Genomic DNA, 56,878 nt, shown 5'->3' with positions numbered 1-56,878 from the left:
TGGTGAGCATGAAGCCCGTCGTGCAGGCCGCCGCGACACCGGCCGACGACTCCAGCTGATCGCGCAGGTACACGGCCGACCAGTCCAGCGCGGCGCCCTCCGCGAACACCGCGCAGAACCCGACCGCGCCGATCAGCAGCGCCGAGCGGGGCGGCAGCGCGAACCGCGGCGGCGGCTCCTCGTCCTCGGTGGGCCGCACGTCGAGCACCCAGCGGCAGGCCAGCAGACCGAGCGCCGTCAGGACGGCCGCCGCCAGCGCGTGGTGCACGCGCGCGTCCGCGCCGAGGTGCGCCGCGAGCGTCCCGCCCGCCGAACCGACCAGCGCGCCCGCGCTCCACAGCCCGTGCAGCCCGGACATGATCGACTTGTCGAGCAGCCGCTCCACCTCGACGCCCAGCGCGTTCATGGCGACGTCGGCCATGCCGGCCGTGGCGCCGTAGACGAACATCGCCAGGCACAGAGTGAGCAGGTTCGGCGCCAGTGAGGGCAGCACCAGGGCCAGCGTCCACGACGCGATCAGCGCGCGCAGTGCGGTCCGGCTGCCCAGAGTGTGGGAGATCCGGCCGGCCAGCGGCATGGAGCACGACGCGCCGAACGCCGTGAAGGCGAGAGCGAACCCGAGCTGTCCCGCGCTCACCGAGGCGTGGTCCTGGATCCAGGGGACGCGGGTGGCGAAGGAGCCGGTGACCGCGCCGTGCACGGCGAAGACGGCGGCCACGGCGTACCGGGCCCGCTTCACCTCCGTGGGTGCGCAGATCACTTCGCTCATGCTCCTCGTCCCCTCTCCGGACCGTCGTACGGTGCGCGCCGTAAACTATCAGGAAGCCTGCCTGATAAATAGGGGCCGCCAGGAGCCGACGCCGGTTCCCCATGGGAGGATTCCCCGCATGCCCGCATCCCCGAGCACCGCCCGGGCCATCAACGACCGGCTCGCCCTGCGGCTGTTGCAGGACGAAGGCCCTCTGACGGCCGGGCAGTTGAAGGAACTCACCGGCCTGTCCCGGCCGACGGTCGCCGACCTCGTCGAGCGCCTCGCCGCCTCCGGGCTGATCGAGGTCGTCGGCGAGACCGGCGCGCAGCGGCGCGGCCCCAACGCCAGGGTCTACGGCATCGTCGCCGGCCGGGCCCAGCTCGCGGCGCTGGACGTGCGCACCGAGGGCGTCACCGTCGTCGTGTCCGACCTGCTCGGCCGGGTCCTCGCCGAGGCGTCCGCGCCGATCGGGGACGACGCCGGCACGGGTCCCGCGGTGGAGCAGGCGGTCACGCTGGTCGAGCGGGCGGTGAAGGAGGCCGGGGCCGACCGGCTGCACACCGTCGGCATCGGCGCGCCCGGCCTGATCGACCCCGCGAGCGGCGAACTGCGGGTCTCCTCCGGCCTGCCCGCCTGGCACCGCCGGCTGGTCGCCGCCCTCCAGGAACGGCTCCCCGAGGCCCGCGTCAGCGTCGAGAACGAGACCAATCTCGCCGCCCTGGCCGAGCAGCACGCGGGCGCGGCCCGGGACCGCGACACCTTCGTCCTGCTCTGGCTGGGCCACGGCACCGGCGCGGCCGTCGTCCTGGACGGCGCCCTGCGCCGGGGGGCCTCCGGCGGCACGGGTGAGATCGGCTTCCTCCCGGTGCCGGGCACGGGCGCCCTCCCGTCGGCGAGGGACTGCGAGGGCGGCTTCCACAGCCTGGCGGGCTCGGCGGCGATCGTGGAGCTGGCGGGGGAGTGCGGAGTGCCGGCGGCGGCACGCGGCGAGGTGTGGGCGGCGGCGGCCGGTGAGCCGGACGCCGCCGCTCTGGTGCGGTGGGCCGTGGCCGCGGTGGGGGAGAGGAGCGGTGGACCGGAGGCCGAGGCGCCGCAGGCGGCTGACCTCGCGGGGAGCCAGGTCGCCGTGCGGTTCCTCGATGTGCTGGCCGACCGGGTCGCCATCGGGGTGGCGTCCGTCGTCGCCGTCCTCGACCCGGGATGCGTGGTGCTCGGCGGCGAGGTCGGCCAGGCGGGAGGGGAGGCGCTCGCCGCCCGGGTGGCCGAGCGGCTGAGGCGGATGGCGCCGCTGCCGACGGAGGTGCGGCCCGGCACCCTGGGTGGCGGCGCGGTGCTGCACGGCGCGCTGCTGACGGCACGTCAGTCCGCTCAGGGGGAGTTGTTCGGCGCGACGCCCGAGGCGCGCCGAGGGCGTTCGCGCGCCAGGTGACGCACGGTGCCAGGGGTCCCGGCGGCGGGCAAGGGCCGTCGTCACCGCCGCCGGGGCCGTGTCCGTCGACATTAAGAGGACTAGACCAGTGCGTCAACAGGTACGGACCAATTCCTGTGAGGCACCCCACATCCTTCACCCGTATGGACGTGGATCCGGCGTGGCACACTGGCCCTGTACCTAAAGCAGCGCACTCCGGGGTCGGTGAAAGTCCGAACCGGCGGTTACAGTCCGCGACCCGGTCGCTTCCAGCGACCGGTTGACCAGGTGGAATTCCTGGACCGACGGTTAAAGTCCGGATGGGAGGCAGTGCGCGGCGGGCGGGCATTCGTGCGCGCCGCCGTATGCGTACCCGTCCGCGGACGGGTCTGTCCGGCGTCGCCCCGGTGTCCTCGCCCGTACTTCTGTCGTCTCGACAGCCCCGGAGTCCGTGCCCGAAGAGGCAGGAGGACCCGGGAAGTGTTCACCGGAATCGTCGAAGAGCTGGGTGAGGTCACCGCCGTCGAGAATCTCGGCGACGCCTCCCGCTTCCGGCTGCGCGGCCCCGTCGTGACCGACGGCGCGAAGCACGGCGACTCCATCGCCGTGAACGGGGTCTGTCTCACCGTCGTCGAACACGAGGGCGACGAGTTCACCGCGGACGTCATGGCGGAGACCCTCGACCGCTCCAGCCTCGGCGCCCTGACCGTCGGCTCCCGCGTCAACCTGGAACGGCCCACCGCCGTCGGTGCGCGCCTCGGCGGGCACATCGTGCAGGGTCACGTCGACGGCACCGGCGAGGTGCTGGAGCGCAAGCCGTCCGAGCACTGGGAGATCGTCAAGATCTCGCTCCCCGCCGGTCTCTCCCGGTACGTCGTGGAGAAGGGCTCGATCACCGTCGACGGCATCAGCCTCACCGTCGTCGACGCCGGCCCCGACTACTTCACCGTCAGCCTCATCCCCACCACCCTCGCCCTGACCACGCTCGGCCGCAAGCAGCCCGGCGACCCGGTCAACCTCGAAGTGGACATCGTGGCCAAGTACGTCGAGCGGCTGATGGCCGGTCAGGGAGGCACCCGGTGAACTGGCTCAACTCAGAGGCGTTCACCCTCCTCGACCAGCACATCCTCTGGTCGGACATGATCGGGAACATCTTCGGTCTGGTCGCCCTCGCGCTCGGCTGGCGCCGCTCCATCTGGAGCTGGCCCGTCCAGTTCCTCTCCGGCCTCATCCTCTTCGGCGCCTTCTTCGGCCACCTCACCGGCAGCGCCGGCAAGCAGGCCGTCGTCATGGTCGTCGCCCTGTACGGCTGGTGGCAGTGGAACCGCGACAAGGGCCGCACCGACGACGGCCACATCGCCCCCCGCTTCGCCACCTGGACCGAGCGCGCGGCCATGCTCGCCGCAGCGGCCGCCGGCACCGTCGCCGTCGCCCTCCTCTTCAAGGCCTACCCGGACCTGTCCTGGGACCCCTGGCCCGACGCCTACATCTTCGTCGGCACCATCGTCGCCATGTACGCCCAGGCCCGCGGCATGGTCGAGTTCTGGTTCGCCTGGCTCCTCGTCGACCTCGTCGGCGTCCCCCTGAACTTCGCCAACGGCTACGCCTTCTCCGGCTTCGTCTACGTCATCTACGGCGCGCTCGTCCTGTGGGGCATGCGCGACTGGTGGCTGCGCTCCCGCAGGGGACCGCGGCCCGCCCTGGAAGGAGCGCCGGCATGAACCCGGCACAGATCACGTACCCCGGTGACGCCGTCGAGGACTTCACCCTCGACCCCGTCGAGCAGGCCGTCGCCGACATCGCGGCCGGCCGCCCCGTGGTGGTCGTCGACGACGAGGACCGGGAGAACGAGGGCGACCTCGTCATCGCCGCCGAGAAGGCCACCCCCGAGATCGTCGCCTTCATGATGAGCGAGTGCCGCGGCCTGATCTGCGCGCCCATGGAGGGCGACGAACTCGACCGCCTCGACCTGCCGCAGATGGTCGCCGACAACACCGAGTCGATGAAGACCGCCTTCACCGTCTCCGTCGATGCCTCCGCCGCGCACGGCGTGACCACCGGCATCTCCGCCTCCGACCGCGCCACCACTCTCCAGCTCCTCGCGGGCGGCGTCGCCGGACCCGGCGACTTCGTCCGGCCCGGCCATGTCTTCCCGCTGCGCGCCAAGCCCGGCGGCGTCCTGGTCCGCGACGGCCACACCGAGGCCGCCGTCGACCTCGCCCGGCTCGCCGGCCTGCGCCCGGCCGGCGCGATCGTCGAGATCGCCGGCGAGGACGGCCGGATGCTCCGGCTCCCCGAACTCATCCCCTTCGCCCGCAAGCACGGCCTGACGATCATCTCCATCAAGGACCTGATCGCCTACCGCCGCTCCGCCGAGCCCACCGTCCGCCGCGAGGCCGCGACCCGGCTCCCCACCGTCCACGGCACGTTCACCGCGTACGGCTACCGCTCCACCGTCGACGGCGTCGAGCACGTCGCCCTCGTCCACGGCGACATCGGCGACGGCGAGGACGTGCTCGTCCGGGTCCACTCCGAATGCCTCACAGGAGACGTGTTCGGCTCCGCCCGCTGCGACTGCGGCCCCCAGCTCGACGCCTCCCTGGAGCGCATCCAGGCCGAGGGCCGCGGAGTCGTCGTCTACCTGCGCGGACACGAAGGCCGAGGCATCGGCCTGCTGTCCAAACTGCGGGCTTACGAACTCCAGGAGCAGGGCCACGACACCCTCGACGCCAACCTGGAGCTCGGCCTGCCCGCCGACGCCCGGGACTACGCGGCCGGCGCGCGGATCCTGGAGGACCTCGGGGTGCGCGGCGTCCGCCTGATGACCAACAACCCCGAGAAGACCGACGCGCTCGTCCGGCACGGCCTCAAGGTCAGCGCCCGCGAGCCGATGCCCGTACAGGCGGGCGAGCACAACATCCGCTACCTGCGCACCAAGCGCGACCGGATGGGACACGACCTGCCCTGGCTGGACACGGCCCCCGTGTCCCCCTGCGGCAACCAGTAGCGGCACCAAGCGGCAACCAGCAAGCGGCAAACCGGCAAGACGAGCACCGAGGAGAGACGAGAACGTGAGCGGCAAGGGCGCACCCGAACTGTCCGTACGCAATGTGGGCGACCTCAGGGTCGCCGTCATCGCGGCCCAGTGGCACGAGAAGGTGATGGACGGTCTGGTCGACGGCGCCCTGCGCGCCCTGCACGACCTGGGCATCGACGAGCCGACCCTGCTCCGGGTCCCCGGCAGCTGGGAGCTCCCCGTCGTCGCCAAGGTCCTCGCCGGACGCGGCTACGACGCGATCGTCGCCCTCGGCGTCGTCATCCGCGGCGGCACCCCCCACTTCGAGTACGTGTGCCAGGGCGTGACCCAGGGCCTCACCCAGGTCTCCGTCGAGACCGGCGTCCCCGTCGGCTTCGGCGTCCTCACCTGCGACACCGAGGAACAGGCCCTGGACCGGGCCGGCATCGAGGGCTCCAACGAGGACAAGGGACACGAGGCGGTGACGGCGGCGGTGGCCACGGCGGCCACCCTGCGCTCAGTATCCGAACCGTGGCATTAGCCCGGTCGGCACAGCGCGTACAGTGGGCGACACCATGTCCAAGAAGACGTTCGAGGAGCTCTTCACCGAGCTCCAGCAGAAGGCCGCCACCGGCGACCCCGCCACCTCCCGCACCGCCGAACTCGTCGGCAAGGGCGTCCACGCCATCGGCAAGAAGGTCGTCGAAGAGGCCGCCGAGGTCTGGATGGCCGCCGAGTACGAGGGCAAGGACGCGGCCGCCGAGGAGATCTCGCAACTGCTGTACCACGTCCAGGTGATGATGGTCGCCCGGGGGATCTCCCTCGACGACGTCTACGCCCACCTGTGACCCGCGTCCGTCAACACCACGCCGACACATCACGCGAAGGAAGCCGACCCCATGCTGCGCATCGCCATCCCCAACAAGGGTTCCCTGTCCGGACCTGCGGGGGAGATGCTGCATGAGGCCGGCTACCAGCAGCGCCGTGAGTCCAAGGAACTGCGGATCGTCGACCCGGGCAACGAGGTCGAGTTCTTCTACCTCCGCCCCCGCGACATCGCCATCTACGTCTCCTCCGGCCGCCTCGACATCGGCATCACCGGCCGCGACCTGCTGATCGACTCCGGCGCCGAAGCCGAGGAGATCCTCCCCCTCGGCTTCGCCCGCTCCACCTTCCGCTACGCCACCAAGCCCGGCACCGCGAGCACCCTCGCGGACCTCAAGGGCAAGACGGTCGCCACCTCCTACGAGGGCATCGTCGCCAAGCACCTCGCCTGGGAAGGCATCGACGCCTCCGTCGTCCACCTCGACGGCGCCGTCGAGACCGCCATCGAACTGGGCGTCGCCGAGGTCATCGCCGACGTCGTCGAGACCGGTACCTCGCTGCGCAACGCGGGCCTCGAGGTCTTCGGCGAGCCCATCATGCAGTCCGAGGCCGTCGTGATCCGCCGCACCGGCGCCGAGCCCGACGAGGCCGAGCCCAAGGTGCAGCAGTTCCTGCGCCGCCTCCAGGGCGTCCTCGTCGCCCGGACGTACGTGATGATGGACTACGACTGCCGCGTCGAGCAGCTGGAGAAGGCCGTCGCGCTCACCCCGGGCCTGGAGTCGCCCACCGTCTCTCCGCTGCACAACGAGGGCTGGGTCGCCGTCCGCGCCATGGTCCCCGCCAAGGAGGCCCAGCGGATCATGGACGACCTCTACGAGATCGGCGCCCGCGCCATCCTCACCACGGCCATCCACGCCTGCCGTCTCTGACCCCCGGGGGATACGCAGCGATGTCCGACCTGCCCGACCTCCCCGTCACCTTCCGGCCCGGACGCACCCGTGTGGTGCTTCTCACGGCCGGAGCGGTGATCTTCGTCGTCATCTCCGGGATCGCGCTGCTCCTGGAGCAGCTCGGCCCCGGCGAGCGGCTCAGCTTCATCCTCACCGGCGGCCTCGTCTTCTGGGTGCTGGCCCAGCTCGCCCGGGTACGGGTCGTCGCCGACGACACCGGCGTCACCGTTGTCAACATCGCGAGCAGGCGGCGTCTGGACTGGGCGGAGATCCTCCGGGTGAACCTCCGGCCGGGCGACCCCTGGGTGTTCCTCGACCTCAGCGACGGCACCAGCCTCCCCGCGCTCGGCATCCAGCCCGGCATCGCCAAACAGCAGGCCATCGCCGACGCGCGCGCCCTGCGCGCCCTCGTGGAGAACCGCTCCGTCCGCGACCCCGAGTCCGACCCGGGGAAGGATCAGGGCTGACTCGGGGCCGCCCGCCCTGCCGCAAAAGTGCCTGTCTTGATTAATCTGGTGACGGAGGCGTTCCCCTTTCGCCCCCACCCCTGTGGCGCCCGGCCGGGTGCACAGGGGTTCCTGCTAACCGAGGAGTGACCCTCTCCGGCGATGGACGGTTCGTCCTGTAGTACCTGCGCCGCCCCCTCCGACGTGGAGGCGGCGGCATCATGACAACGCCCCTGCTGCTCCTTGCAGCCGCGTTCCTGCTCATTCTCGCCAACGGGTTCTTCGTGGCCGCCGAGTTCGGCCTGGTCACCGTGGAGCGCCCGGACGCCGAGAAGGCCGCCGCCGAAGGCGACCGACGGGCCCGCACGGTCGTCGAGTCGCTCAAGGAGCTGTCCTTCCAGCTCTCCGGCACCCAGCTCGGCATCACCATCACCTCGCTCGTCGTCGGCATGCTCGCCGAACCCGCGCTCGCCGAGCTGCTCGACGGCCCCGTCACCGCCCTCGGCGTTCCCGAGGGCGCCGTCTCCGGTGTCGCCGTCGCCGTCGGCATGCTGCTGGCGTCCGCCGTGCAGATGGTGATCGGCGAGCTCGTGCCGAAGAACTGGGCGGTGTCCAAGCCGATGCAGGTCGCGCGTTTCGTCGCGGGCCCGCAGCATGTCTTCGCCCGGCTCTTCCGTCCGGTCATCGCCGGCCTCAACGCCGTCGCCAACCGGCTGGTGCGCGCCCTGGGCGTCGAGCCCGCCGAGGAGCTGGCCTCCGCCCGCACCCCCGGCGAACTCGTCTCCCTGGCCCGCCACTCCGCCCGGGCCGGCACCCTCGAACAGGACACCGCCGACCTCTTCGTGCGGACCCTGTCCCTGGCCGAGCTGACCGCGCAGCACGTGATGACCCCGCGCGTGAAGGTCAGCGCCCTCCAGGCGTCGGCCACCGCCGAGGACGTGGTCAACCTGACCCGCGCCACCGGCCTGTCCCGTTTCCCCGTCTACCGCGAGAAGATCGACGAGATCGTCGGCATGGCCCACCTCAAGGACGCCCTGGCCGTCCCCGTCCAGGACCGGCTGCGCACCCCCGTGGGCCGCATCGCCCGCCCGGCGCTGCTCGTCCCCGAGACCCTTCCCGTCCAGCCGCTGCTGGCCCGGCTGCGCAGCGAGCAGCCCATCGCCGTCGTCGTCGACGAGTACGGCGGCACGGCCGGCGTGGTGACCCTGGAGGACATCGTCGAGGAGATCGTCGGCGAGGTCCGCGACGAGCACGACGGGCTGGACACGCCCGAACTCGCCCCCGTGCCGCCCGAGGACGGCAGGCCCGCCTGGGACGTCGACGGCAGCTGCCGCGTCGACACTTTGCGGCGCATAGGCCTGGACGCGCCGGAGGGACCGTACGAGACGGTCGCCGGGCTCGTCGCCGACCTGCTCGGCCGGATCCCCGCCGTCGGCGACCGGGCCGAACTGCCCGGCTGGCGGCTGTCGGTACGCCGCGTCGGCCACTACCGGGCCGAACGGGTCCGCCTGGTGCGCACCGGCGTGGCCGTGGAGGCCGCCCGATGAGCGTCCTCCAACTCGTCTTCGCAGGGCTCCTCGTGCTCACGAACGGCTTCTTCGTCGGTGCCGAGTTCGCGCTCGTCTCGGTGCGCCGCAGCCAGATCGAACCCCTCGGCACCGCCCGCTCCCGTCAGGTCCTCCACGGCCTGGAGCGCCTGCCGCAGATGATGGCCGCCGCCCAGTTCGGCATCACCGTCTGCTCGCTCACCCTGGGCGCGGTCGCCGAGCCGACGGTGGCGCACCTGCTGGAACCCGTCTTCGAGTGGATCCACCTGCCGCAGGGCGTGATCCACCCGCTGACCTACGTCGTAGCCCTCGCGGCCGTGGTCTTCTTCCACCTCGTCATCGGCGAGATGGTCCCGAAGAACCTCGCCATGGCCGCCCCGGAGAAGGCCGCGCTGTGGCTCAGCCCCGGCCTGGTCTGGTTCGCGCGTCTGTGCCGGCCCATCACCGTCGCCCTCGGCGCCTGCGCCCAGGCCGTGCTGCGGCTCTTCCGCGTGGAGCCGAAGGACGAGATCGAGGCCGTCTTCACCAGCGAGCAGCTCAACCGGCTGGTGGAGGACGCCGGCCAGGCGGGCCTGCTCGACCCGGAGGAGCAGGAGCGGCTGGAGGACGCCCTGGAGCTGGGCTCCCGCCCGGTGACGGACGTGCTTCTGAAGCGCGAGTCCCTGGTGACGGTCAGCCCGTCGGTCACCCCCGGCGAGATCGTCCGGCTGACCGCCCGCACCGGCTACTCCCGCTTCCCCGTCGGCGCGGGCAACGGCGCCTTCATGGGCTACCTGCACGTGAAGGACGTTCTCGACCTGGAGGAGTCCGACCGGGCGGTGCCCCAGCAGGTGTGGCGCCCGATGACGACGCTCCGCCCGGACCTGCCGCTCGACGACGCGCTGACCGTCATGCGCCGGGCGGCCACCCACCTGGCGCAGGTGGTGGACGGCTCGGGCAAGGTCCTGGGCCTGGTGGCCCTGGAGGACGTACTCGAACTGCTGGTCGGCGAGGTACGCGACCCGGCCCACCGGTCCGCCCCCGGCGTCCCCGAGGTGGTGATGGCGACCTAGTACTAGGGCGTGTCAGGTGTGGCGACCAAGGCCGTGGCAGGTGTGTCGCCCTGAGAGGCGGCTGCCCGCGGGCCCTTCCGGGTCACATCCCCGGAGGGTCCTGCGGGCCCCGGCCCGACAGCACCTCTCCGTACGCCTGCATCAGGTCCGGCAGCCGCAGAGTCGACAAGTCGTCCCGCGACAGCGTCCCCGGGTAGACCGACAGCCGCAGATCCCGGTAGGCGCAGCTCTTCTCGTACAGCGTGCGCAGGAACCGCCCGTTCCCCAGCTCGTCGATCCACCCCTGGTCGACGACGTGCCCCGCGATGGACCGCAGCTCCTCCAGCGCCTCCTCGTCCCACACGTCGCCGTTCTCCGCCGCGAGCACCTCGCCGATCGAGGTCAGCTCCAGCGGCCGGTACGACGGGAAGTCGACCCGCGTCGTGAAGCGGGACGACAGGCCCGGGTTCGCGGCCAGCAGCCGGTCCATCCCCTCCGGGTAGCCGGCGAGGATCACCACCAGGTGGTCCCGGTTGTCCTCGGCCCGCTTCAGCAGCACCTGCAGCGCCTCGTCACCGTACGCGTCGCCCTTGCCGTAACCGGAGTTCGACAGCGAGTACGCCTCGTCGACGAAGAGCACCCCGCCGAGCGCGGAGTCGATCAGCTCGTTGGCCTTCACCGCCGTCTGCCCGAGGTACTCGCCGACCAGATCGGCCCGCTGTGCCTCCACCAGGTGGTCGCCGCCCAGCAGTCCGAGGGCGTAGAAGACCCGGCCGAGGATGCGGGCCACCGTCGTCTTGCCGGTGCCGGACGGGCCGGAGAAGACGAAGTGCCGCTTCGGAGGCTGCACCGGGAGCCCCTGCCCGGCCCGCAGCCGCGCCATGTTGAGCTGCGCCGACAGGGCCTTGACCTGACGTTTCACCGGTTCCAGACCCACCATGCGCTCCAGCTCGGCGAGCGCCTCCTCCAGCAGGGCCGGGTCGGTGGGGCCGGCGGGCAGGGTCGTGGCCCCGAGCGTCCTCGCGCGCACCGCCGGGTCGACCGCCGAGGGCAGCGGCCCGACCGGCGGCAGATCGGCGGGCTCGGGGAGCCTGAGGTCCCGCCCCTCCGTGCCGAACAGCGGGTCCAGGCCGTCCGGCCCGTCCCCGGCGTCCTGGCCGACGCCGGTCAGCGTGATCGCGGCGAAGTCGGCGGGATCGTCGTAGCCGTCGCCCTCGGCGATCGCGGCCAGCCGGGCCGAGGTGTCCATGAACGCGGGGTCCACGCGGTGCACGGCCCGGTAGAGGGGGAGGGCGGCCGCGGAACGGCCGGTGCCCTCATGGGCGCGGGCCAGCCAGTACCGCAGCTCCTTGCGCTGCGGCTGCTCGCTGCGGCAACGCATCAGCGCCGCCGAGAGGAGGGGCTCCGCCTGCCCGTACATCTCCAGGCGGACCCGGGCCATGCCGCCGAACAGGCCTGCCTCGATGCCCAGCAGCGGGTCGTCGATCAGCGGATCGGTGTGCCGGGCGAGCTGCTCCCAGTCCTTGACCAGATAGGCGCGGCAGGCGTGCAGGAAGCGGACCTGGTGGTCGGTGTCGACGGGCGGGAGTCCCGCGAGCGCCCGGTCCAGCTCGGGCACATGGCGGCCGTCCAGCCAGTGCGAGGCGTGCGCCAGAAGCAGGTCGCGGGGGCTCTCCAGTACCGGTTGCACCCACCATCCCAGCCAGTACCAGGAGTTGAGCGCCCGGCGGTGCCGGGTGCGCTGTTCGCCGAAGCGGTCGCGGTGACGGAACATCCGCAGCAGCGCGGTCGTGGTGTCGACGCGCAGCGCGTGCAGACCCAGCCAGCCGTCGGCCATGCCGGGGTCCATCCGCACGGCGGCCCGGAACTCCTCCTCCGCCTGCGGATACGCGCCCATCGTGTAGGCGTCCACGCCGCGCAGCCAGGCCAGGTCGGCCGGGGCGTCGGGGCCTTGCGTGCCGAAGTCCATCACGTCCCCCACAGACCCTGCCCCCGTCGGTGTGCCGCCGGACCGTCGCCCGCCGGTGGTCGAACCGCTGTGCCGCGGACCGGAGTTGGAAGGTGCTAGCGGCTTTCCCAGGTCGCACCGAGGGCATCGTACCCGCGCGGACGTGGCCCGCCGTAGGGTGCCGCACGGGCCGTCCGGCCAGGTGGGAGCAGAGGGGGCGCATGACAGCACGGTGACGCTGAGTGAGAGTCCGGCGGCACATCGCCCTCGGAAGGGGGCGCGGGAAAGGGGCGCGGACAGAACGAAGCCCCCGATCACGGGGGAACAACCGGGGGCTCCGCGTCCTTCGGGCGGCTTCGATTGCCGCGCATTGAGAACGTAAGTCCTGCCCCGGCCGCCGGTCAAGCGCCGTCGGAGCAGTTGGCGAAGTTCGAGCGCAAGACCCTTCACAGGTTCACCACATCGAACGCGGGTCCTCACGGTGCGTGACACCGCGGTCCGGACCGGACCGCGCTGCGGGCCCCGGCAGCACCTCGTATCCCTCGCCCAACTGCCGTACCAGCCAATCGGCATGGGGACGCGAAGGGTCCTCGGCGACATGACGCGATTCGGCCCGGACCCAGCCGTCCCAGAACTCCCGCTGCTCCTCTCCGTCACGTGCCCGCCCGCGCGCCCAGGCCTCCTCGGGCGGCATCTCCATCCACAGCAGCCGCGCGAGGTACGGCCGCAGGGCGCGGCGGCCCGCGCCGACGCCCTCCATCAGGACCACGGGGGCCGGCGGCAGCGGCCGGGGCGGGGCGAAGCGGCGGGCGCGCCAGTCGTAGGGGGAGTAGTGCGCCGTCTCGCCCCGGCCGAGCGGCTCGATCACCTCGGCCATCAGACGCGGCGTCCACGCGAACAGCTCCTCATGGCTGGCGATGTCGTCGAGGTGCAGGACCGGCGCACCGCCGAGGGCCTCGGCCAGCCGGGCGGCGAAGGTGGACTTCCCCGATCCGGCGTGTCCGTCGACGCCCACGAGACGGACCGGACCGCAGGACGGCGGCAGCCGGCGGAGCCGGGCGGCGAGCTGGTGGATGACGGCTCCAGAAGGGCTTGTCCGGTGGCGGGCCCGAGGGGGCGGGTGAGGTGGCGCGCCTGAGGTGCGTGCGGCGTGTGCGGGGCTTGTCCGGTGGCGTACGAGTCTATTCGGTCGCTCCTTGCCGGGCCGGGCGGCGTGGCACGGGTGCGGGTGCTGGCGGGCCCGGGCGTCCGCGTTCATAGTGGGCGCACTACCGTCGTACCGGACCCGTCCCGCACCCCTGGGGAGTCTTCCGTCCATGAGCAGAGCCGAACAGCCGTTCAGCGGGACCGTCCAGGGCCCCGGCGGGACCGACCAGCTCACCCGCGCCGCCGACCGGCCCTCCCGCAGGTCCGTCCTCGCCGCCGCGGTCGTCGCCGCCGTGGCGGGCGGCTCCGGGTCCGCGGCGGCCGTCGACCCGGCCGGACCGGACACCGTGACGCCGGACGCGGCGACGGCCCCCGCCCGCCCCGTCGACTACCGGGCCTGGATCACGTACGACGACTGGCGCTCCGGCGTCGCCCAGGGCGTCCGGGCCGTCGCGGGAGACCGGCCCGGAATCGTGGTCGACACGCCGCTCGGCGTCGTGGACCACACCGACCCGCACACCGGGACCACCGCCCGCTGGGAGTACGCGACCTGGACGTCCCCCGTCCACCGGCTCCCCGTCCCCGCGACCGAGGCGATCGCCTCCTGGAACGCGAGCACCCCCGCCGGCACCTGGATCGCCGTCGAGTTCGAGGGCACGTACTCCGACGGTACGGAGACCCCCTGGTACGTGCTGGGCCGATGGGCGTCCGGTGACCAGGACGTCAAGCGGGCCTCGGTGGGCGGGCAGAGCGACGGCAAGAGCACCGTCTGGACGGACACCGTCGCGATCGACGACGCCTCCGGCGGCCTGCGCCTCGTCACGTACCGGCTGCGCCTGACCCTCTACCGTCGGCCCGGCGCGCAGACCACCCCGACGGTGTGGCGGCTCGGTGCGATGGGCTCCGACGTCCCCGACCGCTTCACCGTCCCCGCCTCCGTGCCCGGCGTCACCCGGGAGCTGGACGTGCCCCGCTACTCACAGGAGACGCACGAGGGCCAGTACCCGGAGTACGACGGCGGCGGCGAGGCCTGGTGCAGCCCCACCTCCTCGCAGATGATCATCGAGTACTGGGGCGGCCGCCTCACCTCCGGCCAGCTGGCCTGGGTGAACCCTTCCTACGCCGACCCCCAGGTCTGCCACGCGGCCCGGTACACCTACGACCACCAGTACGCAGGCTGCGGCAACTGGCCGTTCAACGCCGCCTACGCGGCCACCTTCGAGGGCCTCCAGGGCGTGGTGACCCGGCTCGGCTCGCTGACGGAGCTGGAGACGCTGATCGCGGCCGGCATCCCGGCCATCACGTCGCAGTCCTTCATCGAGAAGGAGCTGACCGGCGCGGGTTACGGCACCGCCGGCCACCTGATGACCGTGATCGGCTTCACCGCGGACGGCGACGTGATCGCCAACGACCCGGCCTCTCCGACCAACGCGGCGGTGCGGCGCGTCTACCGGCGGCGGGAGTTCGAGAACGTGTGGCTGCGGACCAAGCGCCTCAACGCCGGCGGCAAGGTCGTCTCCGGCAGCGGAGGCGTCTGCTACCTCTACTTCCCGGCCCGTCCGACGGCGGCGCAGCGCACGGCGCTGGCGGCGGTCGGCGTACGGTGACCTCGCGCGCGGCGGCTTCCGGCGCACATGGCCGGGGGCCGTTCCCGTGCGAGCCGCCGAGCCGCCGAGCCGTGTGATTCGTGTGAGCAAGCTCTCTGCCGCAAAAGCCCTTTTCGGTGGCAAGGTGGACAGATCGAGTCCGCACCCGCCCGCACCGCCAGCAGAGAGCCAGCGAAGAGACGCCATGACCGCACACATCGCGACCGCCCCCGCCCGAGCCCGCAACGGCGGACCTCAGGACGACGGCCCCAAGATCTTCGAACACGTCCTGGGGTGGACCCTCGTCGTGGTCCTCGCGATGCTCGTGGCCCAGCTCCAACTGGTCTGACCCCGGCGCGGAGTGCCGCCCTCCGCTCGGTGACCGGTGTGACCTGACCCACGCTTCGACCTGACATACTGACGTCGTCCCGCCGACCGTTGGAGACCAGGGTCGAGTTGAATATCAGTCACCAGCGCGACGCCGCCCGTCCCCGGGCGCGCGGTACCGAGCGCTCACTCGCGCGTCGCGCCGAACTCATCGCCATCGGGCGGAAGTTGTTCGCCGACACGTCCTACGACGCACTCTCGATGGACGACATCGCCCGGCAGGCGCACGTCGCCAAGGGGCTGATCTACTACTACTTCCAGTCCAAGCGCGGCTACTACCTGGCGATCATCCAGGACTCCGTCGCCGAACTGGTCTCCTTCGCGGCGAGCGGCCGGGAGCTGCCCCAGCTCGACCGGGTGCACCGCACCATCGACAGTTATCTGCGCTTCGCCGAGGACCACCAGGCCTCCTACCGCACGATCGTGAGCGGCGGCGTCGGCTTCGACGCCGAGGTGCACGGCATCCGGGACGGCGTGCGCGAGGCCTTCGTGGTCACCATCGCCGAGGGCGCCTACGGCCGCGCCGACATCCCCTCGCTGCCCCGGATGGGCCTGCTCTCCTGGGTGTGCAGCGTGGAGGGGGCCACCCTCGACTGGATCGACCGCCCCCGGGGGCTGACCCGCGACACCATGCGCGAACTCCTCGCGCGGACCCTGGGCGGCGCCCTGCGCGCGATCGAGGAACTCGACCCCTCCTTCCCCGCCCCGAAGGAGGCCCAGCGGGAGGACGCGTGAGACCGGGCCGCGCGGCCCGCGTGCGCTGACCGCCGACGCGGCCCGTCCGCCCGTGCGGCGGCGACCGCCCGCGGGCATACTCACAGCGCGAGGCCGCCGGCCGGCGAGGAGAGGAGTCACCGTGCCCGATCACTTCCCGCCGCCGGTGGACCGGCCGCTTCCGACCGACGAGGCCCGTGACCTGCTCGCACTCGTCCGTGACATCGCACGCCGCGAGATCGTCCCGACGGCCGCCGAGGACGAGGAGGCCGGCCGCTTTCCGCGGGAGCTGTTCACCCTGCTGTCCGAAGCGGGCCTGCTGGGTCTGCCGTACGACTCCGCCCACGGCGGCGGCGACCAGCCCTACGAGGTCTACCTCCAGGTCCTGGAGGAGCTCGCCGCCGCCCGCCTCACCGTCGGTCTCGGCATCAGCGTCCACACCCTGGCGGCCTACCCGCTCGCCGCCCACGGCACCGAGGAGCAGCGGGCCGCGCACCTGCCCGCGATGCTCGGCGGCGGGCTCCTCGGCGCGTACTGCCTCTCCGAGCCCGCCTCCGGCTCGGACGCCGCCTCCCTGCGCACCCGTGCGGTGCGCGACGGCGACACCTGGGTGATCACCGGCACCAAGGCCTGGACCACGCACGGCGGCATCGCCGACTTCTACACGGTCATGGCGCGCACCGGCGGCGAGGGCCGGCGAGGGATCACCGTGTTCCTGGTGCCGGGCGACGCCGGCGGGCTGAGCGCCGCGCCGCCCGAGCGGAAGATGGGACTGAAGGGCTCGCCCACCGCACAGCTCCACTTCGACGGCGTGCGCGTCCCGGACGCGCGGCGCCTCGGCGAGGTCGGTCAGGGCTTCGCGATCGCCCTGGCCGCGCTCGACTCCGGCCGGCTCGGCATCGCCGCCTGCGCGGTCGGGGTGGCTCAGGCGGCACTCGACGAGGCGGTCGCCTACGCCCGGGACCGGCGGCAGTTCGGCCGGCCCGTCGCCGACTTCCAGGGCCTGCGCTTCCTGCTCGCCGACATGGCGACCCGGATCGAGGCCGGCCGTGCCCTGTACCTGGCGGCGGCGCGTCTGCGGGACGCCGGCCGGCCGTTCGCGGCACAGGCGGCCATGGCCAAGCTGCACTGCACCGACGCCGCGATGCGGGTCACCACCGACGCCGTCCAGGTCCTCGGCGGCTACGGCTACACCGCCGACTTCCCCGTCGAGCGCTACCTGCGCGAGGCCAAGGCGCTGCAGATCGTGGAGGGCACGAACCAGGTCCAGCGCATGGTCATCGCACGTCACCTAGTGGGTCCGGAGACCCGCTGAACTGCCCCGGCCGGCGGGGCCACCAGCCGCACCCACTCCGGGTCGTGCCGCCCGGGGAGCGTGCGGCCCCGCTCGGCCCACACCCGGATCAGGTCACGGTAGATCGGCGGGTCCTGCGCGGCCGGCGGAGCCGGTGGGACCGCTCCTGTCGGCGCGGGGACGAACAGCTGGCGGTGCCGCCCGGGTGCCGCCGTGTGGGTGGGGGTCATACCAGGGCAACGCGCACCCTCGGCTCCAGGTCACGGCTCGTCAGGCGGGGGAGGCCCGCTTCCCCCGGGGGCCGGTCGCCTCACCGGGGCCGCCGTCAAAGGCGGCCGCGGGCATGCCGGTCCCGCACCACGGCGGTCTGCGGATGCCGTGGCCCGGGGCGGGGGCGGGAGTCCAGTCGGCCGGACGGGCCAGGACTCAGGCGGCCTGGCGGCGCAGCACCTGCACGCGCACGGGGCGCGAGCCCGGGCCACCGACGTGCGAGAAGGGCTGCGTACGCCAGTCGAGCCCCTGAGGGAGCGTCAACAGCAGCGCGGTGTCCCGCTCCTGGGGCTCCGCCGACGCATCCGCCGGGCGGGCCTCGGCTGCCGCGCGTCCGGTGCCGACGCAGACCGTGAGCCCGAAGGGGTTCCACGGCGAGGCGCACAGCGCGTGCTCCGGCAGGACCTCCTCGTCCGCCAGCAGCGCGATGGGCTGCGCGCAGTCCGGGCAGATCACCCGGTACATCTCGAAGGTGTCGTAGGCGTCGAACTCGTCGGCCAGGTCGTCGGGTTCGACGCCCTCCGGCTCGGGTTCGACGGCGACCGGCTGGAGCCGCTTGGGCGCGGTGCGACCAGGGCGCTTAAGACTCTGCATGGGATTCTCCCCCTAGGGCTGGGCCGTGACGGCACTGCGGCCTCGACCACAGCAAGCACTTCCCTGCACGTCTCGGCGGTAACCACGAGGAACTCACGTACCGTCGGCGTACGCTGTGGCGTTCGTCACATGCCAAGCGCAGATGCGCGTCCCCGCGTCTCTCCACATGCCCCGCTCGCGTCTCCCGCACGCCCCCGCGTTCCGTCCCGAACCGCGTATGACCTGGGCTGCATAGGTATACGCGGAGATCGGGCGCACTGTAGGTTCTTGCGCCATGGAGGAGCTGGACCGACAGATCGTGCAGCTGCTCGTCAAGGACGGGCGGATGAGTTACACCGACCTGGGCAAGGCCACGGGCCTGTCCACGTCGGCCGTGCACCAGCGGGTGCGCCGGCTGGAGCAGCGCGGCGTCATCCGCGGCTACGCGGCCGTGGTGGACCCGGAGGCCGTCGGGCTGCCCCTGACGGCCTTCATCTCGGTGAAACCGTTCGACCCCAGCGCGCCCGACGACATCGCCGACCGGCTCTCCGGCGTGCCCGAGATCGAGGCCTGCCACAGCGTGGCCGGCGACGAGAACTACATCCTCAAGGTGCGGGTGGCCACCCCGCACGAGCTGGAGGAGCTGCTGAGCCGGCTGCGCGCCCTCGCGGGCGTCTCCACCCGTACGACGGTCGTCCTGTCCACGCCGTACGAGGCCCGGCCGCCGCGGATATGACGACGCCCGGCCGCCCGGGTCCGGCAGGCCCGGCGGACGGGCCGGCCGGGCGTGCCTGACGGGGCCCGGTGCGGGGCAGGCCCGGCGAGGCGCGAGACTGGTGCCCATGAGTGAGCGCACCCCCGACCCGAAGACCGTCCTGCTCCGCCGCGGAGAGGTCCACAGCTCCGCCGACCCGTTCGCGACCGCGATGGTCGTCGAGCGCGGCCAGGTCGCCTGGGTCGGCTCCGAGGGCGCTGCCGACGCCTTCGCCGACGGCGTCGACGAGGTGGTCGACCTGGACGGCGCCCTCGTCACCCCGGCCTTCACCGACGCCCATGTGCACACCACCGCCACGGGCCTCTCCCTGACCGGCCTGGACCTGTCGACCGCGCCCGACCTGACCGCGGCCCTCGCCCGGGTACGGGACTTCGCCGCGGCCAGGCCGGGTGACAAGGTGCTGCTCGGCCACGGCTGGGACGCCTCCCGCTGGCCCGGCGGCCGCCCCCCGACGCGCGCGGAACTCGACGAGGCGGCCGGCGGCCGGCCCCTCTACCTGTCCCGCATCGACGTCCACTCGGCGGTCGTCACCACGGCCCTGCTGGACCTGGTCCCGAGCCTCGCCGCCCCTCCCGGCGACGGTCCGCTCACCGCCGACGCCCACCACGCCGTACGCGCCGCCGCGTTCGCGGCCGTGACGGCCGGGCAGCGCATCGAGGCCCAGCGCGCCGCTCTAGCCCACGCCGCCTCCCTCGGCATCGGCTCGCTGCACGAGTGCGCCGGACCGGAGATCTCCTCCGAGGACGACCTCACCGGCCTGCTGCGGCTCGCCGCCGAGGAGGCGGGCCCCCGGATCGTCGGCTACTGGGCCGAACAGGGCGCGGACGGCGTGGCGAAGGCGCGCGCCCTCGGCGCCCTCGGCGCGGCCGGCGACCTCTTCGTCGACGGCGCCCTCGGCTCCCACACCGCCTGCCTGCACGCCCCGTACACCGACGCCGCCCACACCGGCAAGGCCTACCTCGACGCCCGCCAGGTCGCGGAGCACGTCGCGGCCTGCACCGAGGCCGGGCTCCAGGCGGGCTTCCACGCCATCGGCGACGCGGCCGTCACCGCCGTCGTCGAGGGCGTGCGGGCCGCCGCGGAGAAGGTGGGCCTCACCCGGATCCGCGCCGCCCGGCACCGCGTCGAACACGCCGAGATGCTCACCCCCGAAACCGTCGCCGCGTTCGCCGAACTCGGCCTCACCGCCTCCGTCCAGCCCGCCTTCGACGCCCTGTGGGGCGGCGAGGACGGCATGTACGCCCAGCGTCTCGGCGTCGAGCGGGCCCGCTCGCTGAACCCCTTCGCGGCCCTGCTGCGCGCCGGGGTGCCGCTCGCCTTCGGCTCCGACAGCCCCGTCACCCCGCTCGACCCCTGGGGCACGGTCCGGGCCGCCGCCTTCCACCGCACCCCCGAGCACCGCGTCTCCGTGCGCGCCGCGTTCACCGCCCACACCCGCGGCGGCTGGCGGGCGATCGGGCGTGACGACGCCGGCGTCCTGGTGCCCGGGGCCCCCGCGGACTACGCGGTGTGGCGCACGGACCACCTGGTCGTACAGGCGCCCGACGACCGGGTCGCCCGCTGGTCCACCGACCCCCGTTCCGGAACGCCCGGCCTGCCCGACCTCACCCCGGGCGCCGACCTGCCCGTATGCCTGCGCACGGTGGTCGCGGGACGGACGGTGTTCGTACGGCCGGGCGAGTGATCGGGCCGCGCGGAGCGGCGAAGATCACCCGTCCGCGCGCCGCCCCGCGGACCCCGCCGCCTCCGCGCTGACCAGCGCATTGACAGAAGACCCGCAGGTGGGGCGGCTGTTGACAGCCGACGGCGGGGGGCCGGTAGGTTCGGCCGGGTCCACCACCGGACACCCCGCCGGCGAACGTTCACGCACTCGCCGCGGCGCCGCTGGGTCAGGGACGGTGCGCCCCGCCGGGCCGCCGTCACTGGGAGCCAGGCTCAGCGCCCGCGCCGCGCGCGAGGGAACTTTCCGGCCGGTCGGGGAGGTGTGACCCGGGTGGGGCCCGGGCGCTCAGTAGACAACGGCTTTAGGTCGACCCGCAGCCAGCGGGCCCCAGGTCGGCCCGAAGGGCGCCGGGCCCCCATCCGCAGCGACGCGGCACACCGCGGGCTCACCCGTACGCGTACCCTCGACCCTACGCGCTCCCTGACGGAGCCAGGGCTTCCGAAGACGCCGAAAAAGACCTGCTTTCCCCGATCTTCGGAAAACCACACCACCCTATGAAAGGTCCCGCCATGTCATCGCAGGCGGCGGCCACTATGGTGGTCCCCTGCGTACGGACTCGAAGGGGCAGCAGTGAACGACGGCGACGGGACTCTCGCGGCACGGGACCGGGGGAGGAAGTTCGGCCCGCTCGGCCTGGCCTTGGTGATCATTCCGACCTACAACGAGGCGGAGAACATCAAGGGCATCGTCGGCCGGGTGCGCAAGGCCGTCCCCGAGGCCCACGTCCTCGTGGCCGACGACAACAGCCCCGACGGCACCGGCAAGCTGGCCGACGAACTGGCCGCCGCGGACGACCACGTGCGCGTGCTGCACCGCAAGGGCAAGGAAGGCCTCGGCGCCGCCTACCTCGCGGGCTTCCGCTGGGGCCTGGACAACGGCTACGGCGTACTGATCGAGATGGACGCCGACGGCTCCCACCAGCCCGAGGAGCTGCCCCGGCTGCTCACCGCGCTCAAGGGCGCCGACCTGGTCCTGGGCTCCCGCTGGGTACCGGGCGGCCGGGTCGTGAACTGGCCCAAGTCCCGCGAGATGATCTCGCGCGGCGGCAGCCTGTACTCGCGCCTCGCACTGGACCTCCCGCTGCGCGACATCACCGGCGGCTACCGCGCGTTCCGCCGCGAGACCCTGGAGGGACTCGGCCTCGACGGGGTCGCCTCCCAGGGCTACTGCTTCCAGGTCGACCTCGCCCGGCGCGCGGTCAAGGCCGGCTTCCATGTCGTCGAGGTGCCCATCACCTTCGTCGAGCGCGAACTCGGCGACTCCAAGATGAGCCGCGACATCCTCGTCGAGGCGCTGTGGCGCGTCACGGCGTGGGGCGTGGGTGAACGCGTCGGCAAGATCGCGGGCAAGCCCGCCAGAACCGGCAGGCCGGCCGTCCCGCAGCGTCCGCAGCCGTCGGCGAGCGACGAGGCGAAGGACCCGGCGGCGTCCGAGAAGCCGCACAGCGACGGCTGATCGTCCCCTTATGCCGCTCTGAGCCGGGTCCAGGCACACTGGGACCATGACGACTGGCGCTCCGACCCCCGCGTACTCCGTACAGCAGCCCGTTCAGCAGTCCCGGCCCCGGCGCTCCCGGCTGCGGACGTTCCTGCCCCTGGGGTTCGCCGCGTGGCTGGTGCTGGAGATCTGGCTGCTGTCCGTGGTCGCGGGCGCGGCCGGCGGGTTCGCGCTCTTCGTGCTGCTCCTCGCCGGGCTCGTCCTCGGCGCGGTGGTCATCAAGCGGGCCGGCCGGCGCGCCTTCCAGAACCTGAACGAGGCGATCCAGCGCGGCACGGCCCCGACGCGGGGCGGCGGCAACGGTCTGATGATGCTCGGCGGCCTGCTCCTGATGATCCCGGGCCTGGTGTCCGACGCGGCGGGCCTGCTCCTGCTGCTCCCGCCGGTCCAGAAGGCCGTCGGCCGCTACACGCAGCGCACCGTGGACCGCAAACTGCGCGACGCCGGCTCGGGCGTCCTGGGCGACGCCTTCCAGCAGGCCCGCATCCACCGCCCGGACGGCAAGGTGGTCCAGGGCGAGGTCATCCGGGACGACAACCGCTGAATCCGGGGGCTCGCCCTCCGGCCGCAGCGGACACACGACGACCGCGGGCGCCGCACATCCTTCGGATGTGCGGCGCCCGCGGGCGTTATGTCTTTCCGCCCGCCCAGGGTCAGGCGGACTTGCGGCTGTCGCGGGGATGCACCGCCAGGTTCATCGCCCCGGACCGCAGAACGGCGAGCCGCTCCTCGAGGACCTCTTCGAGTTCCTCGCGGGTCCGCCGCTCCATCAGCATGTCCCAGTGCGTACGCGCGGGCTTGGCCTTCTTCTCCTCAGGGCCGTCGCCGTCCACGAGGAGTGCAGGGGCACCGCAGACCTTGCACTCCCACTCCGGCGGGATCTCCGCCTCGACCGAGAAGGGCATCTCGAAGCGGTGCCCCTTCTCGCATGCGTACTCCACGGCCTGGCGCGGGGCCAGGTCGATGCCGCGGTCCGTCTCGTAGCTGGTCACCACGAGGCGCGTGCCGCGAAGAGCTCGCTCACTCATGAATCGTGCCTCCCGGGCTTGTCGCCCACAGGACAGGTGTCGCTGTCGTCGTCATCCGGTCAACGTCCGGTCGGCGGTAAAGATTCCCGTTCCGTGTCCCGTTCCGGGTCATGCGTCGCCGTCGTAGCCGCAGCCTTGTCAACCATTGCAGTACCCACAGGCGCCCGGTTTGTCACATCTGAAAGCAGATGTCACCCAGCGTTTCGGCATCTTTGACGCGCGGTAACGGTACGCCGTGCAGGCCAAACGCGTACACTACCGCCCTTTGGCGTTGAGCGCTAAATCTTCTCGGGTACCGGTTTCCCCGCGCCGGTGATCGCATGCCGCGACAGCGGCCATGACGCAGCCCGGGTCAGGCCCACACGCCCCGCTCCTGCATGACCTCCCGCAGCGTGTCGATGTGATCGGTCATGATGCCGTCGACGCCGAGATCCAGGAGCCGGTGCATCCGGGCCGGTTCGTTGACCGTCCACACGTGCACGTGCAGCCCGCGCGCGTGAGCCGCGCGCACGAGACGGCGGTCCACGACCGGGATGCCCGAGCGGGTCTCGGGCACCTGCGCGGCCACCGCCGAGCGGCGCGGCGCCGTGGGCACGCCCCATGACCGCAGCCGCAGGCCGATCACGCCCCGGGTGCCGTACGAGGTCGCCAGGCGCGGTCCGCCCAGCCGCTGCGCGCGCAGCACACGCGCCTCGGAGAAGGAGCCCACGCAGACCCGGTCCCAGGCGTCGGCCCGCGCGATCAGATCGAGCAGAGGGCGCAGCGCGGGCTCCGCCTTGAGATCGACGTTCCAGCGCACCTCGGGGAATGTCTCCAGGAGTTCCTCGAAAAGGGGGACCGGTTCCGCGCCGCCCACGCGCGCGTGCCGCACCTCGGCCCACGGCAGCTCGGCGATGCGGCCCGCCCCGTCGGTCACCCGGTCCAGCGTCGCGTCGTGGAAGGCGACCAGCCTGCCGTCCTGCGTGGTGTGCACGTCGGTCTCCATGTAGCGGTAGCCCGCCTCGGCCGCGCGCCGGAACTGCGCCGCGGTGTTCTCCAGACCGTCCGCGGCCCCACCGCGGTGGGCGAAGGGGATGGGCCCAGGATGGTCGAGGTACGGGTGGCGCAGGAGGACGGTCACGGACGCAGTATCGCTCCACGGGGTGCCCCCGCGGCAACGATCGTGCTGCCGGCCGGTGCCGTGGGCACGTCGAACACCCGCAGGAAGAACTGCGCGAGCGGCCCGATCGACAACGCGTACAGCAGGGTGCCGACGCCCACGGTGCCGCCGAGGAGGAAACCGGTCGCCACGACGCTGATCTCGACGGCCGTGCGGATCATCCGGATCGAGTGGCCCGTCCGCCGGTGCAGTCCCGTCATCAGTCCGTCGCGCGGCCCCGGCCCGAAGCGCGCCGCGATGTAGCTGCCGGTCGCCGCGCCGTTCAGGACGACCCCCGCCACCAGCATGGGCACGCGGACGGACAGACCGTGCGCCTCGGGGATGACGGCGAGCGCCCCGTCCATCACGATCCCGATGACGATCACGTTGGACACCGTGCCGAGCCCCGGGCGCTGCCGCATCGGGATCCATGTGAGCAGCACGATCACGCCCACGATGATCAGGACGGTGCCGATGGACAGGCCGGTGTGCGCGGCGAGCCCCTGGTGGAGCACGTTCCACGGCTCCAGCCCCAGGCCGGACCGGACGAGCATGGCCGAGCTGATGCCGTACAGCGCGAGGCCGGCGTACAGCTGGACCAGTCGTCGGACGAGATGGTGGCCGTTGCTCAACAAGTGGTCCCCCTGGTGGTGGTAGTGGCCTGACTCATGACACTCTGTGGCGGGGAAGGAAACTCCATCCATGGCCAATTCGGAGAAGGTGGACTGGTAATCGTGGCGCAGTGGACCTCCGCGGTAGGGGCCGCGCAACTGGCGCGGCTGCTCAACTCCCAGCAGGACCGTCCGGCGGGCCCCGGCACGCGTCGCCCGCCCGCCTACCGCGCCCTCGCCGACGGCGTCCGGCTGCTGGTCCTCGAGGGCCGCGTCCCGGTGGCGGCCCGGCTGCCCGCCGAGCGGGAGCTCGCCCTGGCGCTGTCCGTCAGCCGTACGACCGTCGCCGCCGCCTACGAGGCGCTGCGCGCGGAGGGCTTCCTGGAGTCCCGGCGCGGAGCGGGCAGCTGGACCGCCGTCCCGGCGGGGAACCCCGTCCCCGCGCGCGGGCTCGAACCCCTGCCGCCGGAGACGCTGGGCTCGATGATCGACCTGGGCTGCGCCGCCCTCCCGGCCCCCGAGCCGTGGCTCACCCGCGCCGTGCAGGGCGCGCTGGAGGAGCTGCCCCCCTACGCCCACACGCACGGCGACTACCCGGCGGGGCTGCCCGCGCTGCGGGCGATGATCGCCGAGCGCTACACCGCGCGCGGGATCCCGACCATGCCCGAGCAGATCATGGTGACGACCGGCGCCATGGGCGCCATCGACGCGATCTGCCATCTGTTCGGCGGGCGGGGCGAACGCATCGCCGTCGAGTCGCCGTCGTACGCCAACATCCTCCAGCTGATGCGGGAGGCCGGGGCCCGGCTGGTCCCGGTCGCCATGGCGGAGGGGCTCACCGGGTGGGACATGGATCGCTGGCGGCAGGTCCTGCGCGAGGCCGCGCCACGCATCGCGTACGTCGTCGCCGACTTCCACAACCCCACCGGCGCCCTCGCCGACGAGGACCAGCGGCGGCGGCTCGTGGAGGCGGCCCGGTCGGCGGGGACGGTGCTGGTCGCCGACGAGACGATGACCGAGCTGTGGCTCGACGAGGAGGCGGCCGCCGCCATGCCGCGCCCGGTGTGCGGCTTCGACCCGGCCGGCTCCACGGTGATCACCGTCGGCTCGGCCAGCAAGGCCTTCTGGGCCGGGATGCGCATCGGCTGGGTGCGGGCGGCTCCCGACGTCATTCGCAGCCTGGTCGCCGCGCGCGCCTACGCCGACCTGGGCACTCCGGTGCTGGAACAGTTGGCGGTGAACTGGCTGTTCAGCACCGGGGGCTGGGAGCAGGCCGTGGAGCTGCGGCGCGGTCAGGCCCGGGAGAACCGGGATGCGCTGGTCGCCGCGGTGCGGCGGGAGCTGCCGGACTGGGAGTTCGAGGTGCCCCACGGCGGGCTGACGCTGTGGGTGCGGGCCGGCGGGCTGTCCGGATCGCGGCTCGCCGAGGCGGGGGAGCGGGTCGGGGTCCGGGTGCCGTCCGGACCGCGCTTCGGGGTGGACGGCGCCTTCGAGGGCTATGTGCGGCTGCCGTTCACCGTGGGGGGCGCGGTGGCCGACGAGGCGGCGGCACGGCTGGCCGCGGCGGCCCGGATCGTGCAGAGCGGGGGGACGGCGGGCGGGGAGGCCCCGCGCACGTTCGTCGCGTAGACGGGGCCCGGCCCGGCCGGTGGGGTAAGGGTGCGGGCGGCGGGCCCCGTCCGTATCCCTACGAGCTCTCCAGGGCCACGGCCTCCGCCGGGACCGGCAGGGCCTCGGCGTCCGCCGGGGTCGAGCGGGGCGGCAGCAGGTCGAGGACCGCCTGCCGGTGGGCGTCGCTCGTCGCGTCGTCGTAGGGGTCCGGGGTCGCCGGTACCTGGAGGCGGTGCACCGGTCCCGCGCCGAGCCGGGCGTAGCCGCGCCCGGGCGGGACGTTGTCGACGGGAGTGGTGTGCGCGGGCGCGCCGAGGATCGCCTCCAGCTGCCTGCCCGAGGCGGGTCCGAGGACGACACGCGCGCGCGTGTGCTGCCGTACCGCTTCGCTGAGGGCGTCCAGGTTGTCGAACTGCTCGGCCACGACCACCGTCACCGAGGCCGCGCGGCCGTGCCGCAGCGGGACCTGGAGGAATGCCTGCGGGTCCTCGCGGCCCTCCGCCTCGGCGAGGTGGGTGAACGCGGTGGGGCGGTCGAGGAGGATCCACAGCGGGCGCTTGACGTCGTCCGGCGGGGGGTTGCCCTCCTGGCGGGCCTGGTTCGCGGCGATCAGCCGGCGCTCCGTCTCCTGGGCGGCCCATTCCAGGCCGGCCAGCGCACCGGCGAGTGCCACTTCGACGCCCAGGACGCCGTCCCGGCCGGCGAGACAGGCGTACTCGCCGGTGCCGCCGCCCTCGACGATCAGGACGTCGCCGTACTGGAGGGCCTGCAGGGCGAGGGAGCGCAGCAGGGTCGAGGTGCCGCTGCCGGGCCGGCCGACGGCCAGGAGGTGGGGCTCGGTGGAGCGGACCCCGGTGCGCCAGACGACGGGCGGTACGTCCCGCCGCTCTTCGCCGTGGCCGAGGGGCAGGGTGCGCAGGACGTGGTTGGGGTCGGTGAAACCCAGCACCGTCTCGCCGGGGGCGGTGACGAAACGCTGGGCGGCGATGTCGGTGGGGAGCGGGGCGAGGACGCGCAGGGTGAGTGTGTTGCCCTCCTCGTCCCAGTCGAAGAGGTACTCGCGGCCGCGGCCCGACTTGGCGGCGAGGAGGTGCTCCACGCGCGCGCGTGGCTCGGCCTCGCCGTCGGGGAAGTACGCCGGGTAGTGGACCGCGAGGTGGGCGACGCGGCCGGACCCGTCGAACTCGTACTCCGGGAAGGCCTTCTCCCAGTCGCCGCCGTGGGCGTACAGGGGAGCGGGGTCCTCGGCCGTCGAGAAGTACGGGACGAGGGCCTCGTACAGCGACCGGAGCCGCTGGGTCTGCGACTCGTCGGGGCCTTCGGGGACCGGTGGGGTGCGGTCCCGGCCCTGCCAGGCCGCCGCCGCCATCAGGGTGATGACGGCGAGCAGCGGGCCGTAGGGGACGAGGGCCACCACCAGGACCACCGAGGCCGCCAGGAACAGCAGCGGACCGCGCCGGTCCTTGGGGGTCTCGGCCCACTTGAGCCGACCGGCCGCGGCCAGCCGGCGCAGACCGCGGGCGACGGTGATCAGCGGGTGCAGGATGTCGGTGGCGCTGTCCGCCGCCGTCCGGGCCAGCTCCCGGCTCCGGGCGATCTGCGCGCTGCCTGTGCTCAGGATGCGGGGGAGGGGGCGCCGGGCCACTGCGGTCTCCTGGAGGTGGGGGAGGACGGATCGGACGGCGGGGACGGGGCGGCGGAGCCGGGCGGCGTCAGAACTTGATGCCGCCCAACAGTCCGGCCAGGCTCTCGCCGCCGGCCTTGATGCTGGGGGCGATGGCCGTGCTGGCCAGGTAGAAGCCGAACAGGGCCGAGACCAGGGCGTGCGACGCCTTCAGTCCGTCCTTGCGGAAGAACAGGAAGACGATGATGCCGAGCAGGACCACACCTGAGATGGACAGGATCATTTGGGCTCTCCTGGTTCGTGGGGACAGTCACCATGAGTACTTCCAGGATCACAGGATGTGTCTATACGATTAAAGGTGCAAATGGATGAATTCTGGGAGTTTTCGCCCGGTCGGCGGAAGTCCCGACGGGGTGCCTGAGCAGCGGAGTTGCGTCGAACGGGTCTCGCGCTGATCTTCGCCTCTCGCGCGGCCCGTCATGTGCCGGGCGAGCCAGTACCCTGGCGATTCACCTGAACGGCTGTGACGAGAGGCGGTCCGACGATGACCGAAGCCCCCGACCCCGAGGTCGTGGAGCTGGCGAGCAAGATCTTCGAGCTGGCCCGCCAGGGACAGACGGAGACGCTCGTGGCCTACGTCGACGCGGGCGTTCCGGCCAACCTCACCAACGACCGCGGCGACTCGCTCCTGATGCTCGCCGCCTACCACGGCCACGCCGAGGCGGTACGGGCTCTCCTGGCCCGCGGCGCCGAGGCCGACCGGATCAACGACCGAGGCCAGACCCCGCTCGCGGGAGCCGTCTTCAAGGGTGAGGCGGAGGTCGTCAAGGCCCTCGTCGAGGCCGGCGCCGACCCGACCGCGGGCACCCCCTCGGCCGTCGACACGGCCAGGATGTTCGACCGGGCCGAGCTGCTCGAACTGTTCGGGGGGCACCGCACCGGCAGCCCCTGATCAGCCGGAACGAAGTTCCCGACCGGACAGGACGACGAACACGGGGGAGGCGGTACGAGGCCGCCGGAAATATCGGTCGCGGCAGGCAGAACAGCCGGGTCATCATGACGTCGTGATTCACGGACGCGACGGATGGGCAGGTGTTGCCGCACCGCGCGGGCCGTGACACGGTCCGCATGGGCCACCGACGAGAGGCAGAGAGAGATGGTCTACAACAAGCAAGAGGCGGCGGGCGCCCCGACGTGTTGTCACGTGGCCAGGTAACGCGTGTTCCCCGGTTGCGTCGACGCTTGATGTGAGGCTGTTTCCCATGTTCGATCCGGTCATAGCGCCCAGCGGTACGCTGCTCGGCCTGCTGCAGCGGGGCCGTGGCGACGGCACGCTGCACGCGCTCACCGCGCCCCGCCGAGAGGCGCTCGCGGCCCTCAACCACTGTGTGCTGCGCGATCCCCGCCACGACTGGCAGGTGGAGAACCGCTCCCTCTACTACGCCCGGCTCTTCCTCGACCTCGGCGGCGAGCTGGACGAGATCGAGGCGCACCTCTTCGACGTCGAGGACGCCTTCGACGCCGAGGAGTCCCGCACCGGCCTCGCCCTGGCCGTCCTCGGCCATCTCGCCTCCTACGGCAGGCGGGACGCCCTGGAACTGCTGCGCCGGTACGCCGCCTCGGGCTCCAACTGGGCCTGGGCCCTGGACGAGCTCGCCCTGCGCGACGACGACGCCGGGCTGCGCGCCCTGGCCGCCCCGGTGCTCGCGCGGTTCGCCACCGACGCCGAGGGCGAGGCCGAACTGGTCGTCGCCGTCCGCGACGCCTTCGAGCCGCGGCCGTGGCGGCTGTGGGCGGAGGACCCGCGCGAGTACGTCTCCACGCGGGTGCGTGCCGCCCAGGAAGCCGGTTCCTTCGACCGGTGGCAGCGGCAGATGAGGCCCACCGGGCCGCGGCCCGGCTGGAGCGTCCAGGCCGTCTTCGACTGGGCCCAGCAGGGCCTGGACCGGGGCGCCGCGCTCCATGTCCCCGCGGCCCGATGTCTGGCCGCGGTGGCTGGCCCAGAGGACCGGCCGGAGATCGTGCGGGCCGCACGGGACGGCGGCGACGGCGCCCGGTGCACCGCCCTGCGCTATCTCGCCGACAGCGACGATCCCGGCGCCCTCGACCTGATCGAACGGGCCGTCGTGACGGGCTCGACGGCCGTGGTGGAGGCGGCCGTCGACGCCTTCGAACGCATGCGCGTTCCGGTCGCCGTGGACCGCGCCCGCGGCTGGGTCCACCGGCCCGACGCCCTCGGCGCCGCCGCCGGCCGTGTGCTCGCCTGCCGGGGCGGCGCCCACGACGGCGACCTCGTCCTCGGCGCCCTGCGCGAGGCCGTCCGCGGCGAGGGCTGCGACGCCCCGACCCTGTGGACCCTCGTCGACGGCGCCGGGCGGCTCGGCATCGCCTGCGCGGCCCCCGTGCTGCGGCACATCTACCGCGAGACCGCCTCGTCCCATCTGCGGGGCCGCTGCGCCCGCGCACTCGCCGCCACCGACCCCTCCTTCGCCGCGGGCTTCGCCGTCGAATGCCTGTGGGACTGCGAGGAGACCACCCGCGAGATCGCCGCCCGGCACGCCGAGACCGGCGACGCCCGGGTCGTCGAACGGTTGCGCCGGCTCGCCGCCGACCCGGCCGAGGAGGCCGAGGTGCAGACGGCCGTACGCAGCAGGATCGGCCCGGACGCGGCCTCGGCCATGTGACGACGGACCCGACGGCAGGGCCGATCGGCGGACGTCCGTCCGCAGGGTGAACGCGCGGTGACCGGCAGGCCAGGCGGAGATGGACGCCGCCCGGCCCGCCGGAAGCCCGGGGCTCTACCGGGCCCCGGTCGTCCGGAGCGCGGCGAAGCGGGGGCGGAACGCCACGAAACGCGTCGGCGTCCCCGGCACCGCCTGTGCGGCACGGGCCAGATCGGGCCGGTGGACGACACCGATCACCGGGTAGCCCCCCGTGGTCGGATGGTCGGCCAGGAAGACCACGGGCCTGCCGTCCGCCGGCACCTGGACCGCCCCCAGCACCATGCCCTCGCTGGGAAGCTCCCCGGCCCTCGCGCGCTCCAGCGCCGGCCCCTCCGTGCGCAAACCGATCCGGTTGCTCGACGCCGACACGCGGTACACACGCGTGGTGAACGTGCGCATCGCCTCCGGGGTGAACCAGTCGTCGCGCGGGCCCGGCGTCACCCGCAGGACGAGCTCGGCGGGCGGCGCCGGCTGCGGGGCGACGTCCACGCGTGTGTACGGGGCGGGCGGTGGCCCCAGGGGCAGTACCGCGCCGTCTGTGAGGGGTGCGGGGCCCAGGCCCGAGAGCAGGTCCGTCGAACGGCTGCCGAGGACGCGCTCCACGGTGACGCCACCGCCCACGGCCAGGTAGCCGCGCAGCCCGGCGAGGGCGGGCCCGACGTCCAGCAGCGCCCCGGACGGCACGTGCACCGGCGCGCCCCAGGCGACGGGCCGGCCGTCCACCGTGACGGCCGAGGGCGCGCCGCCGACGGCCACGGTGACCGGGGAACGGGTGCGGACGGCGCAGCCGTCGAGCGTCGTCTCCAGCACGGCCGCGTCCGGCGGGTTGCCGACCAGCCGGTTGACGAGCGCCGCCGCCGGCGCGTCCAGCGCGCCCGAGCGGGGCACACCCAGATGCGCGTGCCCCGGACGGCCGCGGTCCTGGACGGTGGTGAGCGCCCCCGCGCGGACGACGGTGAGCGCGCGTTCGGTCATACGGCGCCCCCTTGGCCCGCCGGGACGAAACGCACCCGTGTGCCCGGTGTGAGCAGCGCCGCGGGCACGCGCGTGTGGTCCCACAGCGCCGCGTCCGTGGTGCCGATCAGCTGCCAGCCGCCCGGCGACGAGCGCGGGTACACGCCCGTGTACGGCCCGGCCAGCGCCACCGAGCCCGCCGGGACGGCTGTACGCGGAGTGGCCCGGCGCGGTACGTCGTAGCGCGTCGGCAGGCCGGTGAGATAGCCGAACCCGGGGGCGAATCCGCAGAACGCGACCCGGAACTCGGTGGCTGCGTGGACCCGCGCCACCTCACGCTCCGGGACGCCCCAGTGGGCGGCCACGTCGGCGAGGTCGGGGCCGTCGTAGCGCACCGGCAGCTCGACCACCGCGCCCGAGCGCGGGGGAGCCGGCGGGACGGCCGCCGAGGTCAGTTCGCGGGCCCAGCGGACCGGGTCGGTCAGGCCGTCGAGGAGGACCGTGCGCGCCGCGGGGACGATCTCGCGGACGACGAGCGAGCCCTCCGCTCGGCGCCGCAGCAGCTCCGCGTGCAGGGCCTGGGCCTCCTCGCCCGAGGCCGCCTCGAGGAGCAGGGCGTTCACGCCGACGGCCAGCGCCCTCATGCGAACGCCTCCACCCGTACGCCCGACTCCTCCAGCCGCCGCCTGACCCGCCGGGCCAGCTCCACCGCGCCGGGCGTGTCGCCGTGCACGCACAGGGAACGCGCGCGTACGTCGATGCGCGGCCCCGCCAGGGAGACCACCGTGCCGGACCGGGCCAGCTCCACCGACCGCTCCACGACGGCGTCCGGGTCGGGGACCACGGCCCCCGCGAACCCGCGCGGCACGAGAGTGCCCTCGTCGGTGTAGGCGCGGTCCCCGAACGCCTCCGCGACGGCCGGCAGGCCCGCCCGCGCGGCGAGCTCCAGCAGACGGGAGCCGGGCAGCCCCAGCACGGGCAGCGAGGAGCCGGCGAGGAGCACGCCGGCGACGACGGCCGCGGCCTGCTCCTCGTCGCGTACGACCCGGTTGTAGAGCGCGCCGTGCGGCTTGACGTACGCCACGCGGGCGCCCGCCGCCCGCGCGAAGACCTCCAGTGCGCCGATCTGGTAGGCCACCTCGGCGGTGAGTTCGGCCGGCGGCACGTCCATCGCGCGCCGCCCGAACCCGGCGAGGTCCCGGTAGGAGACCTGCGCGCCGATCGTCACACCCCGCTCGGCCGCCAGCTCGCACACCCGCCGCATGGTGGGCGCGTCCCCCGCGTGGAAGCCGCAGGCCACGTTGGCGCTGGTGACCACGGACAGCAGACGTTCGTCGTCGGTGAGCTGCCAGCGGCCGAAGCCCTCTCCGAGGTCGGCGTTCAGGTCGATGACGGTCATGTCTCCGAAACTAGAGGATCGTTCAACGATTCTTCAATACCCCTGTTGTTCCGCTCTCTCCCCTGCGATTGAATTCCGGGCATGGCAGAGCAGCTGGCGGGACTGGCCGACGACCGCGCCCTCCTGGGCCGCACCAGCACGGCCGAGCGGGTCGCGGACATCCTCAGGAGCCGCATCGCCGAGGGCTACTTCCCGCCCGGTACCCGGCTGTCCGAGGACAGCATCGGCGGCGCGCTCGGCGTCTCCCGCAACACGCTGCGCGAGGCGTTCCGCCTGCTCACCCATGAACGCCTCCTCGTCCACGAGCTCAACCGGGGCGTGTTCGTCCGCGTCCTGACCGTGGAGGACGTGGAGGACATCTACCGCACGCGCGCCCTCGTCGAGTGCGCCGTCGTGCGCGGTCTCGGGGAGCCGCCGTACAGGCTGGACCGCCTGAGGGCGGCCGTCACCGAGGGGGACGTCGCGGCCGCCGGGAACGACTGGAAAGAGCTGGGCACCGCCAACATCCACTTCCATGAGGAACTGGTGGCGCTGGCAGGCAGCGCCCGCACGGACGAACTCATGCGCGGCGTCTTCGCCGAACTACGGCTCGCCTTCCACGTCGTCGACGACCCGCACCGGCTGCACGAGCCGTATCTCGCGCGCAACCGGCAGATCCTCCGGGCGCTCGAATCCGGGGACAGGGGCGCGGCGGAGGAACTGCTCGTGGTCTACCTCCACGACTCGCTGCGGGGGATCGTGGAGGTGTACCGGCGCAGACTGGGCGACGAGGGACGAGCCGCCGGTTGAGCGCCCCTGACGGCAGGCCGTCGTTTGGGTCGTTGTCAGACCGAGGACCTAGTCTGTGCACCGTGACTTCGCCTGCACCGACGGACTCGACGGACCGTGTTCCGCCCCAGCTCAGCGCGGGACCGCGCCCGGCGCCGGGCCCGGCCGCCGACGAGGGGCTGGCGCGGCGGCTGCGCGCGCTCGCCTGCACCGCCCCGATCCACGACCTCGACGCGCGCAAGGCGAACCTGGCCGGCGAGTACTCGGTGTACGGCATGGCGGAGATCGCCCTCGCCGCCATCGACCTCGTCACCCTCAACATGGACTTCGACACCGGCGCCGACCACGACCAGATCGTCGCCCGCCTCGTCCCGCGCGTGGCCGCGCAGGCCCCGCCCCGGCCCACCGAGGAACACGAGCGCGTGGCCCGCTGGGTCCTGGAGAACCTGATCAACGTCGGCAGCGTCGACCGCGGCTTCCGCGCCGTGTACGGCACCTTCACGGCCGATGGCACCTATGTGCGCCGCGACTATGACTTCAAGCTGATCGAAGAGGTCCCCGGCCACGGCGGCGCGGTCTACCTCCGCACGACCGACGAGGCGGTCAACGTCCTGGTCGGCGCCCTCGACACCGACGTCACCAGCGCCCAGATCGCCGCCGAGGTCAAGCTGGAGGTCCTCGTCCGGCGCGGGCGCCTCGCCGACGCCCAGCTCGCCGCCGAACAGGCCCGCTACCGCACCGTGCAGTACTCCGAGACGCTGCGGAGGGCCCTGGAGGCGACCCGGCGCAACGTACGCGCGGTGGACTGGCTCCACACCGTCCCCGACATGATCGCCGAAGCCCTCGACCACGTGGCCGACCGCTACCGCCACGAGAACGCGATCCTCACCAACATCCGCAAGGCCCGTGACGAGATCGAGGACGCCGACAACAAGCGGCGGGCCGCCGAGCTCGTCGACATCGTCAAGGACTGCATCCGGCGGCACACCCAGCTCCAGTCCCGTCTGCTGGAGGCGGGCCCGCTCTTCCGCGCAGAGCAGGACCGGCAGGCCTTCGCCACACCGATGACCTCCTCCGGCACGGACCTCTACGGCCATCTCCTCGCCCCCCTGCTGCCGCTGCCCCTTGAAGAGGCCGTACGCGTCACCGACGCGTTCTTCGCTCGCGGCACGGGACTGCGCACGCCCGCGTCCGTGCGCGTGGGCGACCTGGTCGACCTGCTGCTGACGCCGCCGGTGGAGCGGGAGCACCTGGGCGCCGAGATGCCCGAACCCGACCTCATCGCCACGCCGGACGACAGCCGGTTCAGCGAGGAGCAGCTCGCCGCCGCCAGGGAGCTGCTCGACCTGCCCGCCGACGCGCCGCGCAGACTGTCGGGACTCCTGGCCGAGGCGCGGCGCACCGGCGACCTCGATCTGCCGTACCTGGTCGCACTGTTGGCGGTGCACGCGGCGAGCCCCGCGGTCGGCACCGCCTACCGGCAGGGCGAGGAGAAACTGCTGTTCGCCGTGGACGACGGCACGGAACTCGACGATCCCGAGTTCGGCGGGGCCGACCTGATAGTGGGCACGGCGCTGCTGGACGCGGCGGGCATGGCCGCCGACCGGACGGAAGCGGCATGAGCAGGGCCGAGCCCCCACGCAGGGCCGGGAGCCGTATGGACGAACACCAGCGCAGCAAGGAGCCGAGACCGTGACAGAGCCCGTCGAGTGGAGCGAGACGGAAGCGCCCGCCCCGTCGGCGCCCGCCGCCGTCACCCCCGCCGACGCCGCCGACGCCGCTCGGCTCGTCGCCTTCGGACTGCAGCCCAAGACGCAGCCCGCGCGGGACCAGGAGTACACCGAACTGCTGCGGCGCTACCGGGAGGACCCGGCGTTCGCCCGGCTCGCCGACGCGGTGGCCACCGGGCTCGGCCTCATCGTGCTGGAGGTGTCCCCGCGCGCGGGCATGGCCGTGACCGCGGCCGAGGACTCCGTGTTCGCGGTGCGGATGGGCGACTACGCGCGGCGGACGTCCGCCGACGGCTCGGACCGCTTCCTGCACGGGCTCGCCCATCTAGCGGTCGCCGCGATGGCTTTCCCCCGGCCCGAGGATCTCGCCGACGACGGCTACATCGGCCGCGTCAGCGTCAACGGCGTCGACGCCTTCGTCCGGCAGGCCTGCGGCCGGCTGGAGGAACGGGCGGCGCAAGCAGGCGAGAACACCGACCCGGCCACCGACGCGCCCGGCCTGGAGGCCGCCTGGCGGATCTGGGTGCGGCGCAGCGCCACCGGCGCCACCAAGGACGCCCGCCGGCTGGCCGGTTCGACGACCGGGATCGTCGGCAAGGCCGTCGCCTTCCTCACCGACTCCGGGTTCCTCCAGCGCACCGGCGACGACAACGGCGGCACGTACCGCACCACCGCCCGCTACCAGCTCCAGGTGCGGGACATGGCCGGGAGCGCGGCCCTGGCCGAGCTGCTGGAGCTGGGCGTCGTCCCGATCACCGACGGCTCGCCGACGCTGCTGCCCGCCGAGGAGAGCGACGACCTGGAGCTGGTGGCCGACGCCGGACTGCCGTTCCACTCCTGAAGCACCCTGGCCCCGAAACCCGGTGGCCCGCCCCCCCCACCGATCTGCCGAAGACCTACGAGAGTCCGCCATGTACGAGCTGTCCCGCGTCCGCCTCTACTCCATCGGGCCCGCAGGTGCGCGCTACGCCGACACCGTGCTCGACCTGAGGGGCGTGGGCGACGTCGTGCCCGAACCCGCCCCGACCCAGGCGGAGTTCTTCGAGGAGGAGCCCGTCGGGCCGCCCCGCCGGCCCGCACCCGCCGGCGTGCTCTTCCTGGAGAACGGCGGCGGCAAGTCCGTCCTGCTCAAGCTGATCTTCTCGGTGATGCTCCCGGGCCACCGCAACACCCTCGGCGGCGCCAGCTCCGGCGTGCTGCGCAAGTTCCTGCTCGCCGACGACTGCGGGCACGTCGCGCTGGAGTGGCAGCACGTGCTGACCGGCGAGTGCGTCGTCGTCGGCAAGGTGAGCGAGTGGCGCGGCCGCCAGGTGTCCAACGACCCGCGCAAGTTCGCGGAGGCCTGGTACTCCTTCCGGCCCGGCCCCGGACTCACCCTGGACAACCTGCCCGTCGCCGAGTCCACCGCAGTACGCCCGTCCGTCGAGGGGCAGTCGGGGGCGCAGGGACGCCGACGCACCATGAAGGGGTTCCGGGACGCCCTCACCGACGCCGGCAAGGCGTACCCGCACCTGGAGGTGCACTGGGAGGAGATCCACGACCGGTGGATCGAACACCTCGGCGACCTCGGCCTCGACCCCGAACTCTTCCGCTACCAGCGGGAGATGAACGCCGACGAGGGCGAGGCCGCAGGCCTGTTCGCGGTCAAGAAGGACTCCGACTTCACCGACCTGCTGCTGCGGGCGGTCACCGACACCCGCGACACCGACGGTCTCGCCGACCTCGTCAGCGGCTTCGGCAACAAACTCGGCCGGCGCGCCGAACTGATCGCCGAACGGGACTTCACCGCCGGCTCGGTGGACCTCCTCGGGCGGATCGTCGAAGCCGCCGACACGCGGACACGCGCGCGTGACGTCCACACCGGCGCCGAACGGCGCACCCGCACCCTGGCACGGCGACTGTCCGCGCGGGGCGTACGGGAGCGGACGCGCGCCGCCGACCTCGCCCAGCGCGTCACCGCAGCCGCCTACGCCGTCACGCACTCCGAGGGCGCCCGCGAGCGCAGCGCCCTGATCGCCGCCCAACTGGCCTACCGGCACGCCTCGTTGGCGCTGGCCGGCGCCGAGAAGTCCGCCGCCGCGCAGAAACGCGAACTCGCCGACGCGCGCACCCTGCACTCCGCCTGGCAGGCCGCCGAGGCCGTCCTGCGCCACCGCGCCGCCGCCGACCGCGTCGCACGCGTGTCCGCCGCGATCCAGGAGGCCGAACGCGACGCCGCCCCCGCCCTCGCCGCCCGCGCCCGCGCCGCCGTCGACCTGGTCCGCGCCCTGCACGCCGCCGCCGAGAGCGCCGAAACCCTCGCCAACGAGGAGGAGGAGCGCTCCGCCGCCCTCCAGGAAGCCGGCGAGACCGCCTACCGGGACTCCACCTCCGCCGCCACCGAGGCCCAGCGCGCCCGCAGCGAGATCGGGCACCTGCGCCAGCGCCTCACCGAGGTCGAGCAGGAGACCGCCGAAGCCGTGCGCGCCGGCTGGCTGGACGACAGCGCCCCCGACGCCGACCCCGCACGCGCCGCCCTCGCCGCCAGCGACGCCGAGAAGACGACCGTCGCCGCCTGGGACACCGCCCGCGAGGAGGCCCGCAGGACCGCCGAGCACGCGCGCGAGGCCGCCTCCGCCGAGTCCCGCGCCGAACTGACCGCGGCCCGCGCGGCCGACGCCGCCACCGCCGCCCAGCGCTCCCACGACGCCGAACGCCGCCTCGCCGAGGCCCTGGCGGCCGAGGAACGCCTCGCGGAACTGCTGGGCGTCACCGGCGCCACCGAACGCCGCGCCGTCCCGCAGCCGCGGTCGGGCGAGGAGCAGGCCGGCACCGGACTCGCCCCCGAGGACCTGGACCGCTACGCCGACGAACTGCGCGAACTCCTCGACGACGCCGTCTCCTCCGCCGAACGCCAGCTCTTCGACCTGCGCACCGCCGCCGCCGACGACTCCCGCATCCTCGGCGCGCTCGGCGACGGCGGACTGCTGCCGCCCGGCCCCGACGTCCTGGCCACCGTGGAGTTCCTCGGCGAGCACGGCATCCCCGCCCTGCCCGGCTGGCGCTACCTCGCCCAGGCCGTCGACCCCGCCGACCACGCGCGTGTGCTCGCCGCCCGGCCCGAACTGGTCGACGGCGTGATCATCACCGACCCCGCCTCGCACGCCCGCGCGCGCGAGGCGCTCGGCGACGCCGCCCTGCTGCCCCGCTCCGCCGTCGCGGTCGGCACCGCCGCCGCCCTTCTCGCCCCCACCCCCGCGCCCGACGCCGACACCGGCCGCCAGGACGTGTTCCTCGTACCGCCGAACCCGGCCATGCACGACGAGCACGCCGCCGACGAGGAACGGCAGGCGCTGCGCGCCCGGGCCACCGAGCGCGACGAGGAGATCCGCCGGCTCGCCGCCCGGCTCGGCAAGGACCGCGAACTCGCCGCACGCCTCACCTCCTGGCGCACCGGCTGCCCGGCGGGACGGCTCACCGAACTGGCGCGGGCCGCGGAAGAGGCGCGCGCGTTCGCCGAGGAGTCCGAAGCCGAGCTGGCCGAGGCGCGGACCGCGCGTGCGGAGTCCGAGGAGGCCGCCGCCGAGGCCGCGCAGATCCGCGACGAACGCCAGGAAGCCGCGCAGAAGGCCCGACGCGCCGCCGACGCCCTCGCCGGACTCGCCTTCCGGCTGCGCGAACGCGCCGGCTGGCAGGTCAAACTGCGTGAACTCGCCGACGACGCCGCCGAGTCCGAGGCCCGCGCCCAGACGTGCCTGGAGCGCGCCCGCGCCGCCGACGAGGACCGCCGCGCCGCCCAGCGCGCCGCCGACGACGCCCGCCGCACCGCGCGTGCGCTGCGCGCCGAGCGCTCCGAGATCGCCGGCGCCCCCGACGACGTACCGGAGGACGCCGACGGGACGCCCAAGGCGTCCCTGCCCGCCCTGCGCGAGGCCTACCGGGCCGCCTCGCAGCTGTACGAGAAGGTCGGCGTCGGTGCCGACCTGCGCGCCGAGCAGGCCCGCGCGGAGAGCGACGAGAGCGCCGCACGCGCCGAACTGGACCGGCTGAGCAACAAGGTCCGCACGCGCGCGGAGCAGCTGCTCCAGTCGCCCGACGGTTCCGACGGGCCGTCCCGTCAGGCCGCCGCCGCCCGCGCCGAGGAGCTGGTGCAGCTTCTGGAGACCCGTATGTCGACCGCGAGCGAGCAGCTCGGACGGCTGCGCGGCGAGGCCGAGCGGCTCGCCCCCGAGGACGGCGAGGCCCACACCGAGCTGCCCGAGGAGCTCCAGCCGCGCGACGCCGAGCACGCCCAGGCGCTGCTGCGCACCGCGACCGCCGAACTCTCCTCCCGCGTCGAGGCTTTGGACCAGGCCCGCGCGGCGCACGCCGAGCTGCAGGAGGCCCACCGGGCCGCCGAGGACGCGGCAGGCGGCTTCGACGAGATCGCCGCGATGCTGCGCGACCTGCTGCGCGAGCACACCCCCGAGGACGACCAGCAGACGCCGGAGCCCTACCCGGGCACCCTGGAGGAGGCCCGTCACTCCGCCGCCGAGACCCGCCGCTCCCTGCGCGGCTGCGCCGCCGACCTCTCGGCCGCGGAGTCCGCCGTGCGCGAGGCGAGCGACATTCTCGTCCGGCACGCCAACTCCAACCGCTACGAGCAGGTCCGCACCCCCGCCCGGCAGCAGATCCGCGAACTGCCCGCCGCCGCACTGCCGGAGCACGCCAAGAAGTGGGCCGACGCGTTCGCTCCCCGACTGCGCGTCCTCACCGACGAGTTGGAGCAGCTGGAACGCAACCGCGACTCCATCGTGGACCGACTGCGGGGTCTGGTCGAGTCGGCGCTCGCCACGCTCCGCTCCGCCCAGCGGCTGTCCCGGCTGCCCGAGGGGCTCGGCGAGTGGTCCGGCCAGGAGTTCCTGCGCATCCGCTTCGACGAGCCCGACCAGGCCACCCTCGTCGAGCGGCTCGGCGAGGTCATCGACGAGGCGACCCGCGCGGCCGTGAAGAAGAACTCCGACCTGCGGCGCGACGGCATGTCCCTGCTGCTGCGGGGAGTGGCCGCCGCGCTCCAGCCGAAGGGCGTCGCCGTCGAGATCCTCAAGCCGGACGCCGTGCTGCGGGCCGAGCGGGTGCCCGTCGGGCAGATGGGCGACGTCTTCTCCGGCGGCCAGCTGCTCACCGCCGCGATCGCGCTGTACTGCACGATGGCCGCGCTGCGGTCGAACGACCGGGGCCGGGACAAGCACCGGCACGCCGGCACGCTGTTCCTCGACAACCCCATCGGCCGCGCCAACGCGACCTATCTGCTGGAACTCCAGCGAGCCGTCTCCGACGCCCTGGGCGTCCAGCTGCTCTACACCACCGGCCTGTTCGACACGACGGCGCTGGCGGAGTTCCCGCTGGTCATCAGGCTGCGCAACGACGCCGACCTGAGGGCGGGACTCAAGTACATCAGCGTCGAGGAACACCTCCGCCCGGGCCTGCCCCAGCAGCCCCAGGCGGGGGAGGCGGTGCGCAGCGAGATCACCGCGACCCGCATGTACAAGCGGCCCGCCGCCACCGCCTGATCAGGTGCGGCTCAGGGGTGGGACAATTGTCCCGCCCCGCCGCGCCGCGTACGTATCCGCTCCTGACCCCGCTCGGTGCGCGCGGCGGCCCGCGCCTGTCGGCGCGCACGCCGGCGCTCCTGGCGCAGCGCCCGCGCGGTGCTGCTCGGCGCCGACACCACGCCGTAGCGCTGGATCCACACCTGCCGGGTCACCCAGACGTCAAGCGCGCCCCATGTCGCCACCACCGTGCTCACCACGCTGCTGATCACCATGGGGAAGGCCAGCCAGGATCCGGCCAAGGTGCACAGGAAGGCGACCATCGCCTGGAACAGCGTCACAGCGATGATGATCACCGCCCGTACGGCGGCCGTACGGACCGGGTCGGGAAGACGACGCCGACGCGCCGGTTCCTCGACCCACAACGGCCGGTGGACGGGCCGCTCCCGCTGCTCGGCTCTCACGCCACCGCCGTCCGCTCTCCCCCCGCCGCTCCCCGCCCGCACAGAAGCACCGGACCGCGCCGTGTCCTCGATCGCCGTGCGCCTCTCCGCCGTGCCCATCACCGTGTCACTCCCCACCGCCGGCAGACAGCTTGCCCCGGCCCGAAAAGACCGGCTCCCCAGTTGGCTGCCCGGCTTGCGCTCTTTTACGCCGCCCAGGTACGGCGTGCGGCTCGTGTGGCCGGTTCCGCCCCCTGATCATTAGGACGAAGAACACGCGGCGAAGATTCCCTCGGTTCGGAAAAATTCTGGCCAACCCGTCCGCCGTGCCCGCTGGTTCCCGCATCGGCCTGGCACCGGGCCCGTCGACGCCCAACCCCTGTGATACCAGGACAACCCGTCACGCCTCGCCGTCGATACGGACGTTCAGGTTCCGGACACCTCTTCGAGTTAACTGTGTGTCGGTAGTAGGCTCGCGCCGTTTGTTGACGCACGAGCGAACCCCCTGACCGGACCGGTGGGGGTCCGAGCTGGGGGAGGCCATGCGCTTTCGCGGGAAGTCCATCCGCCGGAAGATCGTGGCGCTGCTCCTCGTGCCGCTGCTCTCCCTGACGGCGATCTGGGGCTTCGCCACGGTGCTGACGGGACGTGAGGCGAGCCGCCTGTTCACCGTGTCGCACGTCGTGGAGAAGGTCGGCTACCCGATCGAGGACACCGTCCGCTACGTCCAGCAGGAACGCCGCCAGACCCTCGTCTACCTGGCCGACCCCCGCGCCTCCGACGCGCTCTCGGCGCTCCGGCGCACCCGCAACGCCACCGACCAGGCCCTCGCCGAGATCCGCTCCAACGCCGAGGACGACGGGGTGCGCGACGTCCTCGACCAGGACGACGGCGACGGCCTGACCGCGGTGCTCGACGCCTTCGACGGCATGGCATCCCTGCGCCGCAGCGTCGAGGAGGGCAGCCTCACCCGCGCTCAGGCCCTGGACCTCTACAACCGCCTGATCGACCCCTGCTACGCGCTGCTGGCCAAGCTCGACGTGGTCGACAGCGTGGAGATGGACAAGCAGTACCGGGCCCTCGTCAGCGTCGCCCGCGCCCGCGAACTGCTCTCCCGCGAGGACGCCCTGCTCGGCTCCGCGCTGGTCGTCGGCCGGCTCAGCCGCCAGGAGATCCGCGCCGTCTCCGACCTCGAGGCCCAGCGCGACATCCTCTACGACATCAGCCTCGCCCAGCTGCCCGCCGCGGAACACGCCCGATACGACAGCTTCTGGAAGAACGCCACCACCGCGCCCCTGCGTTCCGCCGAGCAGGCCGTCGTCTCCGCCACGCCGGGCGAGATGCCGCGCGGCGTCACCGCCAAGAGCTGGGACACCGCCGCCGCGGGCGTCCTCGACGAACTCGGCACCCTCGACGAGCAGGCCAGCGACCGGTACCAGGACCGCGTCCGCCCCGTGGCGACCGGGGTCATCGTCAAGGCCGTCATCGCCGGCGTCTTCGGCCTGATCGCCCTGCTGCTCTCCCTCTACCTGTCGGTGCGCATCGGTCGTGGCCACATCCGCGACCTGCGCCAACTGCGGCTGGACGCGCACGACGCGTCCGGCGTGCGCCTGCCCAGCGTGATGCGCCGCCTCTCCGCCGGCGAGCAGGTCGACGTCGAGACCGAGGTCCCGCACCTCGAATACGACAAGAACGAGATCGGCGAGGTCGGCCAGGCCCTCAACACCCTTCAGCGCGCCGCCGTCGAGGCCGCCGTCAAGCAGGCGGAACTGCGCGCCGGCGTCTCCGAGGTGTTCGTCAACCTCGCCCGCCGCAGCCAGGTCCTGCTGCACAAGCAGCTCACCCTGCTCGACACCATGGAGCGCCGCACCGAGGACACCGAGGAACTCGCCGACCTCTTCCGCCTCGACCACCTCACCACCCGGATGCGTCGGCACGCCGAGGGCCTGGTGATCCTCTCCGGCGCCGCACCCTCACGACAGTGGCGCAAGCCCATCCAGCTCATGGACATCGTGCGCGCCGCCGTCGCCGAGGTGGAGGACTACGAACGCATCGAGGTCCGCCGGCTGCCGCGCGTCGCCGTGACCGGCCCGGCCGTCGCCGACCTCACCCACCTCGTGGCCGAACTGCTGGAGAACGCCACGGTCTTCTCCCCGCCGCACACCGCCGTGCAGGTCATGGGCGACCGGGTGGCCAACGGATTCACCCTGGAGATCCACGACCGGGGCCTCGGCATGGCGCCCGAAGCGCTCCTGGAGGCCAACCTCCGGCTCGCCGAGACCCCCGAGTTCGAACTCTCCGACACCGACCGGCTCGGCCTGTTCGTCGTCAGCCGGCTCGCCCAGCGGCAGAACGTCCGGGTCTCCCTCCAGCCCTCCCCGTACGGCGGCACGACCGCCGTGATCTTCATCCCTGACGCGCTGCTCACCGACGACGTCCCCGACACCAACGGCATCGGCTTCCGCCTCGACCGCCCCCGCCCCGCCAAGGAGGCCGAACCCGCGGACGCCCGCCGGGCCGCGCTGTCGCGGACCCCGGTCCAACTGCCGGGCGTGCCCGACGCACTGCTGGACGGCCCCGTCGAACTGGAAGCGCCCGTCGACCTGGACACCCTCCACGGCTTCCCGATCCGCCTGGAGGGCAACGACGCGGAACACAGCGCCTTGTTCGGCCCGCGCCGCTCCCTGCCGGTAGCGGAGGACGGACCGGCCGCCGAGGTACCGGACCAGCGCCGCGGCGCCCCCGGCCCGCAGCCGGCCGGCCCCGGCGAGGGCGCCGTCGCCCCGCTGTCCCTGCCGAACCGCCGGACGCCCAAGCTGGTCAGCTCCCACGGCCGCCCCGTCACCGGCCGGCGCTCCCGGCGCGCGGACGCCGTCGAGGAGTTCCCGAGCGGGCCTGGCGCACGGCGACCGCAGGACGACGCCCCGGCCCCCCTGCCGTCGCGCCGCCGAGGCGCCTCGCCCCAGATCCCCCGGAGCACCGGCCCGGCCGAACACCCCGGCCGTACCGCCGACGAACCGTCCCAGGCTCCCGCCCTTCCCCGGCGGGACCGGCAGCAGACCGCTGCGCCCGACGGCGGCGCCGTCGGCGTCCAGGGAGCCCTGCCGCGCCGCGTACGGCAGGCCAGCCTGGCCCCGCAACTGCGGCAGGGCCCGGCGCCCCGCACCGCTGACCGCACGACGGACCCGGCGGACCGGGACGCCGACGAGGTACGCAGCCGTATGGCCTCGCTCCAGCGGGGCTGGCAGCGCGGCCGCGCAGAGAACGCCGCGGGCGACGAAGCCCACAGCGGCACGGCACCACGAGGAACGACAAAGGGGGACGGTCGATGACCGCACCGAAGGCGACCGGTCACACCACCGGCAACGGCGAACTGAACTGGCTCCTCGACGACCTCGTCGACCGCGTCGGCAGCATCCGCAAGGCCGTCGTGCTCTCCGGCGACGGCCTCGCGACCGGTGTGTCCAAGGACCTGACGCGGGAGGACGGCGAACACCTGGCCGCCGTCGCCTCCGGCTTTCACAGCCTCGCCAAGGGCGTCGGCCGTCACTTCGACGCCGGCGGCGTCCGCCAGACCGTCGTCGAACTCGACGAGGCGTTCCTGTTCGTCACCGCCGCCGGCGACGGCAGCTGCCTCGCCGTCCTCGCGGACGCCGACTCCGACGTGGGACTGGTGGCGTACGAGATGACGCTCCTGGTGAAGCGGGTCGGCGCACATCTGGCGACCGCTCCGCGCACCGATCTGTCCTCGGGCGGGTAGTGGGACGGCATGAGCACAGACGGTCAGGGAAGCAGCCGCTGGTTCGACGACGAGGCCGGGCCGGTCGTCCGCCCGTACGCCATGACGCGCGGGCGCACGACCAGCGCGGTCCAGCACCGCCTCGACCTGATCGCGGTCGTCGTCGCCGAGCCGCACGCCGACGAGGCGGAGGACGACCCTTCACTGTCCCCCGAGCATGTGCACATCGTGGAACTGTGCCAGGAGGCGCCGCAGTCCGTGGCCGAGCTGGCCGCCGGACTCGACCTGCCCATCGGCGTCGTCCGGGTCCTCGTCGGCGACCTCGTGCACGCGGAGCTCGTCCATGTGAACCGCCCCGTGCCCCCGGCCGAACTGCCGGACGAGGGCATCCTCCGCGACGTGATCAACGGCCTCCGGGCACTGTGAACCCCTCGAGCAGGAGAAGCAATCGATGATCCTCGGGCGCTCCGAGCGCGGCAGGCCCCCGGTCGAGCCCGTCACGCTCAAGATCCTTGTCGCCGGCGGCTTCGGCGTGGGCAAGACCACGCTGGTCGGCTCGGTCAGCGAGATCAGACCACTGCGGACGGAGGAGTTCCTCACCGAGGCCGGCCGCCCGGTCGACGACACCACCGGCGTGGAACGCAAGCACACCACCACCGTGGCCATGGACTTCGGCCGTATCACCCTGCGCGAGGACCTCGTGCTCTACCTGTTCGGCACCCCCGGACAGGAGCGGTTCTGGTTCATGTGGGACGAGCTCTCCGAGGGCGCGCTCGGCGCCGTCGTGCTCGCCGACACCCGCCGCCTGGAGGACTGCTTCGCCGCCGTCGACTACTTCGAACGCCGTGACATCCCCTTCATCGTCGGCGTCAACTGCTTCGAGGGCACCGTCCGCCACTCCGTCGAGGACGTACGCAGCGCCCTCGACCTCGAGGACGACGTGCCCGTGCTGCTGTGCGACGCCCGCGAGCGGGAATCGGTCAAGGACATCCTGGTGGGCGTCGTCCAGCACGCCATGGAGTACGGCGCCGACCGCCGCAGCCCCGTCACCACCGCGTAGCCGGCGGCGTCCGCGCGGCGGCGCCCGGCCCTCGAGGCGCCGCCGCTCACCGTACGGCGACCACCGCCGACCCGTGCCCGAACAGACCCTGGTTCGCCGTGATCCCCACGCGCGCGCCGTCGATCTGGCGAGCGCCCGCCTGGCCCCGCAACTGCCAGGTCAGCTCGCAGACCTGGGCGATCGCCTGCGCCGGCACCGCCTCCCCGAAGGAGGCGAGCCCCCCGCTCGGGTTCACCGGTATGCGACCGCCGGGCGCCGTCACGCCCTCCCGCAGCAACTTGGCCCCCTCGCCCTCACCGCACAGCGCGAGGTCCTCGTACCACTGGAGCTCCAGGGCCGTCGACAGGTCGTACACCTCGGCCAGTGACAGGTCCTCGGGTCCGACGCCCGCCTCCTCGTACGCGGCCGCCGCGATCGACCCCCTGAACGACCCGCCGGCCGGGTCCACCGCCGCCGACGAGTCGGTCGCGATGTCCGGCAGGTCGAGCACCGTGCTCGGGTACCGGGGCGTCACCGTGGACACGGCCCGTATCCGCACCGGATCCGCCGAGCCGTGCCGCCGGGCGAACTCCAGGCCGGACAGCACCAGGGCCGCACCGCCGTCCGAGGTCGCGCAGATGTCCAGCAGCCGCAGTGGATCGGCCACCACCGCCGAGGCGGCGACCTCCTCCGCGGTGACCCGCTTGCGGTAGCGCGCGTTCGGATTCAGCGCCCCCATGGCGGCGTTCTTCACCTTGACCTGGGCGAAGTCCTCGGGCGTGTCCCCGTGCACCGCCATCCGCCGGCGCGCGTACAGCCCGAAATACGCCGGATTGGTCGCGCCGAGCACACGGAACCGCAGCCAGTCGGGATCGTCCGGCCGGTCCCCTCCGGCCGGACGGAAGAACCCCTTGGGCGCGGCGTCGGCCCCCACCACGAGCACCGTGTCCGCCAGCCCCGCGAGGATCCGCGTCCGCGCCGCGTCGATCGCCTGCGCCCCCGACGCGCACGCCGCGTACACGCTGGTGACCCTGGCTCCCTGCCAGCCCAGAGCCCTGGCGAACGTCGCGCCCGCCACATACCCCGGATAGCCGCCGCGCACCGTGTCCGCGCCGACGACGGCGTCGACGTCCCGCCAGTCCAGACCTGCGTCGGCGAGCGCCGCGCGGGCCGCCGCCACTCCGTACTCGACGAAGCCGCGGCCCCATTTGCCCCAGGGGTGCATGCCCACGCCGAGCACGGCCACGTCTTCGGTCATTCCCTCACCCCCGTGGGCCGCCACTGCCACGTCGTCCAGGTCGTCCCGTCGTCCTCCCCGAGCACGCCGGGGACGACCTCCACCTCCGCGCCCACCGCCAGATCGGCGACGGTGACCCCGGGAGCCGCCTGTCCCAGCACCACCATCCGCTCGGACTCCAGCTCCACAGCGATCAACGCGTACGGCTCCCACGGAAGTTCCGGATCGCTCACATAGGGTGACGGAGGCCGGTAGCGGCTGTCCGTGTACGACCAGACGCGCCCCCTCCGCGACAGCGGAACCTCCCTCAGCTCCCCGCCCGAGCAGCCGGGATTGCGGCAGAACGTGTCCTCGCGCGGGAAGAACACCGAGCCGCACGCCGAGCACCGCGTTCCCAGGAGCGCGAAGTCCTCGCCCTCCCCGGTGAACCACCCGGCGACCACAGGTATGCGCCTGCGTGCCACAACACCCCCTGCGGGTAGGTAATCTGATGGAACGTCAGAAGTGTGGCACGGCGGACCGGGAACGGACAGCCCCGCCCCGGGGGCCTGTCCGCCGGTGCGCCGAGACCGCCGCCGGCGTCACCCGCGCGCGACGGCGTCCCCCGATCGGATACAGTCCGCCGCGTGTCCGAAACTCAGCACTCCAGTTCCAACTCCCCGCGTGACTCCCACTGTTCGAGCTGTGGAGCGCCCTACGGGGAAGGCGTCACCGGCTGGCCCCGCACCTGCCAGGCCTGCACTCGCGTGGCCTACCGCAACCCCCTGCCGGTCGCCGTCGCCCTCCAGCCCGTGTACGACACCAAGGGCACCGCCCTCGTCGTCGTCACCCGAACCATCGCCCCCGCCGACGGCGGCACCGCCCTGCCCGGCGGTTACATCGACGACCGCGAGGACTGGAAGCACGCGGTCGTCCGGGAACTCAGGGAGGAGACGGGCATCGAAGCCGAGAGCCGCGACGTGCGCCTCGCCGACGCCATGAGCTCACCCGACGGTCACCTCCTGCTTTTCGGCCTGCTGCCGGAACGCCCCGCGGACCGCCTCCCCACACCGGCCGCCACCGACGAGACAGCCGGCTGGCACCTCCTGCGCGGCCCGGAGGAACTGTCCTTCCCCCTGCACACCCTGGCGGCACGCGCGTTCTTCGAGGGCCGCTACATCTAGGGCGCCGCAAGGAGCGCCTCAGGCCAGCCCACGCACGCGTACCGGGTGGGACGGCTCGCACATGCCGTCCCCGCCTGCCCGGCCCTCCCGCTCCACCACGACCCCCCGACCGTCCTCCCAGCGGGCGACGTACCGCTCGATCTCGGGCGCCTCCCAGCCGTCGCCCGCATCCCGCACCACCAGACCGCCGCCCGTCCGTCCCCGGGCCGGCGCCCACACCTCCAGCTCCGTCCCCCCGTCCTCCCCACGCACCGGTATGACGGCCCCCGCGCGCGCGAACACCGGCACGCGCCCGACAGGAGCGTCCACCACCACCCGCCCCGGTCCCGTGTGAGCCGTCCCGGTCGCCGTGTCGTACCAGAGCCCGCGCGGCAGCCGCACCGCCCGCCGCTCCACACCCGGATCGAGCACCGGAGCCACCAGCAGGGAGTCGCCCAGCAAGAACGCGTCCTCACAGTCCCGCAGCGCCCGGTCCTCGGGCGCCCCCCACCACAGGGGACGCACACAGGGCGCCCCCGTACGCCGCGCCAGATGCGCCAGCGTCACGAAGTACGGCAGCAGCCGGCGCCGCTCCGCGAGCACCACACGCGCGTCCTCCAGCACCTCCGCGCCGAACTCCCACGCCTCACCCCCGGCCGGACGGCCGCCCGCACGGGTACGCAACAGAGGCAGGTACGCGCCCAGTTGCAACCACCGCAGATACAGCTCCGCGGACGCAGTCCCCTCGACACCGCCCACATCGGACCCCGCGTACGGCACCCCGCACAACCCGAGCCCCATGACCAGCGACAGCGACGCCCGCAGCCCCGCCCAGCTGCCGGCGACGCCCCCGCACCAGACGCCCCCGTAGCGCTGCAGGCCCACCCAGCCCGACCGTGAGACGACCAACGGCCGCTCCTCGGGCAGCAGCGCCCGCAGCCCCTCGTAGCCTGCCCGGGCCATGCACAGGCCGTAGACGTTGTGCGCCTCCCGATGGTCGCCGCCCCGCCCCTCCAGGGCATGCCGAGCCGACCGCGGCAATGTCGACTCCCCGAACGCGGTCAACGACGTCGGCTCGTTCATGTCGTGCCAGAACCCGGCGAACCCGCGCGCCAGCCGCTCCGCGTACAGCCCGCCCCACCACTCACGCACACGCGCGTGCGTGAAGTCCGGGAACACCGCCTCACCCGGCGACGCCACCCCCTCGACGACTCGCCCCGAGGCGTCCCGCACGAACGCGTCCGCAGCCGCACCCCCGTCATGGACGGCGTCGCCCGCCGCCGCCTGCACCGCGGGACCGACCACCGACACCAGACGGATCCCGTCCCGGCGCAGCTCCTCGGCGAGCACCGGCAGCTTGGGGAAACGCTCCTCGTCGACCGTGAACATCCGCCGCCCGTCGAGGTGGCCCACACCCAGGTGGACCGCGTCGAGCGGCAGCCGGTGCTCCACATGACCCGCCGCCACCCGCCGCACCTCCTGCTCGCCGCCCGAACCCGGCGTCATGTGATGGTGCCCGAACGCCCAGGCCGGCGGCACCGCAGGCGCCCCCGTGAGCGAGGCCCAGGCGAGCAGCACGCGCGCGGGAGTGCCCACCATCACCCAGCAGCGCAACGGCCCGCCGTCCATCCGCAACTCGCACACCCCGGGCCGGTCATGCCCAGAACCGGCCCCCTCCGCGCCCTCCCGCAGCACCACCGTGCCGTCCCACGACGAGTCGTGGAACGCCAGATGGCACGCCGCGTCCGCCACCACCAACTGCACCGGCATCGTGACGTGCAGCGGATCCTGCCCGCGTTCGAACGCGCGACCGGGGTCGGTGTTCCACAGCCGGTACGTGCCCTCACGCAGACGCGGCCCGGACGCCCGGCCGCCCAGCCCGAAGAACCGCGCGTCCGCCGCCACCTCCGACCGCTGCATCCAGCGCCCCGTCCCGCCGTCCACCGGCTCCCACCAGCGCGGCGGCAGATCACGCCGCAACGTCACCCCACCCGGCGTGCACACCTCCACCGCCCCGTGCCGCGACACCACGACCGTCACCCGTTCGGCCACGACCCGCCAGCCGCCGTCCTTGTCCGGCTCCAGCTCCGCCCGGGGATCGGCCTGCGGGCACCCCCCGGCCAGCGCGTACGACGGCTCCGGACCTGCCCCGTCCCAGCCCCAGAACACGGCCCCGTTCACCGCCACATGAATCCGCAGCTCCGAGCGGCTGAACCGGATCGTCCCACCGCCCGGCCCCGGCACCGCCTCCACCACCTGCCCGGGCACCCGCGCCCGCTCGGCGCCCCGTGTCGGCAACCCGTCCGCGTCGGCGCGCCGCCTGCGCAACGCAGCCCGCACGGCGGCCAACCCGTGGGCCGCCCCCACGGAACCGACCGCCTTCATCGAACGCACCAGGTCACGACCGTTCATGCTGCTCACCCTGTCACTGACCGCCCCACGCACGAGCCGCGTTCAACTGCCGTTCACCCGTGCTCAGAGCACATGTTCATGACCGGGACTGTGTGGGGCACACCCTGGTGCAGAAGTCGATCACATGGCATCGTCCGTGTCAGCCCGCGTCACGCGCACACCCCAGCCCGTGCGCGGTCGACGCACACGACGCGCACACAGTCCCGGGAGCCGCCCCATGCCGACCGTGAACCCCGAGCCGCTCTGGCGGCCCGATCCGCAGCGCATCGACGAAGCACAGGTCACCCGCTTCCAGGCCTGGGCCGCCGAGCACCACGGAGCCCCGTCCGAAGGCGGCTACCCGGCCCTGCACCGCTGGTCCGTGGACGAGCTGGAGACCTTCTGGGAAGCAGTCACCCAGTGGTTCGACGTCCGTTTCTCCACCCCGTACACGCGCGTGCTCGGCGACCGCGCCATGCCCGGCGCCCAGTGGTTCCCCGGAGCGACCCTCAACTACGCCGAGCACGCCCTGCGCGCGAGCGCCACCCGAGCGGACGAACCCGCCCTCCTTCATGTCGACGAGACCCACGAACCCCGCCCGGTGACCTGGTCCGAGCTGCGCCGCCAGGTCGGCTCCCTCGCCGCCGAACTGCGCGCCCTCGGCGTCCGCCCCGGCGACCGGATCAGCGGCTACCTCCCCAACATCCCGCAAGCCGTCGTCGCTCTCCTCGCCACGGCGGCCGTCGGCGCCGTCTGGACCTCCTGCGCCCCCGACTTCGGCGCCCGCAGCGTCCTCGACCGCTTCCAGCAGGTCGAACCCGTCGTCCTGTTCACCGTCGACGGCTACCGCTACGGCGGCAAGGAGCACGACCGCCGCGACACCGTCGCCGAACTCCGCCGCGAACTGCCCACCCTGCGCGCCGTCGTCCACATCCCCCTCCTCGGCACCGACGCGCCCGAAGGAGCTCTGGAGTGGTCGGCCCTGACCGCCGGGGACACGGAACCCGTCTTCGAACAGGTGCCCTTCGACCACCCCCTGTGGGTCCTCTACTCCTCCGGCACCACCGGCCTGCCCAAGGCCATCGTCCAGTCCCAGGGCGGCATCCTCGTCGAACACCTCAAGCAACTCGGCCTGCACTGCGACCTCGGCCCCGAGGACCGCTTCTTCTGGTACACCTCCACCGGCTGGATGATGTGGAACTTCCTCGTCTCCGGCCTCCTGACCGGCACCACCGTCGTCCTCTACGACGGCAGCCCCGGCCACCCCGACACCGCCGCCCAGTGGCGCATCGCCGAACGCACACGCGCCACCCTCTACGGCACCTCCGCCGCCTACGTCATGGCCTGCCGCAAAGCCGGAGTCCACCCCGCCCGCGACTTCGACCTCTCCACCGTCCGCTGCGTCGCCACCACCGGCTCCCCCCTCCCGCCCGACGGCTTCCGCTGGCTCCACGACGAGGTCCGGGCCGACCTCTGGATCGCCTCCGTCAGCGGCGGCACGGACGTGTGCTCCTGCTTCGCCGGAGCCGTCCCCACCCTCCCCGTCCACACCGGCGAACTCCAGGCACCCGGCCTCGGCACCGACCTCCAGTCCTGGGACCCCGCCGGCCGGCCCCTCGTCGACGAGGTCGGCGAACTCGTCGTCACCAACCCCATGCCGTCCATGCCCGTCCGCTTCTGGAACGACCCCGACGGCAGCCGCTACCACGACAGCTACTTCGACACCTACCCCGGCGTATGGCGCCACGGCGACTGGATCACCCTCACCTCACGCGGCTCCGTCGTCATCCACGGCCGTTCCGACTCCACCCTCAACCGCCAGGGCGTCCGCATGGGCTCCGCCGACATCTACGAAGCCGTCGAACGACTCCCCGAGATCAAGGAATCCCTGGTCATCGGCATCGAACAACCCGACGGCGGCTACTGGATGCCCCTCTTCGTCCACCTAACCCCCGGCGCCGTCCTCGACGACGCCCTGCTCGACCGCGTCAAGCGGACCATCCGCGAACAGCTCTCCCCACGCCACATCCCCGACGAGATCATCGAGGTCCCCGGCATCCCGCACACCCTCACCGGAAAGCGCATCGAGGTCCCGGTCAAGCGCCTCCTCCAAGGCACCCCGCTCGACAAGGCGGTCAACCCCGGATCCATCGACAACCTCGACCTGCTGCACTTCTACGAGGACCTCGCCCGCAAGCGCGCCTGACCCCCGCGCCCCCGGCGCAGGACCCGTTGTCAGTACCGTCGATTACTGTGAGTGAGCATCGATCGACTGTGCACAACAGGGGGAACCATGGCACACACCGACCGCCAGACCATGCGACGCGTCCTGCGCCGCGAGATCGCCGGCACCATCGGCCTGCTCACCGACGACCACGACTTCCACGCCATGCGGCACTACCGCAGCTTCACCTTCGACGACCACGTCACCTACCTACGAGAAGTGGAGTCCCTCCTCAAAACCCGCGCCCTCCAAGGCATCCACACGACCGTCGCCCTCTTCGACCCCCAGGAGTACGCCGAGTTCTGCGCCATCCAGGGCCTGGACCCCGACGTCCCGGCCCACCGCGGCCTCTTCACCGCGGAACTCGCCACCACCGGGCCCACCCTCCCGTACGAGGGCCAGCCCCTCGCCGACCTCGTCCCCGCCCTTGTCGACGAAGCCGTCCGCCAGGCGACCTGGGAGTACGCGGCAACCCTCCTGGCCCGCCTCGGAACCTGCGCCACCTGCGGCGAGGACCTCGGCCGGACGGCCTTCCAACGGGCCTCCGACCTGCTCGCCCGCATCCTCGACAGCGCGCCGCCGGGCGACCGGCACCTCGTCTGCAGCGTCACCGGGACACCCGAAACCCTCGTCGCCGCACTCCACGCCGACCGGACGACGCAGGGCTCCACCCCGCTCGACGACGCGGAAGCCCTCGAATTCACCACCGTCCTCGCCGTCGGCCTCGCCACCCGCAGCCCCGGCGGCCTCGTCATGCGCACCACCGTCCCAGGCGCCCCCGACCGCGTCTACGGCTGGCGCATGCGCGACAACGGACTCCAGCCCCTGACCGCCGGCGAGGTCTTCGACGCCTACTGCACCGACGCCGAGTCCGGCGACCTCATCGCACCCGAGTCGGGCGTCGACTACTGCGCACCGCCCGACCTCGGCGACCACGAAGACACCGGACGGCAAGGACCGACGCCGGACCACCACCACTGAGACACAGCAGGGGCGCTCCCCCCGAAGGCGGAGCGCCCCTCCTCACCGACGGCCCTGCCTGCTACTCGCCGGACAGCACGGCCTGCGCGGCGGCGCGCGCCTCCTCGGCACTGTCCGCCGCCCGGGCCGCCGACGCGGCCCGCTCGCACTGCGCCACCGTGTACTTCGCCAGCGTCGCCCGCACATACGGAATCGACGCCGCCCCCATGGACAGGGAGGTGACACCCAGACCGGTCAGCACACAGGCCAGCAGCGGATCCGACGCGGCCTCACCGCAGACACCACAGCTCTTGCCCTCGGCCCTGGCCGCCTCAGCTGAAAGCGCCACCAGGTCGAGCAGCGCGGGCTGCCACGGATCCTGCAGCCGGGAGACCGCACCCACCTGCCGGTCCGCGGCGAACGTGTACTGCGCGAGGTCGTTCGTCCCGAGCGACAGGAACTCGACCTCCTGCAGAATCGAACGCGCCCGCAGCGCGGCCGACGGAATCTCCACCATCGCGCCGAACTTCGCCCGCAGCCCCGCCTCACGGCACGCGTCCGCGAACGCCTTGGCGTCAGCACGGTCCGCCACCATGGGAGCCATCACCTCGAGGTAGACGGGCAGCCCCTCGGCAGCCTTCGCCAGCGCCGTCAGCTGCGTCCGCAGCACCTCCGGGTGGTCCAGCAGCGCACGCAGGCCCCGCACGCCCAGCGCCGGGTTCGGCTCGTCCGACGGAGTCAGGAAGTCCAGTGGTTTGTCCGCACCCGCGTCCAGCACGCGCACGACGACCCGGCCCTCAGGGAACGCCTCCAGCACCTGCCGGTAGGCCTCGACCTGCTTCTCCTCGGACGGCGCGTTCTTGCTGTCGTCCAGGAACAGGAACTCGGTGCGGAACAGACCCACACCCTCCGCACCCGCCTCGACGGCGGCCGGCACGTCCGCCGGCCCACCGACGTTCGCCAGCAGCGGCACCTTGTGACCGTCCGCGGTCGCGCCCGGGCCCGTCGACGCCGCGAGCGCGGCCTTGCGCTCCGCCGCCGCGGCCTCCAGTCGCGCCTTATTCTCCGCGCTCGGGTTCACGAAGATCTCACCCGTGCTGCCGTCGACGGCGATCATCGTCCCCTCGGCCAGCTCACCGGCCCCGGGCAGCGCCACCACGGCCGGCACCCCGAGGGCACGGGCCAAGATGGCGCTGTGGCTGGTCGGCCCGCCCTCCTCGGTGACGAAGCCGAGCACCAGCGTCGGGTCCAGCAGAGCGGTGTCCGCCGGCGCCAGGTCCCGGGCGACCAGGACATACGGCTCGTCGCTGTCCGGGACGCCCGGCATCGGCACGCCCAGCAACCGGGCGACGATACGGTTCCGCACGTCATCCAGGTCGGCCACCCGCCCGGCGAGGTACTCCCCGGCGCCGGCGAGCAGCTCCCGATAGGCGGCGAACGCGTCGTAGACGGCACGCTCGGCGGTGCTGCCGACGGCGACGCGCCGGTCCACGTCCGCCATCAGCTCGGGATCCTGAGCCATCATCGCCTGCGCCTCGAGCACGGCCTGGGCCTCACCGCCGGCCAGGTTGCCGCGCGCGATGAGATCGGCGGCCACCGCCTCCACGGCCTTGCGGGCACGCCCCTGTTCGCGCTCCGCGTCCTCCGAGGGGATCTGCTTGGCAGGCGGCTCGAGCACCGCCGTTCCCATGTGCCGTACCTCGCCGATGGCCACACCGTGGCTCACGCCGACGCCTCGCAGCGTTGTCTCCATCTCACCCGTCTCCGATAGTGCGGCGGGTCCCGCCGCGATGGTTGTCCTACGTGGCCGGCGCCGTCATGGGGACGGCCTCGGCGTCAGTGCCGGGAGCCGGCGTCAGTGCCAGGAGAAGAGGACGTCGCCCGTCTTCACGTCGCCGTCCTCACGGAGCTCGGCCAGCGAGCCCGCCGTGGCTTCGAGCGCCACGACCGGGCACACCGCCGACTTGCCGGCCTCCTCGACCGCGGCCGGGTTCCAGCGCACGATGCCCTGCCCACGGGTCACGGTGTCCCCCTTGTTCACAAGGAGTTCGAAGCCCTCGCCGTTGAGCTGCACGGTGTCAATGCCGAGGTGGGTGAGCACACCGTGCCCGTCGGTGTCGACCACGACGAAGGCGTGCGGGTGAAGGGAGACGATGACGCCGTCCACGGGTGCGACAGCCTCGGAAGGCTCGCGCACCGGGTCGATCGCCGTCCCCGGGCCGACCATGGCCCCGGAGAAGACCGGATCCGGCACCGACGCCAGTCCGATGGCGCGTCCTGCCAGAGGGGACGTCACGGTGGTCATGGGAAGCCTCCCAGGGATGGAGATGTACAGGGGCCGTCATTGCCAGACCCGGACGGCGCACTGTCCAGCAGGGTATGTCACATGAACTACCGGTTCCGCATGACAGTGGGACGGTGGTCTAGACCAGTAGCCTACGGGATTTGCCCCCGCTCCGCCGCCCGCTGTACAGTCGTAGACCTGCCTGGGGGTGAGCGACGCCGACGAGCGCGCTCGACCGGGCGGCATCCAACTTGTCAGTGGGATCCATACTTCGGATCATCTTCCGCATGCCTGCGGGAGAGTGGTCAGGGGGCCGGAAAAACCCTGATAGAGTCGGAAACACCGAAGGGAAGCGCCCGGAGGAAAGCCTGAGAGAGTCTCTCGGGTGAGTACAAAGGAAGCGTCCGTTCCTTGAGAACTCAACAGCGTGCCAAAA

At 73.2% G+C, this 56,878-nt stretch carries 50 protein-coding genes and 1 riboswitch (1 of these 51 cut by a window edge); of the genes, 32 read left to right on the top strand and 18 right to left on the bottom strand.

From position 1 onward, the window contains the following. Positions 1-769, bottom strand: the 5' portion of a protein-coding gene (locus ACIOC0_RS23230) for an MFS transporter (RefSeq protein ID WP_402157240.1). The gene continues 443 nt to the left of window position 1, outside the view; the window shows 769 of its 1,212 coding nt (coding positions 1-769); it begins with the start codon at positions 767-769; its stop codon lies beyond the left edge, outside the window. A 118-nt stretch (positions 770-887) separates the two neighbouring features. Between ACIOC0_RS23230 and ACIOC0_RS23225 the strand changes: the two genes are divergently transcribed. From ACIOC0_RS23225 to ACIOC0_RS23180, 10 genes are all read left to right on the top strand, one after another. Next, positions 888-2,180: an ROK family transcriptional regulator gene (locus tag ACIOC0_RS23225; RefSeq protein WP_402157239.1), complete on the top strand. Its 1,293-nt coding sequence runs from the start codon at positions 888-890 to the stop codon at positions 2,178-2,180. A gap of 186 nt (positions 2,181-2,366) precedes the next feature. After that, a riboswitch (FMN riboswitch) is annotated at positions 2,367-2,497 on the top strand. Positions 2,498-2,639: 142 nt separating this feature from the next. Further along, on the top strand, positions 2,640-3,242 hold the full coding sequence (locus ACIOC0_RS23220) for a riboflavin synthase (protein WP_402157237.1): 603 nt from the start codon (positions 2,640-2,642) through the stop codon (positions 3,240-3,242). Continuing rightward, entirely contained in the window at positions 3,239-3,880 is a 642-nt protein-coding gene (locus ACIOC0_RS23215; protein ID WP_130444579.1) for a nicotinamide mononucleotide transporter family protein, read from the top strand. The genes ACIOC0_RS23220 and ACIOC0_RS23215 overlap by 4 nt, the downstream gene beginning before the upstream one ends. Then, complete coding sequence (locus ACIOC0_RS23210) at positions 3,877-5,166, top strand: bifunctional 3,4-dihydroxy-2-butanone-4-phosphate synthase/GTP cyclohydrolase II (RefSeq protein ID WP_402157235.1); 1,290 nt, start codon at positions 3,877-3,879, stop codon at positions 5,164-5,166. Before ACIOC0_RS23215 ends, ACIOC0_RS23210 begins: the two co-directional genes overlap by 4 nt. Before the next feature lie 64 nt (positions 5,167-5,230). Beyond that, positions 5,231-5,716, top strand: coding sequence for a 6,7-dimethyl-8-ribityllumazine synthase (ribH, locus tag ACIOC0_RS23205; protein ID WP_030946752.1), 486 nt, complete (start codon positions 5,231-5,233; stop codon positions 5,714-5,716). Positions 5,717-5,750: 34 nt separating this feature from the next. Beyond that, positions 5,751-6,023: a phosphoribosyl-ATP diphosphatase gene (locus ACIOC0_RS23200; protein ID WP_081223298.1), complete on the top strand. Its 273-nt coding sequence runs from the start codon at positions 5,751-5,753 to the stop codon at positions 6,021-6,023. Between the two features lie 51 nt (positions 6,024-6,074). Further along, on the top strand, positions 6,075-6,929 hold the full coding sequence (gene hisG / locus ACIOC0_RS23195; RefSeq protein ID WP_402157233.1) for an ATP phosphoribosyltransferase: 855 nt from the start codon (positions 6,075-6,077) through the stop codon (positions 6,927-6,929). A 20-nt stretch (positions 6,930-6,949) separates the two neighbouring features. Next, complete coding sequence (locus ACIOC0_RS23190) at positions 6,950-7,417, top strand: PH domain-containing protein (protein ID WP_402157231.1); 468 nt, start codon at positions 6,950-6,952, stop codon at positions 7,415-7,417. Between the two features lie 200 nt (positions 7,418-7,617). Beyond that, positions 7,618-8,943, top strand: coding sequence for a hemolysin family protein (locus ACIOC0_RS23185; RefSeq protein WP_402157230.1), 1,326 nt, complete (start codon positions 7,618-7,620; stop codon positions 8,941-8,943). Further along, positions 8,940-9,995, top strand: coding sequence for a hemolysin family protein (locus ACIOC0_RS23180; protein WP_402157228.1), 1,056 nt, complete (start codon positions 8,940-8,942; stop codon positions 9,993-9,995). Before ACIOC0_RS23185 ends, ACIOC0_RS23180 begins: the two co-directional genes overlap by 4 nt. A gap of 82 nt (positions 9,996-10,077) precedes the next feature. Here the strand turns inward: ACIOC0_RS23180 and ACIOC0_RS23175 are convergent, their stop codons facing one another. Then, positions 10,078-11,943: an AAA family ATPase gene (locus ACIOC0_RS23175; RefSeq protein ID WP_402157226.1), complete on the bottom strand. Its 1,866-nt coding sequence runs from the start codon at positions 11,941-11,943 to the stop codon at positions 10,078-10,080. Between the two features lie 433 nt (positions 11,944-12,376). Further along, entirely contained in the window at positions 12,377-12,997 is a 621-nt protein-coding gene (locus tag ACIOC0_RS23170; protein ID WP_402157658.1) for a uridine kinase, read from the bottom strand. A 241-nt stretch (positions 12,998-13,238) separates the two neighbouring features. Between ACIOC0_RS23170 and ACIOC0_RS23165 the strand changes: the two genes are divergently transcribed. From ACIOC0_RS23165 to ACIOC0_RS23150, 4 genes are all read left to right on the top strand, one after another. Further along, a complete protein-coding gene (locus ACIOC0_RS23165; protein WP_402157224.1) occupies positions 13,239-14,675 on the top strand; it encodes a peptidase C39 family protein in 1,437 nt (478 codons plus the stop codon). Positions 14,676-14,859: 184 nt separating this feature from the next. After that, positions 14,860-15,003: an SCO1431 family membrane protein gene (locus ACIOC0_RS23160; RefSeq protein WP_402157221.1), complete on the top strand. Its 144-nt coding sequence runs from the start codon at positions 14,860-14,862 to the stop codon at positions 15,001-15,003. 107 nt (positions 15,004-15,110) lie between these two features. Further along, positions 15,111-15,776 (top strand): TetR/AcrR family transcriptional regulator, encoded by a 666-nt coding sequence (locus tag ACIOC0_RS23155; protein WP_402157219.1) that lies wholly within the window; start codon positions 15,111-15,113, stop codon positions 15,774-15,776. Between the two features lie 121 nt (positions 15,777-15,897). Beyond that, the gene (locus ACIOC0_RS23150) at positions 15,898-17,070 is read left to right on the top strand and encodes an acyl-CoA dehydrogenase family protein (protein ID WP_402157217.1); all 1,173 of its coding nucleotides are present in this window, start codon (positions 15,898-15,900) and stop codon (positions 17,068-17,070) included. Positions 17,071-17,475: 405 nt separating this feature from the next. Here ACIOC0_RS23150 and ACIOC0_RS23145 read toward each other — a convergent pair whose 3' ends face one another. After that, entirely contained in the window at positions 17,476-17,913 is a 438-nt protein-coding gene (locus ACIOC0_RS23145; protein WP_402157215.1) for a hypothetical protein, read from the bottom strand. A 274-nt stretch (positions 17,914-18,187) separates the two neighbouring features. Here ACIOC0_RS23145 and ACIOC0_RS23140 point away from each other — a divergent pair, with 274 nt between their 5' ends. From ACIOC0_RS23140 to fxsA, 4 genes are all read left to right on the top strand, one after another. Beyond that, entirely contained in the window at positions 18,188-18,628 is a 441-nt protein-coding gene (locus ACIOC0_RS23140) for an Lrp/AsnC family transcriptional regulator (RefSeq protein ID WP_130444603.1), read from the top strand. 106 nt (positions 18,629-18,734) lie between these two features. Then, the gene (locus tag ACIOC0_RS23135) at positions 18,735-20,351 is read left to right on the top strand and encodes an amidohydrolase (RefSeq protein ID WP_402157214.1); all 1,617 of its coding nucleotides are present in this window, start codon (positions 18,735-18,737) and stop codon (positions 20,349-20,351) included. Between the two features lie 609 nt (positions 20,352-20,960). After that, positions 20,961-21,845: a polyprenol monophosphomannose synthase gene (locus ACIOC0_RS23130; RefSeq protein WP_402157212.1), complete on the top strand. Its 885-nt coding sequence runs from the start codon at positions 20,961-20,963 to the stop codon at positions 21,843-21,845. Between the two features lie 46 nt (positions 21,846-21,891). Continuing rightward, complete coding sequence (gene fxsA, locus ACIOC0_RS23125; protein ID WP_402157209.1) at positions 21,892-22,431, top strand: FxsA family membrane protein; 540 nt, start codon at positions 21,892-21,894, stop codon at positions 22,429-22,431. A gap of 109 nt (positions 22,432-22,540) precedes the next feature. Here the strand turns inward: fxsA and ACIOC0_RS23120 are convergent, their stop codons facing one another. From ACIOC0_RS23120 to ACIOC0_RS23110, 3 genes are all read right to left on the bottom strand, one after another. Beyond that, complete coding sequence (locus ACIOC0_RS23120; RefSeq protein ID WP_020128921.1) at positions 22,541-22,915, bottom strand: RNA polymerase-binding protein RbpA; 375 nt, start codon at positions 22,913-22,915, stop codon at positions 22,541-22,543. A gap of 352 nt (positions 22,916-23,267) precedes the next feature. Next, positions 23,268-24,035 (bottom strand): glycerophosphodiester phosphodiesterase, encoded by a 768-nt coding sequence (locus ACIOC0_RS23115; RefSeq protein WP_402157208.1) that lies wholly within the window; start codon positions 24,033-24,035, stop codon positions 23,268-23,270. Then, positions 24,032-24,685 (bottom strand): YitT family protein, encoded by a 654-nt coding sequence (locus tag ACIOC0_RS23110; RefSeq protein ID WP_402157207.1) that lies wholly within the window; start codon positions 24,683-24,685, stop codon positions 24,032-24,034. Before ACIOC0_RS23110 ends, ACIOC0_RS23115 begins: the two co-directional genes overlap by 4 nt. 102 nt (positions 24,686-24,787) lie before the next feature. Here ACIOC0_RS23110 and ACIOC0_RS23105 point away from each other — a divergent pair, with 102 nt between their 5' ends. Next, positions 24,788-26,293: a PLP-dependent aminotransferase family protein gene (locus ACIOC0_RS23105; protein WP_402157205.1), complete on the top strand. Its 1,506-nt coding sequence runs from the start codon at positions 24,788-24,790 to the stop codon at positions 26,291-26,293. Between the two features lie 58 nt (positions 26,294-26,351). Here the strand turns inward: ACIOC0_RS23105 and ACIOC0_RS23100 are convergent, their stop codons facing one another. Beyond that, the gene (locus tag ACIOC0_RS23100) at positions 26,352-27,920 is read right to left on the bottom strand and encodes a hypothetical protein (protein ID WP_402157203.1); all 1,569 of its coding nucleotides are present in this window, start codon (positions 27,918-27,920) and stop codon (positions 26,352-26,354) included. 67 nt (positions 27,921-27,987) lie between these two features. Then, positions 27,988-28,182, bottom strand: a complete 195-nt coding sequence (locus ACIOC0_RS23095) for a hypothetical protein (protein ID WP_351097402.1) — start codon at positions 28,180-28,182, stop codon at positions 27,988-27,990. A gap of 261 nt (positions 28,183-28,443) precedes the next feature. On the opposite strand from ACIOC0_RS23095, the gene ACIOC0_RS23090 reads away from it, so the two are divergent. Both ACIOC0_RS23090 and ACIOC0_RS23085 read left to right on the top strand, forming a co-directional pair. After that, positions 28,444-28,851 (top strand): ankyrin repeat domain-containing protein, encoded by a 408-nt coding sequence (locus tag ACIOC0_RS23090; protein WP_402157201.1) that lies wholly within the window; start codon positions 28,444-28,446, stop codon positions 28,849-28,851. A gap of 310 nt (positions 28,852-29,161) precedes the next feature. Continuing rightward, the gene (locus tag ACIOC0_RS23085; RefSeq protein ID WP_402157198.1) at positions 29,162-30,583 is read left to right on the top strand and encodes a HEAT repeat domain-containing protein; all 1,422 of its coding nucleotides are present in this window, start codon (positions 29,162-29,164) and stop codon (positions 30,581-30,583) included. A gap of 114 nt (positions 30,584-30,697) precedes the next feature. Here the strand turns inward: ACIOC0_RS23085 and ACIOC0_RS23080 are convergent, their stop codons facing one another. The 3 genes from ACIOC0_RS23080 to ACIOC0_RS23070 are packed head-to-tail and all read right to left on the bottom strand — an operon-like array spanning position 30,698 to position 32,975. Further along, the gene (locus ACIOC0_RS23080) at positions 30,698-31,597 is read right to left on the bottom strand and encodes a biotin-dependent carboxyltransferase family protein (protein WP_402157196.1); all 900 of its coding nucleotides are present in this window, start codon (positions 31,595-31,597) and stop codon (positions 30,698-30,700) included. Further along, complete coding sequence (locus tag ACIOC0_RS23075) at positions 31,594-32,220, bottom strand: allophanate hydrolase subunit 1 (protein WP_402157194.1); 627 nt, start codon at positions 32,218-32,220, stop codon at positions 31,594-31,596. Before ACIOC0_RS23075 ends, ACIOC0_RS23080 begins: the two co-directional genes overlap by 4 nt. Then, positions 32,217-32,975, bottom strand: coding sequence for a LamB/YcsF family protein (locus ACIOC0_RS23070; protein WP_402157193.1), 759 nt, complete (start codon positions 32,973-32,975; stop codon positions 32,217-32,219). The genes ACIOC0_RS23075 and ACIOC0_RS23070 overlap by 4 nt, the downstream gene beginning before the upstream one ends. An 81-nt stretch (positions 32,976-33,056) precedes the next feature. On the opposite strand from ACIOC0_RS23070, the gene ACIOC0_RS23065 reads away from it, so the two are divergent. The 4 genes from ACIOC0_RS23065 to ACIOC0_RS23050 all read left to right on the top strand — a co-directional run bounded on the left by ACIOC0_RS23065 (position 33,057) and on the right by ACIOC0_RS23050 (position 41,004). Then, positions 33,057-33,764, top strand: coding sequence for a GntR family transcriptional regulator (locus ACIOC0_RS23065; RefSeq protein ID WP_402157191.1), 708 nt, complete (start codon positions 33,057-33,059; stop codon positions 33,762-33,764). A gap of 62 nt (positions 33,765-33,826) precedes the next feature. After that, entirely contained in the window at positions 33,827-35,365 is a 1,539-nt protein-coding gene (locus ACIOC0_RS23060) for a hypothetical protein (protein WP_402157190.1), read from the top strand. 70 nt (positions 35,366-35,435) lie between these two features. Continuing rightward, on the top strand, positions 35,436-36,314 hold the full coding sequence (locus tag ACIOC0_RS23055) for a hypothetical protein (RefSeq protein WP_402157189.1): 879 nt from the start codon (positions 35,436-35,438) through the stop codon (positions 36,312-36,314). A 70-nt stretch (positions 36,315-36,384) separates the two neighbouring features. Beyond that, complete coding sequence (locus ACIOC0_RS23050) at positions 36,385-41,004, top strand: hypothetical protein (RefSeq protein WP_402157187.1); 4,620 nt, start codon at positions 36,385-36,387, stop codon at positions 41,002-41,004. An 11-nt stretch (positions 41,005-41,015) separates the two neighbouring features. Here the strand turns inward: ACIOC0_RS23050 and ACIOC0_RS23045 are convergent, their stop codons facing one another. Continuing rightward, entirely contained in the window at positions 41,016-41,546 is a 531-nt protein-coding gene (locus ACIOC0_RS23045; protein WP_402157186.1) for a hypothetical protein, read from the bottom strand. Positions 41,547-41,968: 422 nt separating this feature from the next. On the opposite strand from ACIOC0_RS23045, the gene ACIOC0_RS23040 reads away from it, so the two are divergent. From ACIOC0_RS23040 to ACIOC0_RS23025, 4 genes are read left to right on the top strand one after another with little or no spacing between them, the layout of a single operon-like run. Then, positions 41,969-44,758 (top strand): nitrate- and nitrite sensing domain-containing protein, encoded by a 2,790-nt coding sequence (locus ACIOC0_RS23040; protein ID WP_402157184.1) that lies wholly within the window; start codon positions 41,969-41,971, stop codon positions 44,756-44,758. Then, positions 44,755-45,186, top strand: a complete 432-nt coding sequence (locus ACIOC0_RS23035) for a roadblock/LC7 domain-containing protein (protein WP_402157182.1) — start codon at positions 44,755-44,757, stop codon at positions 45,184-45,186. The genes ACIOC0_RS23040 and ACIOC0_RS23035 overlap by 4 nt, the downstream gene beginning before the upstream one ends. A 9-nt stretch (positions 45,187-45,195) precedes the next feature. Further along, positions 45,196-45,591 (top strand): DUF742 domain-containing protein, encoded by a 396-nt coding sequence (locus ACIOC0_RS23030; protein ID WP_402157180.1) that lies wholly within the window; start codon positions 45,196-45,198, stop codon positions 45,589-45,591. Between the two features lie 25 nt (positions 45,592-45,616). Continuing rightward, entirely contained in the window at positions 45,617-46,225 is a 609-nt protein-coding gene (locus ACIOC0_RS23025) for a GTP-binding protein (protein WP_402157178.1), read from the top strand. Between the two features lie 46 nt (positions 46,226-46,271). On the opposite strand, the gene ACIOC0_RS23020 is transcribed toward ACIOC0_RS23025, so the two are convergent. Further along, positions 46,272-47,462: a lipid-transfer protein gene (locus ACIOC0_RS23020; protein ID WP_402157177.1), complete on the bottom strand. Its 1,191-nt coding sequence runs from the start codon at positions 47,460-47,462 to the stop codon at positions 46,272-46,274. Next, positions 47,459-47,884, bottom strand: coding sequence for a Zn-ribbon domain-containing OB-fold protein (locus ACIOC0_RS23015; RefSeq protein ID WP_402157657.1), 426 nt, complete (start codon positions 47,882-47,884; stop codon positions 47,459-47,461). Before ACIOC0_RS23015 ends, ACIOC0_RS23020 begins: the two co-directional genes overlap by 4 nt. 183 nt (positions 47,885-48,067) lie before the next feature. Here ACIOC0_RS23015 and ACIOC0_RS23010 point away from each other — a divergent pair, with 183 nt between their 5' ends. Next, on the top strand, positions 48,068-48,604 hold the full coding sequence (locus tag ACIOC0_RS23010; RefSeq protein ID WP_402157175.1) for an NUDIX domain-containing protein: 537 nt from the start codon (positions 48,068-48,070) through the stop codon (positions 48,602-48,604). An 18-nt stretch (positions 48,605-48,622) separates the two neighbouring features. Here ACIOC0_RS23010 and ACIOC0_RS23005 read toward each other — a convergent pair whose 3' ends face one another. Next, the gene (locus ACIOC0_RS23005) at positions 48,623-50,995 is read right to left on the bottom strand and encodes a glycoside hydrolase family 31 protein (RefSeq protein WP_402157174.1); all 2,373 of its coding nucleotides are present in this window, start codon (positions 50,993-50,995) and stop codon (positions 48,623-48,625) included. Positions 50,996-51,212: 217 nt separating this feature from the next. On the opposite strand from ACIOC0_RS23005, the gene ACIOC0_RS23000 reads away from it, so the two are divergent. After that, positions 51,213-53,180: an acetoacetate--CoA ligase gene (locus tag ACIOC0_RS23000; RefSeq protein WP_402157172.1), complete on the top strand. Its 1,968-nt coding sequence runs from the start codon at positions 51,213-51,215 to the stop codon at positions 53,178-53,180. Between the two features lie 87 nt (positions 53,181-53,267). Then, entirely contained in the window at positions 53,268-54,179 is a 912-nt protein-coding gene (locus tag ACIOC0_RS22995; RefSeq protein ID WP_402157170.1) for a hypothetical protein, read from the top strand. 61 nt (positions 54,180-54,240) lie between these two features. Here the strand turns inward: ACIOC0_RS22995 and ptsP are convergent, their stop codons facing one another. Continuing rightward, positions 54,241-55,911 carry a phosphoenolpyruvate--protein phosphotransferase gene (gene ptsP, locus ACIOC0_RS22990; RefSeq protein ID WP_402157168.1) on the bottom strand — a complete coding sequence of 557 codons (1,671 nt, stop codon included), beginning with the start codon at positions 55,909-55,911 and terminating at the stop codon, positions 54,241-54,243. 102 nt (positions 55,912-56,013) lie between these two features. Beyond that, positions 56,014-56,463, bottom strand: coding sequence for a PTS glucose transporter subunit IIA (locus ACIOC0_RS22985; protein WP_402157167.1), 450 nt, complete (start codon positions 56,461-56,463; stop codon positions 56,014-56,016). Positions 56,464-56,878 lie beyond the last annotated feature (415 nt).

This window comes from Streptomyces sp. NPDC088254 (assembly GCF_044740925.1).
Lineage (GTDB): Bacteria > Actinomycetota > Actinomycetes > Streptomycetales > Streptomycetaceae > Streptomyces.
This window is presented reverse-complemented; position numbering and strand designations above follow the sequence as displayed.

What these genes read in the sequence shown, in the direction of transcription:
- ACIOC0_RS23225 (WP_402157239.1), top strand. Translation starts at nt 888, where the DNA reads ATGCCCGCATCCCCGAGCACCGCCCGGGCCATCAACGACCGGCTCGCC.
- ACIOC0_RS23210 (WP_402157235.1), top strand. Translation starts at nt 3,877, where the DNA reads ATGAACCCGGCACAGATCACGTACCCCGGTGACGCCGTCGAGGACTTC.
- ACIOC0_RS23200 (WP_081223298.1), top strand. Translation starts at nt 5,751, where the DNA reads ATGTCCAAGAAGACGTTCGAGGAGCTCTTCACCGAGCTCCAGCAGAAG.
- hisG (WP_402157233.1), top strand. Translation starts at nt 6,075, where the DNA reads ATGCTGCGCATCGCCATCCCCAACAAGGGTTCCCTGTCCGGACCTGCG.
- ACIOC0_RS23190 (WP_402157231.1), top strand. Translation starts at nt 6,950, where the DNA reads ATGTCCGACCTGCCCGACCTCCCCGTCACCTTCCGGCCCGGACGCACC.
- ACIOC0_RS23185 (WP_402157230.1), top strand. Translation starts at nt 7,618, where the DNA reads ATGACAACGCCCCTGCTGCTCCTTGCAGCCGCGTTCCTGCTCATTCTC.
- ACIOC0_RS23180 (WP_402157228.1), top strand. Translation starts at nt 8,940, where the DNA reads ATGAGCGTCCTCCAACTCGTCTTCGCAGGGCTCCTCGTGCTCACGAAC.
- ACIOC0_RS23175 (WP_402157226.1), bottom strand. Translation starts at nt 11,943, where the DNA reads ATGGACTTCGGCACGCAAGGCCCCGACGCCCCGGCCGACCTGGCCTGG.
- ACIOC0_RS23165 (WP_402157224.1), top strand. Translation starts at nt 13,239, where the DNA reads ATGAGCAGAGCCGAACAGCCGTTCAGCGGGACCGTCCAGGGCCCCGGC.
- ACIOC0_RS23160 (WP_402157221.1), top strand. Translation starts at nt 14,860, where the DNA reads ATGACCGCACACATCGCGACCGCCCCCGCCCGAGCCCGCAACGGCGGA.
- ACIOC0_RS23145 (WP_402157215.1), bottom strand. Translation starts at nt 17,913, where the DNA reads ATGCAGAGTCTTAAGCGCCCTGGTCGCACCGCGCCCAAGCGGCTCCAG.
- ACIOC0_RS23140 (WP_130444603.1), top strand. Translation starts at nt 18,188, where the DNA reads ATGGAGGAGCTGGACCGACAGATCGTGCAGCTGCTCGTCAAGGACGGG.
- ACIOC0_RS23135 (WP_402157214.1), top strand. Translation starts at nt 18,735, where the DNA reads ATGAGTGAGCGCACCCCCGACCCGAAGACCGTCCTGCTCCGCCGCGGA.
- fxsA (WP_402157209.1), top strand. Translation starts at nt 21,892, where the DNA reads ATGACGACTGGCGCTCCGACCCCCGCGTACTCCGTACAGCAGCCCGTT.
- ACIOC0_RS23120 (WP_020128921.1), bottom strand. Translation starts at nt 22,915, where the DNA reads ATGAGTGAGCGAGCTCTTCGCGGCACGCGCCTCGTGGTGACCAGCTAC.
- ACIOC0_RS23095 (WP_351097402.1), bottom strand. Translation starts at nt 28,182, where the DNA reads ATGATCCTGTCCATCTCAGGTGTGGTCCTGCTCGGCATCATCGTCTTC.
- ACIOC0_RS23090 (WP_402157201.1), top strand. Translation starts at nt 28,444, where the DNA reads ATGACCGAAGCCCCCGACCCCGAGGTCGTGGAGCTGGCGAGCAAGATC.
- ACIOC0_RS23085 (WP_402157198.1), top strand. Translation starts at nt 29,162, where the DNA reads ATGTTCGATCCGGTCATAGCGCCCAGCGGTACGCTGCTCGGCCTGCTG.
- ACIOC0_RS23080 (WP_402157196.1), bottom strand. Translation starts at nt 31,597, where the DNA reads ATGACCGAACGCGCGCTCACCGTCGTCCGCGCGGGGGCGCTCACCACC.
- ACIOC0_RS23075 (WP_402157194.1), bottom strand. Translation starts at nt 32,220, where the DNA reads ATGAGGGCGCTGGCCGTCGGCGTGAACGCCCTGCTCCTCGAGGCGGCC.
- ACIOC0_RS23070 (WP_402157193.1), bottom strand. Translation starts at nt 32,975, where the DNA reads ATGACCGTCATCGACCTGAACGCCGACCTCGGAGAGGGCTTCGGCCGC.
- ACIOC0_RS23065 (WP_402157191.1), top strand. Translation starts at nt 33,057, where the DNA reads ATGGCAGAGCAGCTGGCGGGACTGGCCGACGACCGCGCCCTCCTGGGC.
- ACIOC0_RS23050 (WP_402157187.1), top strand. Translation starts at nt 36,385, where the DNA reads ATGTACGAGCTGTCCCGCGTCCGCCTCTACTCCATCGGGCCCGCAGGT.
- ACIOC0_RS23045 (WP_402157186.1), bottom strand. Translation starts at nt 41,546, where the DNA reads ATGGGCACGGCGGAGAGGCGCACGGCGATCGAGGACACGGCGCGGTCC.
- ACIOC0_RS23040 (WP_402157184.1), top strand. Translation starts at nt 41,969, where the DNA reads ATGCGCTTTCGCGGGAAGTCCATCCGCCGGAAGATCGTGGCGCTGCTC.
- ACIOC0_RS23035 (WP_402157182.1), top strand. Translation starts at nt 44,755, where the DNA reads ATGACCGCACCGAAGGCGACCGGTCACACCACCGGCAACGGCGAACTG.
- ACIOC0_RS23030 (WP_402157180.1), top strand. Translation starts at nt 45,196, where the DNA reads ATGAGCACAGACGGTCAGGGAAGCAGCCGCTGGTTCGACGACGAGGCC.
- ACIOC0_RS23025 (WP_402157178.1), top strand. Translation starts at nt 45,617, where the DNA reads ATGATCCTCGGGCGCTCCGAGCGCGGCAGGCCCCCGGTCGAGCCCGTC.
- ACIOC0_RS23020 (WP_402157177.1), bottom strand. Translation starts at nt 47,462, where the DNA reads ATGACCGAAGACGTGGCCGTGCTCGGCGTGGGCATGCACCCCTGGGGC.
- ACIOC0_RS23005 (WP_402157174.1), bottom strand. Translation starts at nt 50,995, where the DNA reads ATGAACGGTCGTGACCTGGTGCGTTCGATGAAGGCGGTCGGTTCCGTG.
- ACIOC0_RS23000 (WP_402157172.1), top strand. Translation starts at nt 51,213, where the DNA reads ATGCCGACCGTGAACCCCGAGCCGCTCTGGCGGCCCGATCCGCAGCGC.
- ACIOC0_RS22995 (WP_402157170.1), top strand. Translation starts at nt 53,268, where the DNA reads ATGGCACACACCGACCGCCAGACCATGCGACGCGTCCTGCGCCGCGAG.
- ptsP (WP_402157168.1), bottom strand. Translation starts at nt 55,911, where the DNA reads ATGGAGACAACGCTGCGAGGCGTCGGCGTGAGCCACGGTGTGGCCATC.
- ACIOC0_RS22985 (WP_402157167.1), bottom strand. Translation starts at nt 56,463, where the DNA reads ATGACCACCGTGACGTCCCCTCTGGCAGGACGCGCCATCGGACTGGCG.